Source organism: Polynucleobacter sp. JS-JIR-II-c23 (assembly GCF_035011225.1).
Taxonomy (GTDB): Bacteria; Pseudomonadota; Gammaproteobacteria; order Burkholderiales; family Burkholderiaceae; genus Polynucleobacter.
The window spans coordinates 1-53,731 of sequence record NZ_JAYGQT010000001.1 but is presented as its reverse complement, the minus strand read 5'-3'; the positions used below and the strand labels follow the sequence as shown (position 1 = coordinate 53,731).

At 46.0% G+C, this 53,731-nt stretch carries 70 protein-coding genes and 1 pseudogene (1 of these 71 cut by a window edge); 59 read left to right on the top strand and 12 right to left on the bottom strand.

What is annotated here, in order from left to right; all coding sequences use genetic code 11:
* From rplB to dsbD, 27 genes are all read left to right on the top strand, one after another.
* Positions 1–698 carry the 3' portion of a 50S ribosomal protein L2 gene (gene rplB, locus VC159_RS00350; RefSeq protein WP_215362450.1) on the top strand. The gene continues 133 nt to the left of window position 1, outside the view, so 698 of the gene's 831 nt are visible here — the last part of the coding sequence; the start codon falls outside the window, past its left edge; it ends in the stop codon at positions 696–698.
* A 19-nt stretch (positions 699–717) separates the two neighbouring features.
* A complete protein-coding gene (gene rpsS, locus VC159_RS00345; RefSeq protein ID WP_046329379.1) occupies positions 718–996 on the top strand; it encodes a 30S ribosomal protein S19 in 279 nt (92 codons plus the stop codon).
* 7 nt (positions 997–1,003) lie between these two features.
* On the top strand, positions 1,004–1,336 hold the full coding sequence (gene rplV, locus VC159_RS00340) for a 50S ribosomal protein L22 (protein WP_215392687.1): 333 nt from the start codon (positions 1,004–1,006) through the stop codon (positions 1,334–1,336).
* 8 nt (positions 1,337–1,344) lie between these two features.
* Entirely contained in the window at positions 1,345–2,172 is an 828-nt protein-coding gene (rpsC, locus tag VC159_RS00335) for a 30S ribosomal protein S3 (RefSeq protein ID WP_323472389.1), read from the top strand.
* Between the two features lie 2 nt (positions 2,173–2,174).
* The gene (gene rplP, locus VC159_RS00330) at positions 2,175–2,588 is read left to right on the top strand and encodes a 50S ribosomal protein L16 (RefSeq protein WP_011901907.1); all 414 of its coding nucleotides are present in this window, start codon (positions 2,175–2,177) and stop codon (positions 2,586–2,588) included.
* A gap of 14 nt (positions 2,589–2,602) precedes the next feature.
* The gene (gene rpmC / locus VC159_RS00325; protein ID WP_215362451.1) at positions 2,603–2,797 is read left to right on the top strand and encodes a 50S ribosomal protein L29; all 195 of its coding nucleotides are present in this window, start codon (positions 2,603–2,605) and stop codon (positions 2,795–2,797) included.
* A 12-nt stretch (positions 2,798–2,809) separates the two neighbouring features.
* Positions 2,810–3,079 (top strand): 30S ribosomal protein S17, encoded by a 270-nt coding sequence (rpsQ, locus tag VC159_RS00320; protein WP_216263287.1) that lies wholly within the window; start codon positions 2,810–2,812, stop codon positions 3,077–3,079.
* Positions 3,080–3,262: 183 nt separating this feature from the next.
* A complete protein-coding gene (gene rplN, locus VC159_RS00315) occupies positions 3,263–3,631 on the top strand; it encodes a 50S ribosomal protein L14 (RefSeq protein ID WP_015420241.1) in 369 nt (122 codons plus the stop codon).
* A 9-nt stretch (positions 3,632–3,640) separates the two neighbouring features.
* Positions 3,641–3,949: a 50S ribosomal protein L24 gene (gene rplX, locus VC159_RS00310; RefSeq protein WP_011901911.1), complete on the top strand. Its 309-nt coding sequence runs from the start codon at positions 3,641–3,643 to the stop codon at positions 3,947–3,949.
* A gap of 16 nt (positions 3,950–3,965) precedes the next feature.
* The gene (gene rplE, locus VC159_RS00305) at positions 3,966–4,508 is read left to right on the top strand and encodes a 50S ribosomal protein L5 (protein WP_046329383.1); all 543 of its coding nucleotides are present in this window, start codon (positions 3,966–3,968) and stop codon (positions 4,506–4,508) included.
* 9 nt (positions 4,509–4,517) lie between these two features.
* Positions 4,518–4,823, top strand: a complete 306-nt coding sequence (gene rpsN, locus VC159_RS00300) for a 30S ribosomal protein S14 (protein ID WP_011901913.1) — start codon at positions 4,518–4,520, stop codon at positions 4,821–4,823.
* Positions 4,824–4,847: 24 nt separating this feature from the next.
* Positions 4,848–5,243 carry a 30S ribosomal protein S8 gene (gene rpsH, locus VC159_RS00295; RefSeq protein WP_011901914.1) on the top strand — a complete coding sequence of 132 codons (396 nt, stop codon included), beginning with the start codon at positions 4,848–4,850 and terminating at the stop codon, positions 5,241–5,243.
* A gap of 10 nt (positions 5,244–5,253) precedes the next feature.
* Positions 5,254–5,787, top strand: a complete 534-nt coding sequence (rplF, locus tag VC159_RS00290; RefSeq protein ID WP_215360614.1) for a 50S ribosomal protein L6 — start codon at positions 5,254–5,256, stop codon at positions 5,785–5,787.
* 13 nt (positions 5,788–5,800) lie between these two features.
* Positions 5,801–6,154: a 50S ribosomal protein L18 gene (gene rplR / locus VC159_RS00285; protein ID WP_046329386.1), complete on the top strand. Its 354-nt coding sequence runs from the start codon at positions 5,801–5,803 to the stop codon at positions 6,152–6,154.
* An 18-nt stretch (positions 6,155–6,172) separates the two neighbouring features.
* On the top strand, positions 6,173–6,691 hold the full coding sequence (rpsE, locus tag VC159_RS00280) for a 30S ribosomal protein S5 (protein WP_011901917.1): 519 nt from the start codon (positions 6,173–6,175) through the stop codon (positions 6,689–6,691).
* Between the two features lie 23 nt (positions 6,692–6,714).
* Positions 6,715–6,903, top strand: coding sequence for a 50S ribosomal protein L30 (rpmD, locus tag VC159_RS00275; RefSeq protein ID WP_046329387.1), 189 nt, complete (start codon positions 6,715–6,717; stop codon positions 6,901–6,903).
* Between the two features lie 27 nt (positions 6,904–6,930).
* On the top strand, positions 6,931–7,371 hold the full coding sequence (gene rplO, locus VC159_RS00270) for a 50S ribosomal protein L15 (protein WP_071464448.1): 441 nt from the start codon (positions 6,931–6,933) through the stop codon (positions 7,369–7,371).
* Between the two features lie 17 nt (positions 7,372–7,388).
* Entirely contained in the window at positions 7,389–8,726 is a 1,338-nt protein-coding gene (gene secY, locus VC159_RS00265; RefSeq protein ID WP_072582070.1) for a preprotein translocase subunit SecY, read from the top strand.
* Between the two features lie 4 nt (positions 8,727–8,730).
* Positions 8,731–8,949 (top strand): translation initiation factor IF-1, encoded by a 219-nt coding sequence (gene infA, locus VC159_RS00260; protein ID WP_068320132.1) that lies wholly within the window; start codon positions 8,731–8,733, stop codon positions 8,947–8,949.
* A gap of 35 nt (positions 8,950–8,984) precedes the next feature.
* The gene (gene rpmJ / locus VC159_RS00255) at positions 8,985–9,101 is read left to right on the top strand and encodes a 50S ribosomal protein L36 (RefSeq protein ID WP_012357167.1); all 117 of its coding nucleotides are present in this window, start codon (positions 8,985–8,987) and stop codon (positions 9,099–9,101) included.
* A gap of 24 nt (positions 9,102–9,125) precedes the next feature.
* Positions 9,126–9,491 carry a 30S ribosomal protein S13 gene (gene rpsM, locus VC159_RS00250; protein ID WP_071464450.1) on the top strand — a complete coding sequence of 122 codons (366 nt, stop codon included), beginning with the start codon at positions 9,126–9,128 and terminating at the stop codon, positions 9,489–9,491.
* 18 nt (positions 9,492–9,509) lie between these two features.
* The gene (rpsK, locus tag VC159_RS00245; RefSeq protein ID WP_011901923.1) at positions 9,510–9,917 is read left to right on the top strand and encodes a 30S ribosomal protein S11; all 408 of its coding nucleotides are present in this window, start codon (positions 9,510–9,512) and stop codon (positions 9,915–9,917) included.
* A gap of 118 nt (positions 9,918–10,035) precedes the next feature.
* The gene (gene rpsD / locus VC159_RS00240; protein ID WP_072582071.1) at positions 10,036–10,659 is read left to right on the top strand and encodes a 30S ribosomal protein S4; all 624 of its coding nucleotides are present in this window, start codon (positions 10,036–10,038) and stop codon (positions 10,657–10,659) included.
* Positions 10,660–10,682: 23 nt separating this feature from the next.
* Positions 10,683–11,663, top strand: coding sequence for a DNA-directed RNA polymerase subunit alpha (locus VC159_RS00235; RefSeq protein WP_215321281.1), 981 nt, complete (start codon positions 10,683–10,685; stop codon positions 11,661–11,663).
* A gap of 16 nt (positions 11,664–11,679) precedes the next feature.
* On the top strand, positions 11,680–12,072 hold the full coding sequence (gene rplQ, locus VC159_RS00230) for a 50S ribosomal protein L17 (protein ID WP_072582073.1): 393 nt from the start codon (positions 11,680–11,682) through the stop codon (positions 12,070–12,072).
* A 69-nt stretch (positions 12,073–12,141) separates the two neighbouring features.
* Positions 12,142–12,492: a divalent-cation tolerance protein CutA gene (gene cutA / locus VC159_RS00225; protein WP_323472388.1), complete on the top strand. Its 351-nt coding sequence runs from the start codon at positions 12,142–12,144 to the stop codon at positions 12,490–12,492.
* Entirely contained in the window at positions 12,489–14,168 is a 1,680-nt protein-coding gene (gene dsbD / locus VC159_RS00220; RefSeq protein ID WP_323472387.1) for a protein-disulfide reductase DsbD, read from the top strand. The genes cutA and dsbD overlap by 4 nt, the downstream gene beginning before the upstream one ends.
* A 17-nt stretch (positions 14,169–14,185) precedes the next feature.
* Here the strand turns inward: dsbD and hemB are convergent, their stop codons facing one another.
* Together hemB and yihA are read right to left on the bottom strand one after the other, a co-directional pair.
* Complete coding sequence (gene hemB / locus VC159_RS00215; protein WP_323472386.1) at positions 14,186–15,220, bottom strand: porphobilinogen synthase; 1,035 nt, start codon at positions 15,218–15,220, stop codon at positions 14,186–14,188.
* Positions 15,198–15,863, bottom strand: a complete 666-nt coding sequence (gene yihA, locus VC159_RS00210; RefSeq protein ID WP_323472385.1) for a ribosome biogenesis GTP-binding protein YihA/YsxC — start codon at positions 15,861–15,863, stop codon at positions 15,198–15,200. The genes hemB and yihA overlap by 23 nt, the downstream gene beginning before the upstream one ends.
* 114 nt (positions 15,864–15,977) lie before the next feature.
* Between yihA and VC159_RS00205 the strand changes: the two genes are divergently transcribed.
* Positions 15,978–16,706, top strand: a complete 729-nt coding sequence (locus VC159_RS00205; protein WP_215358841.1) for a c-type cytochrome — start codon at positions 15,978–15,980, stop codon at positions 16,704–16,706.
* A 98-nt stretch (positions 16,707–16,804) separates the two neighbouring features.
* On the opposite strand, the gene lysA is transcribed toward VC159_RS00205, so the two are convergent.
* Positions 16,805–18,103: a diaminopimelate decarboxylase gene (lysA, locus tag VC159_RS00200; protein WP_323472384.1), complete on the bottom strand. Its 1,299-nt coding sequence runs from the start codon at positions 18,101–18,103 to the stop codon at positions 16,805–16,807.
* Entirely contained in the window at positions 18,103–18,294 is a 192-nt protein-coding gene (gene lptM, locus VC159_RS10410; RefSeq protein ID WP_416350418.1) for an LPS translocon maturation chaperone LptM, read from the bottom strand. The genes lysA and lptM overlap by 1 nt, the downstream gene beginning before the upstream one ends.
* Positions 18,295–18,296: 2 nt before the next feature.
* Here lptM and cyaY point away from each other — a divergent pair, with 2 nt between their 5' ends.
* Positions 18,297–18,719, top strand: a complete 423-nt coding sequence (cyaY, locus tag VC159_RS00195; protein ID WP_416350417.1) for an iron donor protein CyaY — start codon at positions 18,297–18,299, stop codon at positions 18,717–18,719.
* Here cyaY and aroB read toward each other — a convergent pair.
* Genes aroB through VC159_RS00175 form a run of 4 tightly spaced genes read right to left on the bottom strand, consistent with a single transcriptional unit; the run spans position 18,716 to position 22,198 of the window.
* Positions 18,716–19,798 (bottom strand): 3-dehydroquinate synthase, encoded by a 1,083-nt coding sequence (gene aroB / locus VC159_RS00190; RefSeq protein ID WP_323473539.1) that lies wholly within the window; start codon positions 19,796–19,798, stop codon positions 18,716–18,718. The two genes, cyaY and aroB, sit on opposite strands and share 4 nt — an antisense overlap.
* Positions 19,799–19,814: 16 nt before the next feature.
* Positions 19,815–20,339 (bottom strand): shikimate kinase, encoded by a 525-nt coding sequence (locus VC159_RS00185; RefSeq protein WP_215321288.1) that lies wholly within the window; start codon positions 20,337–20,339, stop codon positions 19,815–19,817.
* 12 nt (positions 20,340–20,351) lie between these two features.
* Positions 20,352–21,473, bottom strand: coding sequence for a secretin and TonB N-terminal domain-containing protein (locus VC159_RS00180; protein WP_323472383.1), 1,122 nt, complete (start codon positions 21,471–21,473; stop codon positions 20,352–20,354).
* Complete coding sequence (locus VC159_RS00175; RefSeq protein WP_323472382.1) at positions 21,470–22,198, bottom strand: hypothetical protein; 729 nt, start codon at positions 22,196–22,198, stop codon at positions 21,470–21,472. Before VC159_RS00175 ends, VC159_RS00180 begins: the two co-directional genes overlap by 4 nt.
* 103 nt (positions 22,199–22,301) lie before the next feature.
* Between VC159_RS00175 and VC159_RS00170 the strand changes: the two genes are divergently transcribed.
* From VC159_RS00170 to hisD, 16 genes and pseudogenes are all read left to right on the top strand, one after another.
* Positions 22,302–24,638: a penicillin-binding protein 1A gene (locus VC159_RS00170; protein WP_323472381.1), complete on the top strand. Its 2,337-nt coding sequence runs from the start codon at positions 22,302–22,304 to the stop codon at positions 24,636–24,638.
* 12 nt (positions 24,639–24,650) lie between these two features.
* Positions 24,651–25,355, top strand: a complete 705-nt coding sequence (locus VC159_RS00165; RefSeq protein ID WP_323472380.1) for a transposase — start codon at positions 24,651–24,653, stop codon at positions 25,353–25,355.
* Positions 25,356–25,549: 194 nt separating this feature from the next.
* Positions 25,550–30,295 carry a glutamate synthase-related protein gene (locus VC159_RS00160; protein ID WP_323472379.1) on the top strand — a complete coding sequence of 1,582 codons (4,746 nt, stop codon included), beginning with the start codon at positions 25,550–25,552 and terminating at the stop codon, positions 30,293–30,295.
* 47 nt (positions 30,296–30,342) lie between these two features.
* On the top strand, positions 30,343–31,806 hold the full coding sequence (locus tag VC159_RS00155; RefSeq protein WP_215358849.1) for a glutamate synthase subunit beta: 1,464 nt from the start codon (positions 30,343–30,345) through the stop codon (positions 31,804–31,806).
* A gap of 10 nt (positions 31,807–31,816) precedes the next feature.
* Positions 31,817–32,671: an ABC transporter ATP-binding protein gene (locus VC159_RS00150; protein WP_215358850.1), complete on the top strand. Its 855-nt coding sequence runs from the start codon at positions 31,817–31,819 to the stop codon at positions 32,669–32,671.
* Positions 32,668–33,456, top strand: coding sequence for a lipid asymmetry maintenance ABC transporter permease subunit MlaE (mlaE, locus tag VC159_RS00145; RefSeq protein WP_215321295.1), 789 nt, complete (start codon positions 32,668–32,670; stop codon positions 33,454–33,456). The genes VC159_RS00150 and mlaE overlap by 4 nt, the downstream gene beginning before the upstream one ends.
* 21 nt (positions 33,457–33,477) lie before the next feature.
* A complete protein-coding gene (gene mlaD / locus VC159_RS00140; RefSeq protein WP_215321296.1) occupies positions 33,478–33,960 on the top strand; it encodes an outer membrane lipid asymmetry maintenance protein MlaD in 483 nt (160 codons plus the stop codon).
* Positions 33,957–34,709, top strand: a complete 753-nt coding sequence (locus VC159_RS00135; RefSeq protein WP_251367746.1) for a VacJ family lipoprotein — start codon at positions 33,957–33,959, stop codon at positions 34,707–34,709. The genes mlaD and VC159_RS00135 overlap by 4 nt, the downstream gene beginning before the upstream one ends.
* 69 nt (positions 34,710–34,778) lie before the next feature.
* Positions 34,779–35,420 carry an MlaC/ttg2D family ABC transporter substrate-binding protein gene (locus tag VC159_RS00130; RefSeq protein ID WP_215358852.1) on the top strand — a complete coding sequence of 214 codons (642 nt, stop codon included), beginning with the start codon at positions 34,779–34,781 and terminating at the stop codon, positions 35,418–35,420.
* A gap of 18 nt (positions 35,421–35,438) precedes the next feature.
* Positions 35,439–35,696, top strand: a complete 258-nt coding sequence (locus VC159_RS00125) for an STAS domain-containing protein (RefSeq protein ID WP_215358853.1) — start codon at positions 35,439–35,441, stop codon at positions 35,694–35,696.
* Between the two features lie 5 nt (positions 35,697–35,701).
* Positions 35,702–36,385: pseudogene (locus VC159_RS00120) on the top strand (ABC transporter ATP-binding protein); the annotation flags it as partial.
* Positions 36,386–36,450: 65 nt separating this feature from the next.
* Positions 36,451–37,239 (top strand): ABC transporter permease, encoded by a 789-nt coding sequence (locus VC159_RS00115; RefSeq protein ID WP_215358854.1) that lies wholly within the window; start codon positions 36,451–36,453, stop codon positions 37,237–37,239.
* 33 nt (positions 37,240–37,272) lie between these two features.
* Positions 37,273–37,521 (top strand): BolA family protein, encoded by a 249-nt coding sequence (locus tag VC159_RS00110; RefSeq protein WP_215358855.1) that lies wholly within the window; start codon positions 37,273–37,275, stop codon positions 37,519–37,521.
* A 55-nt stretch (positions 37,522–37,576) separates the two neighbouring features.
* Positions 37,577–38,851, top strand: coding sequence for a UDP-N-acetylglucosamine 1-carboxyvinyltransferase (murA, locus tag VC159_RS00105; protein ID WP_323472378.1), 1,275 nt, complete (start codon positions 37,577–37,579; stop codon positions 38,849–38,851).
* A gap of 20 nt (positions 38,852–38,871) precedes the next feature.
* Positions 38,872–39,498 carry an ATP phosphoribosyltransferase gene (gene hisG / locus VC159_RS00100; protein ID WP_323472377.1) on the top strand — a complete coding sequence of 209 codons (627 nt, stop codon included), beginning with the start codon at positions 38,872–38,874 and terminating at the stop codon, positions 39,496–39,498.
* A 28-nt stretch (positions 39,499–39,526) separates the two neighbouring features.
* A complete protein-coding gene (hisD, locus tag VC159_RS00095) occupies positions 39,527–40,849 on the top strand; it encodes a histidinol dehydrogenase (RefSeq protein ID WP_323472376.1) in 1,323 nt (440 codons plus the stop codon).
* Between the two features lie 35 nt (positions 40,850–40,884).
* Here hisD and hisC read toward each other — a convergent pair whose 3' ends face one another.
* Positions 40,885–41,952: a histidinol-phosphate transaminase gene (gene hisC, locus VC159_RS00090; protein WP_323472375.1), complete on the bottom strand. Its 1,068-nt coding sequence runs from the start codon at positions 41,950–41,952 to the stop codon at positions 40,885–40,887.
* 116 nt (positions 41,953–42,068) lie between these two features.
* On the opposite strand from hisC, the gene hisB reads away from it, so the two are divergent.
* From hisB to hisF, 4 genes are read left to right on the top strand one after another with little or no spacing between them, the layout of a single operon-like run.
* Entirely contained in the window at positions 42,069–42,656 is a 588-nt protein-coding gene (hisB, locus tag VC159_RS00085; protein ID WP_215321305.1) for an imidazoleglycerol-phosphate dehydratase HisB, read from the top strand.
* 51 nt (positions 42,657–42,707) lie between these two features.
* Entirely contained in the window at positions 42,708–43,364 is a 657-nt protein-coding gene (gene hisH / locus VC159_RS00080) for an imidazole glycerol phosphate synthase subunit HisH (RefSeq protein ID WP_216164346.1), read from the top strand.
* A gap of 18 nt (positions 43,365–43,382) precedes the next feature.
* The gene (hisA, locus tag VC159_RS00075) at positions 43,383–44,144 is read left to right on the top strand and encodes a 1-(5-phosphoribosyl)-5-[(5-phosphoribosylamino)methylideneamino]imidazole-4-carboxamide isomerase (RefSeq protein ID WP_215358861.1); all 762 of its coding nucleotides are present in this window, start codon (positions 43,383–43,385) and stop codon (positions 44,142–44,144) included.
* The gene (gene hisF, locus VC159_RS00070; RefSeq protein WP_323472374.1) at positions 44,144–44,902 is read left to right on the top strand and encodes an imidazole glycerol phosphate synthase subunit HisF; all 759 of its coding nucleotides are present in this window, start codon (positions 44,144–44,146) and stop codon (positions 44,900–44,902) included. Before hisA ends, hisF begins: the two co-directional genes overlap by 1 nt.
* A gap of 9 nt (positions 44,903–44,911) precedes the next feature.
* Here hisF and VC159_RS00065 read toward each other — a convergent pair whose 3' ends face one another.
* Positions 44,912–45,304 (bottom strand): type II toxin-antitoxin system HicB family antitoxin, encoded by a 393-nt coding sequence (locus tag VC159_RS00065; protein WP_215360270.1) that lies wholly within the window; start codon positions 45,302–45,304, stop codon positions 44,912–44,914.
* A gap of 68 nt (positions 45,305–45,372) precedes the next feature.
* Complete coding sequence (locus tag VC159_RS00060; RefSeq protein WP_215358863.1) at positions 45,373–45,498, bottom strand: type II toxin-antitoxin system HicA family toxin; 126 nt, start codon at positions 45,496–45,498, stop codon at positions 45,373–45,375.
* Positions 45,499–45,632: 134 nt separating this feature from the next.
* Here VC159_RS00060 and hisI point away from each other — a divergent pair, with 134 nt between their 5' ends.
* From hisI to tatC, 8 genes are all read left to right on the top strand, one after another.
* Complete coding sequence (hisI, locus tag VC159_RS00055) at positions 45,633–46,022, top strand: phosphoribosyl-AMP cyclohydrolase (RefSeq protein ID WP_323472373.1); 390 nt, start codon at positions 45,633–45,635, stop codon at positions 46,020–46,022.
* 83 nt (positions 46,023–46,105) lie between these two features.
* Positions 46,106–46,369, top strand: a complete 264-nt coding sequence (locus tag VC159_RS00050; RefSeq protein WP_416350416.1) for an antitoxin — start codon at positions 46,106–46,108, stop codon at positions 46,367–46,369.
* A gap of 8 nt (positions 46,370–46,377) precedes the next feature.
* Positions 46,378–46,764: a type II toxin-antitoxin system VapC family toxin gene (locus VC159_RS00045; RefSeq protein WP_251367747.1), complete on the top strand. Its 387-nt coding sequence runs from the start codon at positions 46,378–46,380 to the stop codon at positions 46,762–46,764.
* A gap of 17 nt (positions 46,765–46,781) precedes the next feature.
* Complete coding sequence (locus tag VC159_RS00040; RefSeq protein ID WP_215358865.1) at positions 46,782–47,183, top strand: phosphoribosyl-ATP diphosphatase; 402 nt, start codon at positions 46,782–46,784, stop codon at positions 47,181–47,183.
* Between the two features lie 24 nt (positions 47,184–47,207).
* Positions 47,208–47,564, top strand: a complete 357-nt coding sequence (locus VC159_RS00035) for a histidine triad nucleotide-binding protein (RefSeq protein WP_215358866.1) — start codon at positions 47,208–47,210, stop codon at positions 47,562–47,564.
* A 16-nt stretch (positions 47,565–47,580) separates the two neighbouring features.
* Entirely contained in the window at positions 47,581–47,802 is a 222-nt protein-coding gene (gene tatA, locus VC159_RS00030; protein WP_215358867.1) for a Sec-independent protein translocase subunit TatA, read from the top strand.
* A gap of 57 nt (positions 47,803–47,859) precedes the next feature.
* Positions 47,860–48,336, top strand: coding sequence for a Sec-independent protein translocase protein TatB (gene tatB / locus VC159_RS00025; RefSeq protein WP_215358868.1), 477 nt, complete (start codon positions 47,860–47,862; stop codon positions 48,334–48,336).
* A 37-nt stretch (positions 48,337–48,373) separates the two neighbouring features.
* Positions 48,374–49,165, top strand: coding sequence for a twin-arginine translocase subunit TatC (gene tatC, locus VC159_RS00020; protein WP_215358869.1), 792 nt, complete (start codon positions 48,374–48,376; stop codon positions 49,163–49,165).
* Here tatC and VC159_RS00015 read toward each other — a convergent pair.
* Positions 49,141–50,595 carry a sel1 repeat family protein gene (locus VC159_RS00015; protein ID WP_323472372.1) on the bottom strand — a complete coding sequence of 485 codons (1,455 nt, stop codon included), beginning with the start codon at positions 50,593–50,595 and terminating at the stop codon, positions 49,141–49,143. The two genes, tatC and VC159_RS00015, sit on opposite strands and share 25 nt — an antisense overlap.
* A 208-nt stretch (positions 50,596–50,803) precedes the next feature.
* On the opposite strand from VC159_RS00015, the gene VC159_RS00010 reads away from it, so the two are divergent.
* On the top strand, positions 50,804–52,165 hold the full coding sequence (locus VC159_RS00010) for a porin (protein WP_323472371.1): 1,362 nt from the start codon (positions 50,804–50,806) through the stop codon (positions 52,163–52,165).
* 160 nt (positions 52,166–52,325) lie between these two features.
* The gene (locus VC159_RS00005; RefSeq protein WP_323472370.1) at positions 52,326–53,669 is read left to right on the top strand and encodes a porin; all 1,344 of its coding nucleotides are present in this window, start codon (positions 52,326–52,328) and stop codon (positions 53,667–53,669) included.
* The last annotated feature ends 62 nt before the right edge of the window (positions 53,670–53,731 follow it).

Here is a 53,731-nt window from a genome sequence, read left to right as displayed (position 1 = left end):
ATAATGGTCATATCACTACCCGTCATAAGGGTGGTGGTCATAAGCATCACTATCGTGTTGTTGATTTCAAACGCAACGACAAAGATGGTATTCCAGCAAAAGTTGAACGCTTAGAATACGATCCAAACCGCAGTGCAAATATTGCATTGATCGTGTTTGCTGATGGTGAGCGTCGCTATATTCTTGCTGCCAAAGGAATGACCGTTGGTCAGGCCTTAATGAGTGGTTCAGAAGCGCCTATCAAGTCTGGTAACAACTTACCAATCCGCAATATTCCTGTAGGTAGCACAATTCACTGTGTAGAAATCATGCCAGGTAAGGGTGCTCAGGTTGCCCGTTCTGCTGGTGGTTCTGCAGTATTGCTGGCTCGTGAAGGCGTATACGCTCAAGTGCGTTTGCGCTCTGGTGAAGTTCGTCGTGTTCTGATTGACTGCCGCGCCACTATTGGCGAAGTTGGCAATGAAGAGCACAGCTTGCGTGTTATCGGTAAAGCTGGTGCAAATCGCTGGCGTGGTATTCGCCCAACCGTTCGCGGTGTGGCAATGAACCCAGTAGATCACCCGCACGGTGGTGGTGAAGGTAGAACTGGCGAAGGCCGTGTGCCTGTATCCCCATGGGGCACACCAACCAAAGGTTATCGTACACGTCGCAATAAGCGTACAACTTCGATGATCGTTCAACGTCGTCAAAAACGTTAAGCGATAAGGATAAATAGATATGACACGTTCAGCTAAAAAAGGCCCATTTTGCGAAGCCAGCTTAGTAAATAAAGTTGAAGTCGCTCAAGCCAACAAAGACAAAAAACCGATCAAAACATGGTCACGCCGTTCGACAATCCTCCCAGACTTTATTGGTCTGACGATTGCTGTGCATAACGGTCGTCAACACGTTCCGGTATATGTATCAGAAAACATGGTGGGTCATAAGTTAGGCGAATTTGCCTTGACCCGTACTTTCAAAGGTCACGCTGCTGACAAGAAAGTAACGAAGAAGTAAGGGGATGATGATGGAAGTTAAAGCTATTCACAAGGGTGCCCGCATTTCTGCGCAAAAGACACGTTTGGTCGCTGACCAAATCCGTGGTTTGCCAATTGCTCGCGCATTAAACATTTTGAATTTCAGCCCCAAGAAAGCTGCCTTCATTGTGAAAAAAGTAGTTGAGTCTGCAGTGGCCAACGCTGAACACAATAAAGGTGCTGATATTGATGAGCTCAAGGTTTCAACAATTATTGTTGATAAAGGTACTTCCTTGAAGCGCTTCACAGCACGCGCTAAGGGTCGTGGTAATCAAATTGAAAAACAAACATGTCACATTACCGTGACCTTGAGTAACTAAGGAAAGATATGGGACAAAAGATAAACCCAACCGGATTCCGACTCGCGGTAACGAAGAATTGGACATCACGTTGGTATGCAAACAATACTGACTTCGCAAAGATGTTGAAAGAGGACGTAGATGTCCGCATCTATCTCAAGAAGAAGTTGAAGAATGCATCTGTAAGTAAGGTTGTGATTGAGCGTCCTGCAAAGAATGCCCGCATCACTATCTATAGCTCACGTCCAGGTGTTGTAATTGGTAAAAAAGGCGAAGATATTGAAGTACTCCGCCGCGAATTACAAAAGCGTATGGGTGTTCCAGTTCACGTGAATATCGAAGAAATTCGTAAGCCTGAAGTTGACGCTCAATTGATTGCTGACTCTATTACTCAACAGTTGGAGAAGCGCATCATGTTCCGCCGTGCGATGAAGCGTGCAATGCAAAATGCAATGCGTCTTGGCGCACAAGGCATCAAGATCATGTCATCAGGTCGTTTGAATGGTGCAGAGATTGCTCGTCGTGAATGGTACCGTGAAGGTCGCGTTCCACTTCATACATTGAAGGCTGATATTGATTACGCAACCTCTGAAGCTGAAACAACATACGGCATCATTGGCGTAAAAGTTTGGGTTTACAAAGGTGACACTTTGGGTCGTGGTGCAGAAGCTCAAGTAGTTACCCCATCTGCTGAACCAGCTGCCGAAGAAAAGAAAACTCGTCGTGCCCCAAGCAAGACAGCTGCTCGTAAACCAGCTGCTGGCACAGACAAGCCATTAGTTGCTGCTAAGCCAGCAGTAAAGCGTGTGCGTAAGGTTGAAACACCAGCCGCAGATACGCAGAAGTCAGGAGAGTAAGCATGCTACAACCAAAGCGTCGCAAGTATCGTAAGGAACAAAAAGGCCGTAACACTGGCGTGGCAACACGTGGTAGTTCTGTAGCCTTTGGTGACTTTGGATTGAAGGCCGTTGGCCGTGGTCGTTTGACTGCTCGCCAAATCGAGTCAGCACGTCGTGCAATGACTCGTCACATTAAACGTGGTGGCCGTATTTGGATTCGCATTTTCCCAGATAAGCCAATTTCACAAAAACCTGCTGAAGTACGTATGGGTAACGGTAAAGGTAACCCAGAGTACTACGTAGCTGAAATTCAACCAGGCAAAGTGCTTTACGAGATGGACGGTGTTGATGAGCAATTGGCGCGCGAAGCTTTCAAGCTTGCTGCTGCTAAGTTGCCTTTACAGACCACTTTCGTGATTCGCCACTTAGGTTGATCGGGATAGAGATTATGAAAAATACAGAATTAGCTTCAAAAGATCTGACAGCTTTAAATGCAGAGTTAACCGAGTTACTTAAGACCGGTTTCAAGCTCCGCATGCAAAAAGGTACTCAGCAACTCACAAATACCAGCCAATTGGGTAAAAATAAGCGCGACATCGCTCGTGTGAAGACTTTTATCGCCCAAAAGACTGCACAGAAATAAGGAAAAAGGGATATGACAGAACTATCTAAACCCTTACGCCGCACACTCGTGGGCCGTGTTGTTAGTGACAAAATGCAAAAAACTGTGACGGTATTGGTTGAGCGTCAAGTTAAGCATCCAGTGATTGGTAAGTATGTTGGCCAGTCCAAAAAGTACCATGCTCATGACGAAGCTGGCACATACAAGATGGGTGATACCGTTGAAATTGCTGAATCTAAGCCAATTTCACGAACTAAATCTTGGGTTGTGACCCGTTTAGTACAGGAATCAAAGGGCATTTAAAGAAATATTGGGGATTTTGGCGAACTTTCTTGCCAAATCCCTTTTTTACGTAGTAGAATAGAAGGCTTCTCTGGTTTTATTGGAGAAGCAGTGTTTTTCATTAATTCCGGGTTTTAACTTTCGTTAAAGCCCTTAGACGGAACCAAGACTGTTTGCCTTTGGCCAATAAGTTGGGGATTAGAAATGATACAAACCGAAAGTAGATTACAGGTTGCCGATAACACAGGCGCCAGTGAAGTTTTGTGCATCAAGGTATTGGGCGGCTCTAAGCGTCGTTACGCCAGTATCGGTGATGTCATTAAAGTGACTGTAAAGTCCGCTGCTCCACGTGGCCGTGTAAAAAAAGGTGATATTTATAACGCCGTTGTAGTGAGAACTGCTAAGGGTGTTCGCCGTCCAGATGGTTCATTGATTAAGTTCGATGGCAACGCTGCGGTATTGCTCAACGCTAAGTTAGAGCCAATTGGCACACGTATCTTTGGACCAGTGACGCGCGAGTTGCGTACTGAAAAGTTCATGAAGATCGTTTCTCTCGCCCCCGAAGTTATTTAAGAGGCTGATATGAAAAAGATTCGTAAAGGTGATTCCGTAGTTCTGTTGACTGGTCGCGATAAGGGCAAGCAAGGAACTGTTACAGCCGTTCTCGAGAACAAGTTAGTGATCGAAGGCGTAAACATTTATAAAAAGAGCGTTAAGCCAAATCCAGCGGCCGGTGTTACTGGCGGCATGATTGACAAGACGATGCCTGTTCACATTTCTAATGTGGCTGTGGTTGACGGTAACGGCAAACCATCACGTGTTGGTATCAAACTCGTAGATGGTAAAAAGCAACGTTTCCTCAAAACCACTGGCGCAACTTTAAGCGCATAAGGGGCACGGAGAAATTATGAGCACACGTTTTCAAGAACACTATCAAGCTAAAGTTGTTGCAGATTTGATCGCCAAGTTTGGTTACAAGTCTGTAATGGAAGTTCCACGTATCACTAAGGTAACCCTGAACATGGGCTTGGGTGATGCAGTGAACGACAAGAAGATTATCGAAAATGCAGTTGGTGATTTAACCAAAGTTGCTGGCCAAAAGCCTGTTGTAACTAAGGCTAAAAAAGCGATTGCAGGTTTCAAAATTCGTCAAGGCTACCCAATCGGCGCCATGGTGACATTGCGTGGTGCACGCATGTACGAATTCTTGGATCGTTTCGTTACTGTTGCATTGCCACGCGTACGTGACTTCCGCGGTATTTCTGGTAAAGCATTTGACGGCCGCGGTAACTACAACATCGGCGTTAAAGAACAGATTATTTTCCCTGAAATCGAATACGACAAGATTGATGCCCTACGTGGTCTCAATATCAGTATTACGACGACTGCTAAAACCGACGAAGAAGCAAAAGCTTTGTTGGCAGCATTCAAATTCCCTTTCCGCAATTAAGAGGCTAACGTGGCAAAACTATCCCTAATTGAGCGCGAGAATAAGCGCGCAAAAACTGTAGAGAAGTACGCTGTAAAGCGTGCCGAACTCAAAGCGATCATTGCTGATCAATCACGCAGCGATGAAGAGCGCTATGAAGCTCGTTTGAAACTACAGGCACTTCCACGTAACGCAAGCCCGATTCGTCAAAGAAATCGTTGTTCATTAACCGGTCGACCACGTGGCACATTCCGTAAATTCGGTTTGGCTCGTAGCAAGATTCGTGAAATCGCCTTCCGTGGCGAAATCCCCGGTTTAACCAAGGCCAGCTGGTAAGCGGCGAAAGAATTAGGAGAACTCATGAGTATCAGCGATCCAATCGCCGACATGTTGACAAGGATCCGCAATGCGCAAGCAGTGCAGAAACCCGTAGTCTTGATGCCGTCGTCAAAAGTAAAAGTAGCCATCGCAAAAGTTTTGCAAGATGAAGGCTATATCGAAAGTTTTGAAATCAAAGGTGAAGCAGCTAAGCCAGTGCTACACATCGATCTCAAATACTATGCAGGCCGTCCTGTTATTGAGCGTATTGACCGTGTATCAACACCAAGTCTACGCATCTATAAAGGCCGTCATGACATTCCAGAGGTAATGAATGGCTTGGGCATTGCAATTATTTCAACCCCTCAAGGCGTAATGACAGACCGTAAAGCACGTGCAACAGGCGTGGGCGGCGAAGTTATTTGCTACGTAGCTTAAGGAGCGAAATATGTCCCGCGTAGGTAAATCACCAATTACAGTTCCTAAGGGCGCTGAAATCAGCATCAACGGTGCAAACATTACTGTTAAAGGCCCATTGGGTACTTTGACACACAATTTGCATCCTTCTGTTGGTTTGAAACAAGAAGATGGCGTATTGACAGTTGTTTTAAATAACGACTCACCAGAAGCTGGTGCACAGTCAGGTACAGCCCGTGCTTTGGTTAACAACATGGTTGTTGGCGTAACTGCTGGCTTTGAGCGCAAGCTCAGCTTGGTAGGCGTTGGTTATCGTGCTGCTGCTCAAGGCGAAACATTGAAATTGCAGTTAGGTTTCTCACACGACATTATTTACAACCTGCCAAAGGGTGTGAAGGCTGAGACTCCAACTCAAACTGAAATCATTATCAAAGGTTCCAACAAGCAGCAAGTTGGCCAGGTCGCAGCTGAAGTTCGCGCATACCGTTCACCAGAGCCATACAAAGGCAAGGGTGTTCGCTACGTGGATGAGGTTGTGCATCTGAAAGAAACTAAGAAGAAGTAAGCGAGATTAGAAAATGAATAAAGACGAATCCAGACAAAGACGCGCTAGGCAGACTCGTATTCGCATTGCCGAAGCATTGGCAAATCGCTTAACAGTTATCCGTAGCAATACTCATATTTCTGCTCAGGTTTATAGCCCATGCGGAACCAAAGTTGTAGCAGCTGCTTCAACAATGGAAAAAGATTTGCGCCAAGCGATCAAAAACGGCGGCAATGCTGAAGCGGCAAAACAAATCGGCAAATTAGTTGCTGAGCGTGCTGTTAAGGCAGGCATTGTTGATGTTGCATTTGATCGTTCCGGTCATCGTTACCACGGCCGTATTAAGGCCTTAGCTGAAGCTGCGCGTGAAGCCGGCCTGAAGTTCTAATAGGGTTTAGGAAAAAACATGGCAAAAATGCAAACTAAGATGCAAAACGAAGAGCGTGATGATGGTCTTCGCGAGAAGATGATTGCTGTTAATCGTGTAACTAAAGTGGTTAAGGGTGGTCGTATTCTCGGCTTCGCTGCGCTCACTGTAGTTGGCGATGGCGATGGCCGCATCGGCATGGGTAAAGGCAAATCAAAAGAAGTTCCAGTTGCTGTTCAAAAGGCAATGGACGAAGCTCGTCGCAAGATGATCAAGGTTACTTTGCGTAAAGGTACTTTGCAGCACACTGTTACTGGTCAACATGGCGCGTCACGCGTTTTGATTTCTCCAGCTAAAGACGGTACTGGAATTATTGCTGGCGGCCCAATGCGCGCAATTTTCGACGTAATGGGCGTAACAAACGTGGTTGCTAAGTCACTTGGCTCTACAAACCCATACAACTTGGTTCGTGCAACCATTGATGGTTTGAGCAAAATGAGTACTCCTGCTGAAATTGCTGCTAAGCGCGGTAAGTCAGTTGAAGAGATTCTCGGCTAAGACCAAAAATTAGGAATCTACAAATGACAACAACTAACTCCAAAGTCAAACTGCAATTAGTACGCAGCTTGATCGGTACACGCGAAAGCCACCGTGCAACTGTACGAGGCTTAGGCCTTCGTCGCATCAATTCAGTTTCTGAATTGGAAGACACTCCAGCTGTTCGCGGCATGATTAATAAAGTTTCTTATCTAGTTAAAGTCGTTGGCTAATAACTAGCAAGTAAATAGGCGAAGAATATGCAACTCAACACAATTAAACCTGCAGAAGGCTCCAAGAAAAACCGTCGTCGCGTTGGTCGCGGTATTGGTTCTGGTCTTGGTAAAACTGCTGGCCGTGGTCACAAAGGTCAAAAATCCCGTTCTGGTGGTTTCCACAAGGTTGGATTTGAAGGCGGTCAGATGCCTATGTATCGTCGTTTGCCAAAACGCGGTTTCGTGTCTTTGACACGTCGTCACGTTGGTCAAATTACATTGAACGATTTAGCAAAAATCAATTTGCCAGAAGTGGACTTACTGGTATTGAAGGCGCACGGCTTTGCTGGTGAGCAAATCAATGCAGTGAAGGTTATCAAGACTGGCGAACTCAAAATTGCTGTAACCCTCAAGGGTATTACAGCAACTGCCGGCGCAAAAGCAGCTATCGAAGCAGCCGGCGGCAAATTGGTTGAATTGGTTTAATAGGTCTTTTAGTAGATATGGCATTAGCACCTACCAATAACGCAAGCACTGCAGCAACAGGTGGCAAGTTTGGCGAATTACGCCAACGCTTAGTCTTCCTGGTGTTGGCTTTGCTCGTGTTCCGTTTGGGTGCTCATATTCCAGTCCCTGGAATCGATCCAGACCAATTGGCACAGTTGTTCTCTGGTCAAAAAGACGGCATCTTGGGAATGTTTAACTTGTTCTCAGGTGGCGCTTTATCTCGCTTCACTGTATTTGCTTTAGGCATCATGCCTTACATCTCTGCGTCGATCATCATGCAGTTGATGACGATTGTTGTGCCTTCTTTGGAGTCTTTGAAAAAAGAAGGTCAAGCTGGCCAACGTAAGATTACTCAGTACACGCGCTACGGCACTGTGTTCTTGGCAACATTCCAAGCATTAGGTATTTCGGTTGCATTGCAGGCTCAGCCAGGTTTAGTTATTAACCCAGGCTTGATGTTTGAATTGAATACTGTAGTTACATTGGTAACTGGCACGATGTTCTTAATGTGGCTTGGCGAGCAAATTACTGAGCGTGGCTTGGGTAATGGCATCTCCATCATCATTTTTGGCGGTATTGTTTCTGGTTTACCAAATGCATTGGCAAGCTTGTTAGAGTTGGTACGTACTGGCTCAATGAATATTATTTCCGCTCTCTTGATCGTTGTGATCGTAGTAGCGGTAACTTATTTTGTGGTGTTTGTAGAGCGTGGTCAGCGCCGGATCTTGGTGAACTACGCCAAGCGTCAAGTTGGTAATAAGATTTACGGCGGCCAATCTTCTTACTTCCCATTGAAGTTAAACATGGCAGGTGTTATTCCTCCGATTTTTGCTTCATCGATTATTTTGTTCCCCGCAACGATTGCTGGCTGGTTTACATCAGGTGAGCCAACCAATATGTTCAGCAGAATTATTAAAGACTTAGCAGCGACTTTAGCTCCCGGTCAACCTGTGTATACGATTTTGTACGCAGCTGCGATTATTTTCTTCTGCTTCTTCTATACCGCATTGGTGTTTAACAGCCGTGAAACTGCTGAGAACTTGAAGAAGAGTGGCGCATTTGTTCCTGGTATTCGTCCGGGCGACCAAACAGCGCGTTATATCGATAAGATCTTGGTGCGCTTAACTTTGGCCGGTGCAATTTATATGGTTTTGGTTTGCTTGTTGCCAGAATTCTTAGTATTGAAGTACAACGTACCGTTCTATTTCGGCGGTACTTCATTGTTAATTATTGTGGTTGTTGCAATGGATTTCATGGCTCAAGTTCAGTCATTCGTGATGCAACAGCAATACGGCTCTTTGATGAAGAAAGCCAACTTTAAGATGGGCGCTTAACTGAATGTCTAAAGACGATGTAATTCAGATGGCGGGAGAAGTTGTAGAGAATTTGCCGAACGCGATGTTTCGCGTGAAGCTGGAAAACGGACATGTGGTTCTAGGGCACATTTCCGGAAAGATGCGGATGCATTACATCCGTATTTTGCCGGGAGACAAGGTGACGGTGGAGATGACTCCTTACGACCTAACGCGCGCCAGAATCATTTTCCGTGCGAAGTAAAGATTAAGAAGTACCAATTTTTTTAGAGGTGAGTTATGAAAGTTTTAGCATCCGTTAAGTGTATTTGCAGAAATTGCAAGATCATTAAGCGCAAACGCGTTGTTCGCGTGATCTGTTCTTCAGACGCACGTCATAAGCAGCGTCAAGGCTGATCTGGTTAATTAAGAGGAAATCTCATGGCACGTATCGCTGGGGTAAACATCCCAAATCATCAACATACTGTTATCGGTTTAACAGCTATTTTTGGCATTGGCACAACTCGTGCTAACAAAATTTGTCAAACCACAGGTGTTGCAATCAATAAAAAAGTTAAAGATCTTACTGACGCTGACTTGGAAAAGTTACGTGATGAAGTAGGTAAGTTCATCACTGAAGGTGACCTTCGTCGTGAAGTAACTATGAGCATCAAGCGTTTGATGGACTTAGGTTGCTACCGTGGCGTACGTCATCGTAAGGGCTTGCCTGTACGTGGTCAACGTACTAAGACAAACGCTCGTACCCGTAAGGGCCCGCGTAAGTCTGGCGTGCAACTGAAGAAATAATCAAGAAAGTTTATTGACATGGCAAAACAACAATCCGCTTCCGCCGCTTCACAGCGCGCTCGTAAGAAGGTTAAAAAGAACGTTGCTGACGGTATTGCACACGTTCACGCTTCTTTTAATAACACCATTATTACGATCACTGATCGTCAAGGAAATGCGCTTTCATGGGCAACTTCTGGCGGCCAGGGTTTCAAGGGCTCACGTAAATCAACACCTTTTGCTGCTCAGGTAGCTGCAGAAGTTGCTGGTAAAGCAGCCGTTGAATGCGGTATCAAGAACTTGGAAGTTCAGATCAAAGGCCCAGGCCCAGGTCGTGAATCAGCAGTTCGCGCATTGAACTCATTGGGCATCAAGATCACTGAGATTCAAGACGTAACCCCAGTTCCACATAATGGTTGCCGTCCTCCTAAGCGTCGTCGTATTTAAGCTTGGAAGTTGGCAGTACAACAGTTTTAGTAGTTTTTTATTAAAGCCCACTGTTCGCCTGATTTAAAGGGCGAACTCACCGCCGGTCGTAAGGCTGCGGCAAAGAAAGGAAAGCATCGTGGCACGTTACTTAGGGCCTAAGGCCAAATTAGCACGTCGGGAAGGTACCGATTTATTTTTAAAGAGCGCACGTCGCGCCCTGTCAGACAAGTGCAAGTTAGATACTAAGCCTGGTCAACATGGCCGTACATCTGGCTCAAGAACGTCTGATTACGGCAATCAATTGCGTGAAAAGCAAAAGGTTAAGCGTATGTACGGAATTTTGGAGCGTCAGTTCCGCCGTTACTTCGCCGAGGCTGAGCGTCGCAAGGGCAATACTGGCTCTACTTTGCTTCAGTTGTTGGAGTCACGCCTGGATAACGTTGTTTATCGTATGGGCTTTGGTTCTACCCGTGCTGAAGCACGTCAGTTGGTTTCTCACTGTGCGATTTTGCTCAATGGTAGCCCTGTCAATATTCCATCAATTCAGGTTAAGCCTGGTGATGTAGTTGCGATTCGTGAAAAAGCGAAGAAGCAAGCGCGTATTACAGAATCACTCAATTTAGTTGGCCAAATGGCAGCTGTTACTTGGGTTTCAGTTGACGCAGCTAAGCTCGAGGGAACATTTAAGCAAGTGCCTGACCGTGAAGATATTAGCGGTGAAATTAATGAAAGTTTGATCGTTGAATTGTATTCACGCTAATTAGGCACTCTCAAGGAAAAAATATGCAAACAAATTTGCTCAAGCCAAAGATTATTTCTGTTGAAGCGCTTACCGCCAACCAAGCTAAGGTTGTTATGGAGCCGTTCGAGCGTGGCTATGGCCACACACTCGGAAATGCATTACGTCGCGTACTCTTGTCCTCGATGGTTGGTTATGCGCCAACTGAAGTAGCTATTGCCGGTGTTGTTCATGAGTACTCCACATTAGATGGAGTTCAAGAGGACGTAGTAAACCTCTTGTTGAACCTCAAAGGTATCGTATTTAAGTTGCAGTCACGTGATGAAGTTACTATCAATTTGCGTAAAGAAGGCCCAGGCGTTGTTACAGCAAAAGATATCGACTTGCCACATGATGTAGAAATCATGAACCCTGACCATGTGATCGCTCACTTGTCAGCTGGTGGCAAGTTGGATATGCAGATCAAGGTTGAAAAAGGCCGTGGTTATGTACCTGGTAACGTTCGTCAGTACAGCGACGAAGCTACTAAGATCATTGGTCGTATTGTGTTGGATGCCTCATTCAGCCCTGTAAGCCGTGTTAGTTATGCTGTTGAGTCTGCTCGTGTTGAGCAACGTACCGACCTCGATCGTTTAGTAATGACGATTGAAACAAACGGCGTGTTGTCTCCTGAAGAAGCAATTCGTCAAGCAGCTAGCATCTTGGTTGACCAATTAGTTGTATTCGCGGCTCTTGAGAGCAGCGAAGTTTCTGGTGATTTAGCACCAAGCCGCTCATCAATGGTTGATCCAATGTTGATGCGTCCTGTTGATGATCTCGAGCTCACAGTTCGCTCTGCAAACTGCTTGAAGGCTGAGAACATTTACTACATCGGTGACTTGATTCAACGTACTGAGAATGAATTGTTGAAGACGCCTAACCTGGGTCGCAAATCTTTGAATGAAATCAAAGATGTATTGGCTGCTCGTGGCTTAAGTCTTGGCATGAAACTCGAAAGCTGGCCTCCAGCCAACCTCGAGAAATAATTAGAAAGGAAGCATCATGCGTCACGGAAACGGCTTACGCAAACTTAACAGAACATCATCACATCGCTTAGCGATGCTGCGCAACATGTCCAATTCACTTTTGGAGCATGAAGTCATTAAAACAACTTTGCCAAAAGCAAAAGAATTGCGCATGGTTGTTGAGCCCTTGATTACCTTAGGTAAAAAAGACAACTTAGCAAACCGTCGCTTAGCATTCAATCGCACACGTGATCGCGATATCGTAGCTAAACTCTTCACAGAGCTCGGCCCACGTTACGCAACACGTCCAGGTGGCTACCTTCGTATTTTGAAGTTTGGCTTCCGTCATGGCGACAATGCACCAATGGCTTTGGTTGAGTTGGTAGATCGCCCAGAAGTTGAAGAAACAGCAGTAACTGAAGAGGCTTAAGTCTCGGTGTTACGGTAAAAAGCCAGGCTTCGGTCTGGCTTTTTTCATTTATCGGGTTATAAATACAGAATGTCTGAAAACTCCCCAGCCAATTCCAGCAAGCTTTTGGTGGTGCTAACGAGTCTTCCTAATCTGGGGGCTGCCACAGGCTTGGCAAGGTCCTTGGTGGATAAGCATCTAGCTGCTTGTGTGCAGCTTACAGACGGCATTCAATCGCTTTATCGCTGGGAGGGCAAAGTTTGCGAAGAGCGTGAGGTTCTCCTTTCCGCAAAAACGACTGAGTCTAAGTGGCTTGAGATCTCAGCTTTTATTCAAGAGCAACATCCTTACGACTTACCAGAAATATTGGCCTTTTCTCCAGAGCATTATGAAAGGCAATACGGCAAGTGGGTCGAGTCTGAGGTAAATTCGAAGTCATGAGAATGCATTCCTTTGTAGCAAAGATCTTCGCCCTATTTTTATTCCTTTCCGCGCAAGTTTTTGCTGCGCCGGATTTCTTACCCCCAGAGAAAGCGTTCCGAGTGGAGGCTACTTGGTTAGAAAATTCCAATCAAGTGGAGTTGGAATTTTTACCTGCTAAAGGCTATTACATCTATCAAGAATCTTTAAAGTTCCAAGCGGGGACGCAGGCCGAGAAGCTAAGTAATATAAGCTCCTTATTGCCAGCGGGTGTGGTGAAATTTGATGAAACTTTTCAGAAAAAATTACAAGTTTATAAAGAGCCTTTCTTAATATTTTTAGATGTAACGCCTGCCGATGGCAAGCCGATTCATGCAGCAGTAACACTGCAAGGTTGCGCGGAGGCAGGTATTTGCTATCCACCCATGACCCTGAAATTTTTACTCGCCGGCCCCGGCGTTAAAGCAGCTCCGATTCCAGATGCTTTAGATGGAATGCCTTTATCTAGCCCCCAGGCTAGTGGCGAATTCAGTTTGGCTGATTTATGGCGTGAGCGTGATGACGTCAATGCTATTGCTCGCTTTTTAGAAAGCACTTCAACTACTTATTTATTTCTAGCTTTCTTTGTATTGGGGCTTGCGCTCGCTTTTACACCCTGCGTCCTTCCCATGCTCCCTATTTTGTCGAGCGTTATCTTTGGCACTCAAGATGGAAAGGCTGTAACCAAGGGGCGTGCCAGCATCTTAGCGCTGGCCTATGTCTTGGGTATGGCATTGGTGTATGCCTTGGCAGGAGTGCTCATGGCGGCCCTTGGCGGGAGCGTACAGCGGGCTTTGCAGAGCCCCTTCGCATTGGCTTCCTTTGCCTTTTTGCTTTTAGCCCTTTCAGGCAGTTTATTTGGTTTATATGACCTTCGGTTGCCGCAATCATGGCATCACCATGTAGATCGGTTGGCGGGGCGCCAAAAGGGCGGCAATGTATTTGGTGCTTTTGCTTTAGGGGGTATTTCTACTCTAGTGGCTAGCCCCTGTATTACTGCGCCTCTAGCGGGTGTTTTGGCCTTTATTGCGCAAACCGGCTCTATGAGCCTGGGCGCAGGACTCCTTTTTGTAATGGCACTAGGAATGGGTCTACCGCTATTCTTTATTGCTATTGAGGCTCGTATTCTGATTCCATCCACGGGTATTTGGATGATTTATTTGCAGCGTACCTTGGGAGTTCTTTTGGTGGCCACGGCAGCTTGGATTGCCTCGCCATTGCTCCAGAAAAATGATGTTGCGGGAGCCACAAAAACAGTCAATGGCCAGAGTATTCATCAAGTAGGTGATTTATCTTTTGTAGTGATTCATTCGCCTGCAGAGTTGGATGCGCAACTAAGCAAAGCCAAGGAAGAGAAGAAAGTGGCCCTCCTAGATTTTTATGCAGATTGGTGCATTAGCTGTAAAGAAATGGAAGTAAATACCTTTACCAGTCCAGAGGTAAGTAAAGAGCTCAAGCAACTGGTTTTATTGCAAGCAGACGTTACAGCGAATAGCCCTGAGAACCAGGCATTACTTAAGCGTTTTGGTTTATTTGGCCCCCCAGGAATTCTGATCTTCAATCAAAATTCAGAAGAGCTAAAAGACCAACGTGTGATTGGCTACATGCCACCCCAGCGTTTTATTGAACGATTAAAACAAGCAGCCAGCACTCAATAAAAAATCAAATTTGTTTTTTATTTGCCTGCTGCGTTTGCCTTAAGCAAGCGCGCCGCTTCGAGTGCGAAGTAAGTCAAAACACCATTAGCACCTGCACGTTTAAATGAGAGCAGTGATTCCATCATCACAGCATCATGATCTAGCCAACCATTTTGTGCGGCAGCCTTGAGCATGGCATATTCACCGCTTACTTGATAGGCATAGGTGGGATAGTCGAACTCTTCGCGGATGCGACGCACGATATCCAAATAAGGCATGCCAGGCTTTACCATGACCATATCTGCACCTTCGCTGATATCGAGAGCAACCTCCCGCAAAGCCTCGTCGCCATTAGCGCAATCCATTTGATATGTTTTTTTATCGGCTTTACCCAGGTTCTTTGCAGAGCCAACTGCATCTCTAAAGGGGCCATAAAAGGCGGAGGCATATTTAGCTGAGTAAGCCATGATTCGGGTGTGAATTAAATTCTTTTGCTCGAGTGCTTCACGAATTTTCCCGATGCGCCCATCCATCATGTCTGATGGTGCAACAATATCAACACCAGCTTCTGCTTGCGTGATCGCTTGCTGAACTAAGATTGCAGTCGTTTCATCATTCAGAATACGACCTTGCTCATCGAGTACGCCATCTTGACCATGGCTTGTATATGGATCAAGCGCTACATCGGTCATGATGCCTAAATTGGGGAAACGTTTTTTGAGTTCGCGAACAGCCGTAGGAATGAGCCCTTTGGGATTAAAGGCCTCTTTACCATCGGGAGTTTTTAATGCGCTATCGATTACTGGAAAAAGCGCAAGTACTGGAATACCTAAATCTACACATTCTTGTGCAACCGGGAAAAGTAAATCTAGAGAAACGCGATTGACGCCAGGCATTGATGCTACTGCTTCGGCCTTTCCTTGCCCTTCCAGTAAAAATACTGGATAGATCAAATCATTTGCAGTGACATTATTTTCTTGCATCAAGCGACGCGACCAATCATCCCGACGCATGCGGCGAGGACGGTGTCCTGGGAAATTGAGCAATGCGTTAGCTGGTGATTTCATTTTCATGAGTTTCTGCTTCAAATAGCCATTTAATAATTAAATTATCTGCCTCTTCAAGGCCAATCCGTTTGGTGCTTGAGAATAATTGTGCCGTAAGTTGCTTGGACTCACCATTGCCGTCAGGTAGGGCCGGGTCATATTGTTGTAATTGCTTGCGTACCGCCTCCAGCACATGCTTGCACTCACTGTTGTTTAGTTTGTCGCATTTGCTGAGTAACACGTGAATAGGCTTGCCGGTGGGCACAAACCACTGAATCATTTGCTCGTCCAGCTCTGTGATACCGCGCCTAGAGTCCACGATCAGGATCATGCCTATCAACTGCTCTCGCTCCTGTAAATAGTCGCTTAGAAGGGCATTCCAGTGGTATTTGGTCTCGTGATTGACTGCTGCATAGCCATAGCCTGGTAAGTCGACCAAATAAGCCAGTAGATCATCTTTTGCAAAAACACCAAAATAGTTAATATGTTGGGTGCGTCCAGGCGTTTTACTAGCAAAAGCCAGCCTTTTTTGGTTGCAAAGGACATTAAGAGCGCTAGATTTGCCCGCATTTGACCGGCCTGCGAAGGCCACCTCTCTTAGCGGGGTGGCAGGCAGACAGTGGGTGTCATTAACTGTGGTGGCGAATCGGGCTTGAAAGAGTTTAGACATGTCCAGAAGCTATTGTAAAATCACGCAAAATCATGAAATATCTCATGGTGTTGGGTAAAAGGTTGTAAATGCAGGGCCCAAACACTTTTAGGAATTTTTGCCAAGGTAAACATAATGCGTCAAACCTCTCAAATCTCCAAATTAACTAGCTTACGGGCTGGTTTTGCGGTTCTCTCTATTTTCGCTCTAATCGGCGTATCCGGTACAGTTTTCGCCGCTGATGATGCTGCTCCTATGGCGGCTGCTCCAGAAGCTAAAGCAGAAGTTCCAGGTAAGCCAAAGGTTGATCTAGCCGCTGGTGAAGCGCTGTATTCAAATGGCGATGCAACTCGTGGTGTAACCGCTTGTATCACTTGCCATGGCCCTAAAGGTCAAAGTGCGATTGGTACATGGCCAAAGCTTTCCGCTCAGCATGCTGCATACCTCACAAAGCAATTGAAAAACTTTAAAGAGGGCACTCGCGCAAATCCAATCATGATGGGTATGGCCGCGACTTTGACACAGCAAGATATGCAAAATATTTCTGCTTTTTTAGCTAAGCAGCCAATCTCCCAGGGTGTTGCTCAAGATAAATCAACAATCGCATTAGGCCAAAGTATTTATCGTGGCGGTATTGCGGCAAAAGGTGTTCCAGCTTGTGCTGCATGTCACAGCCCAACAGGCGCTGGTATTCCTGCTCAGTACCCACTTCTTGGCGGTCAATGGGCCGAATACAATAATGCCCAGTTGCTAGCGTTCCGTGAAGGTGTTCGTACCAACAGCAGTCAAATGACAACGATTGCCTCTAAGCTTTCGGATAAAGAAATGAAAGCGGTAGCTGATTACATCGCAGGTTTGCATTAATTAGCTAAAGCATTAAAACAAAACCCCGCTATTTCAGCGGGGTTTTTTATTGCCTAAAACTTTTACAAAGTTCTTAAATACGTTCCAATTTCGAATTGTTAATTTGGCAAAACTGTTTCTGAAGAAAACAAGTCTGCAGTTTTTTCACGAGCGCGAATAACGTAAGCATTTTTTCCGTCAACCATAATCTCTGCAGGTTTGGGGCGCGTGTTGTAGTTAGAGGCCATCACAAAACCATAGGCGCCGGCTGACAGAATAGCTAGAAGATCGCCTTCCTCTACTGCAAGATGACGATCTCTTCCGAGCCAGTCGCCAGATTCGCAAACCGGGCCAACGATGTCATAGGTCAAGGCTTTTGCCGCCTTCTTTTGTACGGGCACTATTCCATGATGGGCCTCATAAAGGGCGGGGCGCATCAGTTCGGTCATTGCAGCATCAACAATGCAGAAGTTCTTTTCGGCGCCAGGCTTTAAATACTCTACGGTGGTAAGAAGCACGCCAGCATTGCCCACCAATGACCTGCCTGGTTCTAGTACAACGTCTAGGTGACCAAAGCCACGATCAGCCACTCGATTCAATAAGGTGTTCGTAAATTCAGTAATGTCTGGCGGAGTTTCATCGCTATAAGAAATGCCAAGGCCACCACCTAGATCAAGATGGTGAATCACAATACCCTCTTTTTTCAGTTGTGCGACAAGATCTAACACTTTATCTAATGCATCTAAGTAAGGGGCAGTGGTCGTGATTTGAGAGCCAATATGACAATCAATTCCGACCACATCTATTTGAGAAAGTTGCGATGCTTCACGATAGGTTTTTAAAACCTCGTGATAAGCGATACCAAATTTATTGCCTTTTAGCCCGGTAGAAATATAGGGGTGAGTCTGCGCATCCACATCGGGGTTGACGCGCAAAGAGATTGGGGCGCGGCAGTCTAATTCAGTAGCAACCTTGTTGATCTTGTGTAACTCAGCAATTGATTCGACGTTAATGCATTTGACGCCAGCTTTGAGGGCTATAGCGATTTCAGCAGCAGATTTACCTACACCAGCAAATACTAGGCTCTTTGGATCTGCGCCAATTGCTAATGCACGAGCTAACTCACCGCCACTCACTAAATCAAACCCAGCCCCTAGTTTTTTAAAGCAATCAATCACTGCTAAATTGCTGTTGGCTTTCATGGCATAGTGCACGCGAGCGCGACGTTTGCCGCTACCATCAACACAGGCCTTATCGTAGGCTTGGTAGGCTTCAGTTAATGCTTTTTTGCTATAGATATATAGCGGCGTACCAAATTCTTTTGCTAAATTTGCAAGTGGAATTTCTTCGGCATACCAATTGCCATCGCGTTCAGTAAACCCAGATAACTTAGGAAGGGGGATTGCTTTGCTTGTCATTACTTGGCCGATGAAGAATTGCTTGGGCTAGCGGAGGTTTGAGGAGGGTATAGCTTGCCTTTGGGTTCCGGCTCTGTAGGAGCAGGCGGAACTGGCGGCACATTTGGCATAAATAGCGGTCCTCTTACCCCACACCCAACAAGGGATATTAGAAGGCTAAAGCAGAGGGTTCTATTAAGAATCGCTATCATGAATGTCTCTAAAACGAATGATTGAATATAGCATGCAGGACTCCGGTATGAATCCAAATAATCCAGGCGTAGAAACCATTGATGACAAGCAGTTTTACCAGCTAGGAAGCAATTTATTGCAATCTATAGAAGTGGCATTGGAGGCTGCTGATGATGCGCTGGATCTCGACTTGGATATCGAGCGCCAGGGTGGGAATGTGATCAATATTCGTTTTAAGAATAAAAGTGTCATTGTGATCAATACACAACCACCTTTGCATGAGATTTGGGTTGCTGCCAAATCCGGCGGTTATCACTATCGCTGGGCTGGCACGATGGCACAACCCTTGTGGCTGGATACCAAGACAGGGAAAGAGTTATTGAGCGACTTGACTGAGTTTGCGAGCGCTCAAGCTGGTCAAGCACTCAAAATTGGCTTGATTTAAGTCGCGCCAGTAGCGCTTAAAGTTTCAATCACTTGGGCATCATCTACGCTTTTAATCTGGGCTTTACCAATTTTTTCTAAAACAACGTAACGGATCTGCCCACCCTCAGTTTTTTTATCAACCTGCATGAGCTCCATATACCGGCCCGCGCCAAACTTGGGCGGTGTAATGGGTAAATTCATAGATTGGATGATTTTGGTGAGGCGCTTGAAATCTGCGTCGCTAATGTAATTGAGTCGACGCGATAGATCTGCTCCCATCACCATGCCGCATCCGACAGCTTCGCCATGTAACCATTCGCCATAGCCCATGCCCGCTTCAATTGCGTGACCAAAGGTATGACCAAAATTGAGGGTTGCACGGATACCGCCCTCTCTTTCATCTGCAGAAACCACGGCAGATTTAATTTCACAGGAACGTAAGACGGCATGTCCCATTGCTTCTGTGTCGCAGGCTAGCAGTGGCGTTGCATTGGATTCGATCCAATCTAAGAACTGTGCATCTGCAATAGCACCATGCTTTACAACTTCAGCAAGCCCAGCAGATAGCTCTCTCGGAGGTAAAGTCTTTAAGGTATTGAGATCGGCAATCACAGCGACCGGCTGATGAAAGGCGCCAATCATATTTTTACCTAGCGGATGGTTGATCCCAGTTTTACCGCCAACTGAAGAGTCCACCTGAGCAAGCAAGGTAGTGGGCACTTGAATAAAGCGAATGCCGCGCATAAAGCTAGCGGCAGCAAATCCAGTCATATCGCCTATTACGCCACCACCCAAAGCAACCAACATGGTATGGCGATCAGCGCCAAATTTTAAAAGGTCATCAAAAATCAACTGAAGATTTTTCCAGTCTTTATATGACTCGCCATCAGGTAGAACAATTGTTCTAACAGGCTTCCCAAAGGTGCTCAGCGTCTTAGTTAGGCGCTCAGCATAGAGCGGGGCAACCGTAGTGTTACTAACAATGTAAATAGAGGTTGCTTTTTCACAGGCCTTAAATAAGCTTGCTTGATCAATCAGATCTTTGCCAATATAAATCGGGTAACTGCGATTGCCAAGATCAACTTCAAGTGTTTTCATCATAGTGCCAATATATTTAAGCGGAAAGTTCAAGCTGCATGATTAAGGTATTGACCAGCTGATTAACGCTAGGCTTGCCAGTCTCAATCACATGGTCAGCGATTTCACGATACAGAGGATCGCGAACGGCATATAAGTTTTCTAAAATCTTTTTGGCATCCCCATTTTTTAATAAGGGGCGACCCTCGCCACCTTTGGTGCGATGCCAAAGTTCAATTGGGTTTGCGTGAAGATAAATCACGGTGCCGCCCTCACTTAATGCCTGCCGATTTTCTGGTGAGAGAACAGCGCCACCGCCGGTTGCCAAAATAATATCTTGCTCAGCGGTAATTTCACGAATGGCTTGCGCCTCTCTTTTGCGAAATCCTTCCTCACCTTCCATTTCAAAAATGACGGGAATTTTTACGCCACAGCGCTCTTCAATGACATGGTCGGCATCTAGAAAGCGACGACCTAATTTTTTTGCCAAGACTTTACCGACGGTCGACTTCCCGGCGCCCATGAGGCCGATTAGAAAGATATTGTTTGTCGAGGAGTTCACCCTCCGATTTTATTAGGGTTTGTCGAGAACGGTCGGAGTTAAAAAGACAAGTAGCTCGGTTTTGTCTTGTAATTTGGATTTGTGGCGAAAAAAATGACCAATGAGGGGTATATCGCCTAAGAGCGGGATTTTGACTTCGTCTTCCCGTTCGGTAGTTTGGAAAATGCCACCAATGATTGCTGTCCCGCCGTTTTCAACGGTGACCTCTGAGCTCAGGCTTTTGGTGTCAATGGCGTATCCCTGTTCTGTTTTCATGCCTACAGTGTCCTTATTAATGCCCACTAGCATTGATATCTTTCCGTCTGGATGGATTTTTGGCAAAACCTCTAGGCGAAGGTTTGCCTTTCTAAACTGCAACTTGCTGCCATTTTGATTCGAGGTTTGGTACGGCAGTTCTGTGCCTTGCTCAATGGTTGCCTTTACTTGGTCGCCAGTCATGATGCGTGGGTTGGAAAGAATCTTTCCCTGACCTTCAGACTCAAGCGCAGAAAGTTCTGCATGCAAAATACGGCTTCCATTTCTGGAGACTAAGGTTGCGGCCATGGTTGCTGGATTAAAACCACTCAAACCAGCGCCACCCAGATCAATACTGCCAATCAATTTTTGATCTGCGTTATCCCCGGTACCATTAGCTTGATATCCCAGCTTGACTCCTAGCTCACGGGCAAAACGTTCATCGGCCTCAACTATTCGTGCCTCTATGAGGATTTGTCTTGGACTATTAATGTGGTCACCACCGAAGGGGAGGGCAGCGTCTTCTCGCCGGAATTTCTGAAAAGCTTGGATTTCTGCATGAGGCCCAATCCAGTAGATTTCTCCATTGCGCACCAGTCGTAAGCCGCGGCTTGCCAGAATGGAGTGAAGGGCTGTTTGCCAGGGGGTATTTCTAAGGTCTATAGAGATCTTCCCTTTAATGGATTCGCTTAATAAAAAATTGGTATTACCCAATTTCGCCATAGTTTCTAAAAGTTCAGTTAATTCAATATCGGTAAATTGCAGGCTAATAGGGACCAGGAAATGATTTTGTGCAGGCGTATTACTCATTGCTGTATTGCTGGATAAAAGCATCAATACAGCTAACCAACAGGTGATCAGTTTGAAGTATTTCTGGGGGTTATTTAGGCTGGGCTTCATTCGCTTTTTGAAGCCTTTAGAACCAGAGATTTGCCCTGGGGATGGGTCAGGGTCACAAGTCCTTTTTCTATAGAGCTTAGGCGCCATTCCCCTAAAACCTGCGCCCCCTTCTCAAAGGCAAGATGGCTTTTCCCTGTATGGAAATAGGCTTGCTGGGTATTGCCCATTTGGGATGTGCCGAGGTAACGCCAGCGGCGTAGCTCCGACTCATGGGTTGGTGCTTGCGGCCTGTTGAGGGATCTTGTTTCGGGCTTTCTTTCCTTTAATAAGTGAATACTTACTTCTATTTTATCAATTGCTAGATATAGATCATCTTGATCTTGGTTAACTTGATCACGCATTAATAGCATCTCTTTTTTCAATTCAGAGATCTGTTGTTGAGATGCCTCCAAAGCATTTTGGGATTGGTCGTTGAGTGAGGTGTAGGCAGCAAAAAATGCAATAGCCGCTGCCAGCAAGATGCCGATAAGGACGATTGGAAGTGCAACTCCTTGCAGTGAGTTTTGGATCCGAATAGGACTTAACGGGTCTGTGAAGGGATTGCTTCTGCCTTGGTTTGCGGCCCTAGGCGGGGTGCCTTGTTGGGGAGGAGGTTTGCGTATTCCATGGGGGTCAGGAATGGCTGGATCATCGCCGAGATCACTCAGAATTTCATCAAAAGATTGGCTGGAAATATGGCGGGCGGGCATGCCCATATTCTTCTGTTTTGGGTGCTGAAAATCCATCAGCCTAGATTGAACCCACCGTCAGAAATAGGATCTTGTCTATAAGCGAAACAGGGGTTTTGGAGCTTTTAGGGAAATTGTCTAAGCACCCTATAATTTGGATATGGCCTTACCTCCAAAAGACAAGCCGCCGCTGAATCAGCGTCCCATTCGTCCATCCGATAGACGTCCCCGGAATTCACGAGTTGAGCCTGGCTTGCCGCGCAAGACTTCCAGCAATCCACTTGTAAAGGCCTTACTGATCATCGGCGTAGTCTTTGCTTTGGTAATCACGCTTTTGATGGGCTATGCGTTCTTGGTCGCAAAACCTAATCTTCCTAAGATCTCTGCTTTAACGGATTACAACCCTAAGACTCCTCTGCGTATCTACACTGCAGACAAAGTGTTGATTGGTGAGTTTGGCGAGGAGCGCCGTAAGGTCATTCCTTTGAATGAAATACCGTTGAGCATGCGTAACGCTGTTTTAGCAATTGAGGATGATCGTTTCTATTCTCACGGTGGTGTGGACTACGTTGGCATTTTGCGGGCAACGATAACCAATTTGCGCGGCCACCTTTCGCAAGGGGCATCTACTATCACCATGCAGGTGGCTCGGAATTTCTTCCTCAGTAATGAGAAAACCTTTAGCCGCAAAATTTATGAGGTTCTCCTTGCTTGGGAGATTGAGTCTCAACTAACCAAAGACAAAATCTTAGAAATCTACATGAACCAGATTTTCTTGGGTCAGAGGGCGTTTGGCTTCTCGAGTGCCGCGCAGATTTATTTTGGTAAAGAGCTCAAGGACATCACGATTGCAGAATCAGCAATGCTCGCTGGCTTGCCAAAAGCGCCATCAGCTTATAACCCTGTGAGCAATTTCCGCCGTGCCAAGATTCGTCAAGAGTACATTCTTCAGCGCATGCGCGATCTGGGTTACATCACCCCAGAGGAATACCAAAAAGCGATGATCGAGGAATTACATATTCGCGGCTTGGGTAATGAGTTTGCAGTTCGGGCTGACTTCCCGGCTGAAATGGTTCGTCAATTACTGTTCACGCAGTATGGCGAGGCGATCTATTCACAAGGCATCGACGTATATACAACCATCTTGAAGGCAGATCAAGATGCGGCCTATAAAGCCGTTCGTCGCGGAATTTTTGAATACGACTTGCGTCACGCTTATCGTGGTCCAGAAGGTTTTATTGATCTTCCTGAAGACTCCGTGAAGCGCCAGCGCGCGATCGATGAGGCATTACTTGCTTACCCACAGTTAGATGATTTGCAGTCTGGTGTTGTGCTCGATGTGAAACCAAAAGAAATGCAAGTCATGATTTCAACGGGGGACACCATCACTATCAAAGGTGAAGGCATGAAGTTAGCGGCTGCCTCGATTACTGATAGTACTCAGCCCAAAAAACGCTTACGTCCAGGCGCTGTAGTGCGTTTGTTATCGGATGGGGGAGTTTGGAAGTTGGCTCAACTTCCGCAAGTTGAAGCTGCTTTTGTCTCCATGAATGCGGAGACCGGCGCAATTCTGTCTTTAGTGGGCGGCTTCGATTTCCGTCGTAATCAATTCAACCATGTGACACAAGCCTTACGTCAGCCGGGTTCCTCATTTAAGCCATTTATCTATGCTGCCGCCATTGAAAAAGGTTTTACCCCAAGCACGATGGTGAACGATGCACCCTTGTCCATTGGCAGCATGGAGACTGGTAGTCAGGCCTGGGAGCCAAAAAACTACGATGGTAAATACGACGGCATGATGCGCTTGCGCAATGCCTTGGCAAAATCAAAGAACTTAGTGTCGGTTCGCATTATTCGGGCCATCGGCCCTTCTTATGCGCAGGAATATATCCAGCGTTTTGGCTTTGAACCAGAAAAGCATCCCCCTTACTTAACAATGGCTTTGGGCGCGGGTTCTGTAACCCCGTTGCAGATGGCCTCTGCTTATAGTGTGTTTGCCAATGGTGGTTATCGTGTAGATCCATTCTTGATTGACAAGATGGTGGACTCTAAAGGCACCGTCATGTTCGAAGCAAAACCTACGCATGCGGGCGAAGATGCGCCTCGTGTGTTGGATGCGCGCACTGCATTTGTGATGGACAGCATGCTGCAAGAAGTAACCAAGACGGGTACCGCAGCCTCTGCGCGTGGTAAGTTGGGACGTAGCGATATTGCAGGTAAAACAGGTACAACGAATGATTCGCACGATGCCTGGTTTGCTGGCTATAACCCTAAGGTAGTTGCGATTGCATGGATTGGCTTTGATAAGCCTGCGAGTTTGGGGGATCGAGAGACTGGTGGCGGACTTGCTTTGCCAATGTGGATTTCTTATATGGCGACTGCGTTAAAAGATAGCCCTCAGATCTCCCGCGAAGTGCCAAGCGGCGTAACGCAAGTTGATGGTGACTGGTTTATCCCGGACTTCTCTACTAACGGCGGTGTGCGCGAACTGCAATAGTTCGTTTTCAACATGGCACGGCAAGCTCGCACAGTAATACCAGGCCAAGCAATGCATGTGATGGTCCGCGGCAATAATCGTGAAACCATTTTCTTTGCCGATGAAGATCGTCGTACTTATCTAGAGTGGTTGCGTGAAGCAGCGAGGCAGTTTGGCTGTGCTGTGCATGCGTTTGCTTTAATGCCTAACCATGTGCATTTGCTCATGACTCCCCAAAGCGAAGATTCGCTTGCGAAAACAATGCAGTCTCTTGGCCGTCGTTATGCCCAGTACTTCAATCAACTGCACCGCCGCTCTGGAACTATTTGGGAGGGGCGCTATCGCTCATCTTTGATTGACCCGGATTATTTTTTACGCTGCCAGCGTTATATAGAGCTCAATCCGGTGAGATCTGGTTATGAATCTAATCCCCAAAGCTCTACATGGACGAGTTTTGCAACCCACATTGGGGGCAATGCGGAGCCTTGGTTGGTAGATCATCAGCATTTTTGGAGGTTGGGTAATACCCCCTTTGAGAGACAGATGAGCTGGTCGAACTTTGTAAAAGAGGGCGCACCTCACTGGGAAGACCGCCAAATTACAGAATCTCTATTGCGATCTAAGCCTTGGGTCAGTGATATTTATGCCAAAAAGCTCTTTAAAGACGCTCCGGAGCTTGCATTAATTCGCCACCGTGGGCGTCCTAGAAAAATTAACTCATTAAATTCAGTTACTTAGGTAATTAATAGTTTCCCTGTACTTCAAATAGGGTATTGAGTATTCCGACTCTGTCCCCATATATAGAATTCATATTGGTGCGACATCTAAATAAATGGGACAGACTCATTTTATTTCTATTGCATCGGTGTGGGTATTCACCTATATTGGATCCTCCAAAAGTAATTAGGCCTTTGTCGCCCCTCGGAAATACTATGACTACAAAATTAAATACAGATCTTCGCCCTATCGCTCAAGGTTTATATGACCCTAGTAATGAGCATGACGCTTGCGGCGTAGGATTCGTTGCACATATCAAAGGTAAGAAATCTCATGAGATCGTTTCTCAGGGTTTACAGATCCTTGAGAATTTAGATCACCGGGGAGCGGTTGGTGCCGATCCGTTAATGGGTGATGGCGCGGGCATCTTGATTCAGATCCCAGACACTTTGTATCGCGAAGAAATGGCTAAGCAAGGCGTGACTTTGCCACCATTAGGTGAGTATGGCGTTGGTATGATTTTCTTGCCGAAGGAGCATGCTTCCCGTTTGGCATGCGAACAAGAGCTAGAGCGCACTGTGCGCTTAGAGGGACAAGTTGTTTTAGGTTGGAGAGATGTTCCGGTAGATGTGAAATTGCCGATGTCTCCAACTGTGCAAATGACAGAGCCATTTATCCGTCAAATTTTTATTGGCCGTGGCCGCGACATCATGACAACCGATGCGCTCGAGCGTAAGTTGTATGTGATTCGCAAAACAGCAAGTCATGCAATTCAAGATTTGCATTTGAAGCATGGTAAAGAATATTTCGTTGCATCAATGTCCGCTAGAACCATTGTTTATAAGGGTTTGCTGTTAGCGAATCAAGTCGGCGCTTATTACCAAGACTTGCAAGACAAGCGCACTGTATCCGCGCTTGCTTTAGTACATCAACGTTTCTCTACTAATACTTTCCCTGCATGGGAATTAGCGCATCCGTATCGTATGATTGCGCACAACGGTGAGATCAACACCGTTAAAGGTAACGTCAATTGGGTTAATGCACGTGAGGGCGCGATTAGCTCCCCAGTGCTTGGCGATGATTTGCAAAAACTCTGGCCGTTGATTTATCCAGGCCAGTCAGATACTGCGTGCTTTGATAACTGCTTAGAGTTGTTGGTGATGTCTGGCTACCCATTAGCTCAGGCCATGATGATGATGATTCCTGAGGCATGGGAACAGCATGCATTGATGGATGACAATCGTCGTGCCTTCTACGAATACCACGCAGCAATGATGGAGCCATGGGATGGACCTGCGGCAATGGCATTTACTGATGGTCGTCAAATTGGCGCAACCTTGGACCGCAATGGTTTGCGTCCAGCACGTTATTACGTAACCGACGATGACTTGGTCATCATGGGTTCTGAAGCCGGCGTGTTGCCAATTCCTGAAAGCAAGATCGTTCAAAAATGGCGTTTGCAGCCAGGCAAGATGTTCATGATCGACATGGAGCAAGGCCGCATCATTGATGACGTTGAGCTTAAGAATGCCGTTTCTAAAGCCAAGCCGTATAAGAGCTGGATCGATGCGGTTCGTGTGAAGTTAGATGAAGTCGATGCCAGCAAGGCAGACCTAATTGACGAGAAAACGACTATTCGTCCAGCAGCTAAATTATTAGACCGTCAACAGGCATTTGGTTATACACAAGAAGACATTAAATTCTTGATGGCTCCAATGGCCATGAATGGTGAAGAAGCTATTGGTTCAATGGGTAATGACAGCCCATTGGCTGTTCTTTCTAATAAGGACAAGCCTCTCTATAACTACTTCAAGCAATTATTTGCACAGGTGACCAATCCCCCAATCGACTCGATTCGGGAGAATATGGTGATGTCTTTAGTTTCCTTCATTGGGCCTAAACCTAATTTGTTGGATACCAATAACATCAACCCACCAATGCGTTTAGAAGTTAGTCAGCCTATTTTGGATTTTGATGACATCACCAAAATTCGCCACATTGGTCACTACACCAACGGCAAGTTCCGCTCTTATGAGTTGGATATTTGCTATCCAGCCTCATGGGGCAAAGCGGGCATTGAAGCTCGCTTAGCTTCTTTGTGTGCTGAAGCCGCAGATGCCGTACGTTCTGGCTACAACATTTTGATCGTGAGCGATCGTCAGGTTGACGAGAAGCATGTCGCTATTCCGGCTTTGTTGGCAACTTCTGCTATCCATCAGCATTTGGTGCAAAAAGGTTTGCGCACCAGCGTTGGCTTAGTAGTTGAAACTGGCAGCGCACGTGAGACTCATCACTTTGCACTCTTGGCTGGTTATGGTGCAGAAGCCATTCATCCATACCTCGCCATGGAAACTTTAGCTGAAATGGCTAAAGGATTGTCTGGAGACTTATCTGCAGAAAAAGCTGTGAAGAACTTTGTAAAAGCTGTAGGCAAGGGTCTGCAAAAGGTCATGTCCAAAATGGGCATCTCCACTTACATGTCCTATACCGGTTCACAGATTTTTGAAGCGATAGGCTTAAATCACGACATCATTGATCAGTACTTCAAAGGCACCCCATCAAACGTGGGTGGTATCGGCGTATTTGAGGTGGCTGAAGAAGCTTTACGTATGCACACAGCTGCATTTGGTAACGATCCAGTTTTAACCAATATGCTTGATGCTGGTGGCGAATATGCTTTCCGTATTCGTGGCGAGAATCATATGTGGACTCCAGACACGATTGCGAAGTTGCAGCACTCCACACGCATTGGTGCTGAGAAGGGCTATCAGACTTATAAAGAGTACGCCAATATCATCAATGATCAAACCAAGCGTCAAATGACTTTGCGTGGTTTGTTTGAATTCAAGCTCGATCCAGCAAAAGCGATTCCATTGGATGAAGTGGAATCTGCAAAAGAAATCGTTAAGCGTTTTGCAACGGGCGCGATGTCTTTGGGCTCGATCTCTACAGAAGCCCATGCTACTTTGGCCATTGCTATGAACCGTATCGGCGGTAAGTCCAATACTGGTGAGGGTGGCGAAGATCCAAATCGTTATGTGAACGAGCTCAAGGGCATTCCAATTAAGAAGGGCGAGACATTAGCCAGCATCTTGGGCAGTGATGTAGTTGAAGCCAATATTCCATTATTGGATGGCGACTCATTGCGCTCCAAAATTAAGCAGGTTGCTTCTGGTCGTTTTGGCGTGACTACAGAGTACTTACGTTCTGCCGATCAGATTCAAATCAAGATGGCCCAAGGCGCTAAGCCTGGTGAAGGCGGCCAATTGCCTGGTGGAAAAGTATCCGATTACATCGGTAAGTTACGTTTCTCTGTGCCGGGTGTTGGTTTGATTTCTCCTCCTCCGCACCATGACATTTATTCGATTGAGGATATTGCTCAATTGATTCATGACTTGAAGAACGTTAATCCAAAGGCTGACGTTTCTGTGAAGTTGGTATCTGAAGTGGGCGTTGGAACTATTGCTGCTGGTGTGGCAAAAGCTAAGGCTGACCACGTTGTGATTGCTGGTCATGATGGCGGAACTGGTGCATCTCCACTTTCTTCAATCAAGCACGCTGGCTCTCCATGGGAACTCGGCTTAGCTGAAACACAGCAAACATTGGTTCTCAATGGTCTGCGTAGCCGTATCCGTGTTCAGGCTGATGGTCAGATGAAAACAGGCCGTGACGTAGTGATCGGCGCTTTGTTGGGTGCGGATGAATTTGGTTTTGCGACTGCTCCATTAGTAGTTGAGGGTTGCATCATGATGCGTAAGTGTCATCTGAATACCTGCCCAGTTGGTGTAGCTACTCAAGATCCAGAATTGCGTAAGAAATTCTCAGGCAAACCTGAGCATGTGGTGAATTTCTTCTTCTTTATTGCCGAGGAAGCTCGCGAGATCATGGCGCAACTTGGTATTCGTAAGTTTGATGACTTAATTGGTCGCGTTGATTTGTTGGATACCCGTAAGGGCATTGAAAACTGGAAAGTGCATGGCTTGGATTTCAGCAAGATATTTGCTGAACCACAAGTTGCTGCTGAAGTTCCACGTTACCAAGTGTTAACTCAAGATCATGGCCTAGCTAGTGCGCTTGACAACATCTTGATCGAGAAGAGTGAGCCTGCATTAGAGCGTGGCGAGAAGGTTTCCTTCATTGTTCCGGTGAAGAACGTGAACCGTACCGTAGGCGCTATGCTCTCTGGAGAAGTTGCGCAGCGCTATGGGCACGCAGGTTTGCCGGATGACACGATTCACATTCAATTGAATGGCACAGCTGGTCAAAGTTTTGCAGCCTTCTTGTCACGCGGCATCACATTAGACTTAGTTGGCGACGGCAATGACTACGTTGGTAAGGGCTTGTCAGGCGGGCGCGTGATTGTTCGTGCTCCTCACGAGTTCCGTGGCGATACCGCTAAGAACATCATTGTTGGCAATACCGTTCTTTATGGGGCAATTGCTGGCGAAGCCTTCTTTAATGGCGTAGCTGGTGAGCGTTTCGCAGTTCGTAACTCTGGCGCTACAACGGTTGTTGAGGGTACTGGCGACCACGGTTGTGAGTACATGACTGGTGGAACAGTGGTTGTATTAGGCGCGACAGGCCGTAACTTTGCTGCAGGCATGAGTGGTGGCATTGCTTACGTTTACGACGAGGATGGCTTGTTCGATAAGCGTTGTAACACCAGCATGGCAACGCTAGTAAAAGTGCTGCCTTCTGCTGAGCAGATCGCTAAGATGCCGAAGTCCGAATGGCATGCTCCTATCGATGTAAAAGATGGTGGCGAGCGCTTGACTGATGAGCAAATTTTGAAGGGCTTGATTGAGCGTCATTTCCGTCACACCGGCTCTGAGCGTGCTAAAGCGCTCTTGGCTGATTGGGAAAATGCTCGTGGTCGTTTTGTGAAGGTTCTCCCTACTGAGTACAAGCGTGCTCTTGGTGAATTGTGGGAAAAAGCTCAGAACAAAACTGTTGCGGCATAAGCCACTTAATTAATAAAGACATTAAGAAAAGATACTAAGGATTCGATATGGGTAAGGTCACTGGATTTATGGAGTTTGAGCGCGTCGGTGAGACGTACGAAGCACCGGTTAAACGCCTCCATCATTACAAAGAGTTTGTGGCGGCATTAACCGATGAAGAGGCGAAGATTCAAGGCGCACGTTGTATGGATTGCGGCATCCCATTTTGTAATAACGGCTGCCCAGTGAATAACATCATTCCTGATTTCAATGACTTGGTATTTCAGAACGATTGGAAGAATGCATTAGATGTTTTGCAATCAACCAATAACTTCCCAGAATTTACTGGCCGTATTTGCCCAGCGCCTTGCGAGGCAGCTTGTACTTTGGGGATCAATAGCACTGCGGTTGGCATCAAGTCTATTGAGCACGCCATTATTGATAAAGGCTGGGAAAGTGGTTGGGTTAAGCCTCAGCCATCCAAGACCAAGACAGGCAAGAAAGTGGCGGTTGTTGGTGGTGGCCCAGCGGGTATGGCGGCTGCACAGCAATTGGCGCGCGTTGGTCATGACGTCACTGTATTTGAAAAGAATGATCGTGTTGGCGGCTTACTGCGTTACGGTATTCCTGATTTCAAAATGGAAAAGTGGTTGATTGATCGCCGTGTTGAGCAGATGCAGGCCGAAGGCGTGAAGTTTGAGACAGGCGTTTTTGTTGGCAAAGAAGAGATTGGTGTTGAAGTAAAAAATTACTCCACTAAAACAGTTTCTCCTGAGCAGTTGATGAAAGACTTTGATGCGGTAGTGATCACTGGTGGTGCAGAGCAGCCACGTGATTTGCCGGTTCCAGGTCGTGAGTTGGCTGGCGTGCACTATGCGTTGGAATTTTTGATTCCACAAAACAAGGAAAATGCTGGCGACTTTAAAAATGAAATTCGTGCAACCGATAAGCATGTAGTTGTTATTGGTGGTGGTGACACAGGTTCAGATTGTGTTGGAACATCAAATCGTCACGGCGCAACCAAGATTACTCAGTTTGAATTGCTCCCTCAACCTCCAGAAGTTGAGAACACGCCCTTGGTTTGGCCATATTGGCCAACAAAATTACGTACATCTTCCTCGCATGAAGAGGGTTGTGATCGTGACTGGTCTGTTGGAACGAAGCGTTTTGAAGGTAAAAACGGCAAAGTAGAGAAGTTGATTGGTGTTCGTCTGGAATGGAAAGACGGCAAGATGGCAGAAGTGCCAAACTCAGAATTCGAGATCAAGGCAGATTTAGTGCTCTTGGCAATGGGTTTTGTATCTCCAGTTCAGCAGGTATTAAATGCGTTTGGTGTTGAGAAAGATGCTCGTGGCAATGCAAAAGCAACTGTAGATGGTCAAAATGCCTACCAAACCAACGTTCCTAAGGTATTTGCTGCTGGCGATATGCGTCGCGGACAGTCTTTGGTGGTTTGGGCAATTCGTGAGGGTCGTCAATGCGCCCAGGCAGTAGACCAGTATTTAATGGGGTCATCTGTTTTACCCCGATAATAGCGGGGATATGAACAGCAGCCAGCCAAACTCATTGGATGTAAGTAAGCAATCTGCAGGTGAAGTTGTCGTCTCCATTAAAGACGTCAACTTTTCCTATGCTCCAGGTGAGCGGCAGATTCTGTCGGGTCTCAATATGGAGTTTCGACGTGGCCAGGTAGTGGCTGTGATGGGCGGCTCCGGCTGTGGCAAGACCACCATTCTGCGTTTGATCGGTGGGCAATTTAATGCTCAATCAGGTCAAGTTCTATTTGAAGGTCAAGACATTGGCAAGATGAATGGTGCTGAGTTGATGGCTGCTCGTCGTCGCATGGGTATGCTTTTTCAGTTCGGCGCACTGTTCACTGACCTCAGTGTTTTTGAAAACGTTGCTTTTCCACTTCGCGAACATACAGATCTCAGTGAAGAACTCTTGCACTCCTTAGTGCTCATGAAGTTGAATGCAGTGGGTTTGCGCGGTGCGAGAGACTTAATGCCTTCGCAAATTTCTGGTGGCATGGCAAGGCGTGTTGCCCTCGCTAGAGCCATTGCTTTAGATCCACCCCTCATCATGTACGACGAGCCATTTGCTGGCCTGGATCCAATCTCTCTTGGCATTACAGCACGCTTAATTCGTGATCTGAATAACGCCCTGGGAGCTACGAGTTTATTGGTTACGCACGATGTTGAAGAGACTTTTGCCATTGCTGATTATGTGTATTTCATAGCGAATGGCCGCATTGGCGCAGAAGGAACTCCCGAGGAATTGAGTCGTTCAACTGATCCCTTTGTTAGACAATTTTTAGATGCAGCGCCAGATGGCCCTGTGCCTTTTCATTACCCAGGAAAAAGCTTGGAAGAAGATTTTGGAGTGGGCGCCTTATGACCACACTTCTGAACCTGTTTGGCGATCTTGGATTCTTTGTACGTCGCAACTTAAGTAGTCTGGGTTTGGCTGCTCGTATGTTTGCGGCAGTGATCGCACGTTCTGGATTCTTGCTCAAAAGACCTCGTTTAGTAATTGATCAAATTTTGTTTGTTGGTAATCATTCTTTTGTGATCATTGCAGTCTCAGGATTATTTGTTGGATTCGTTTTAGGTTTGCAGGGTTACTACACCTTAAATCGTTATGGTTCGGAGCAAGCGCTTGGGCTATTGGTTGCCCTCTCTTTAACTCGTGAGTTGGGCCCTGTAATTACCGCTTTATTGTTTGCCGGTAGGGCTGGCACTTCCTTAACTGCGGAGATTGGCCTCATGAAGGCTGGTGAACAATTAACTGCCATGGAAATGATGGCAGTCGATCCCCTGGGTCGCGTGATTGCGCCACGACTTTGGGCTGGCATTATTTCTATGCCAATCTTGGCAACTATTTTTACGGCAGTCGGCGTTTTGGGGGGCTACCTAGTTGGCGTGCCTTTGATTGGGGTCGACTCAGGCGCCTTTTGGTCGCAGATGCAAGGCGGAGTTGATCTGTTTTCGGATATTGGTAATGGCTTAATTAAAAGCATGGTGTTTGGCGTGGCAGTTACTTTTATTGCCCTCTATCAGGGTTATGAATCCAAACCTACACCTGAAGGTGTTTCGCAAGCCACTACTCGTACCGTAGTGATCTCTTCTTTATCGGTTTTGGCATTAGATTTCTTGCTAACCGCGATGATGTTCTCAAATTAGAAAGAATAAACTGGGGCTCTTATGAGAAAAAGTGCAATTGATGTCTGGGTAGGAATTTTTGTTGCTATTGGTTTACTAGCAGCTCTATTTCTCGCACTGAAGGTTGGCAATATGAATGCAGTGTCATTCGCGCCAACATACAAAATTTCCGCACGCTTTGACAATATCGGCGGCCTCAAACCTCGCGCACCAGTGAAAAGTGCGGGTGTAGTGGTTGGCAGAATTGCCAATATTTCTTTCGATGACAAAACTTATCAAGCAACTGTGGTGATGACTATTGAAGATTCCTATAAGTTTCCGAAGGACTCTTCCGCAAAGATTTTGACATCTGGTTTATTAGGTGAGCAATACATTGGTCTTGAGGCGGGCGGCTCAGATGATATGTTGACCAACGGCGAAAAGATTGCGCAGACACAATCAGCCATTGTTTTAGAAAATTTGATCAGCCAGTTCCTTTACAACAAAGCAGCAGATAGCGGCCAAGAAAAGGGCGCAGCAAAATGATGTTGTTCCTTATGCGCAAAGTCAAGATGGCAGTCTTGCTAAGTTTGATTGCCTCCTTCGTTGGCTGCGCATCCATTCCTGCTGGCGTAGAGCGCTCTCCTCAGGATCCTTGGGAGCCATTTAACCGTTCAGTGTTTGAATTTAACGAAGGCCTAGATGCTTATCTGTTAAAGCCAGTGGTTGCGGGTTATCGATTTGTATTGCCTGAATTTGTACGCGAAGGAGTTTATAACTTCTTTAGTAATTACAACGACATTTACACCGCCCTATTTAACTTGTTGCAAGGTAAGCCAGACTATGCCCTTAATGACTTCATGCGGGTAGTGGTCAATACCACTATGGGGCTCGGTGGGCTTATCGATCTTGCAACTCCCGGTGGACTGGAAAAGCATAAGGAAGATTGGGGTCAAACATTGGGTGTTTGGGGTGTACCCTCTGGACCTTATGTGGTCTTACCTTTCTTTGGCCCAAGTAATGTGCGCGATACCTTTGGTACGGTGGCAGATTTGGAGTCAGACTATTTATTTAGCTTCGTGAAGGACATTGGTCTGCGAAATAGTATTACTGGTTTGCGTGTAGTGAACGCACGTAATACCTACTATGAGGCTGGTGATTTATTAGATGGCGCTGCAATTGATAAGTACAGCTTTATGCGTGATGCGTATATTCAGAGGCGCGCTTATCAAATCAATGAGGGTAGGGATGATGAAGAGCCTCAGATGCCGGTTTATGAGAATCCATACCAATAAGCAATCCAGTAATGCAGTTTGAAGCGATTAGAATCAGTCTCAATTAATATAAAGACAGTGGGTGGGAATATGAAAAGCTTTAAAAGAATCTCCAGTTTCATTTTTGCTGGCTTGATGTTTGCGGCCAGTACTGTTTTTGCACAAACCCCTGATCAATCAACACCCCCAGACGCCCTTATTAAAATGGTCGTTACTGACGTAATGACAACGGTCAAGTCTGATCCCGATATCCAAAAAGGCAATATTCCTAAGGTTGTGGATTTAGTTGAGAAGAAAATTGTTCCATATACCGACATGCGTCGCACTACAGAAATGGCGATGGGCCCTAATTGGAAAAAGGCAACTCCTGAGCAACAGGCTCAATTGACTTCCGAGTTCAAGAATTTGCTCATTCGCACATACTCGGGGGCTTTGAGTCAGCTACGCGATCAAACTGTGCAATTCAAAGCTCTACGTGCCGCACCGGATGACAAAGAGGTAGTTGTTAAAACCGTAGTGCTTGGACGTGGCGACCCAGTACCTTTAGATTACCGCCTTGAGAAAACGGCCAATGGTTGGAAGGTGTACGACATGAACATCATGGGCGTCTGGTTGGTTGAGGCTTACCGCAATCAGTTCTCTAATCAAATTAGTCAAAACGGCATTGAAGGCTTGGTGAAGTTTTTGCAGGACCGTAATAAGCAATTGGCTAGCGCTAAACCAGCCAATTAATTGTTAAGCACAGATACCATGCCCTTTCTTTTGCCAAAAAAAGTAACGCAAGAAAATGCTTTGCTATTACAGAAAGAGGGTCTATTAAATAGCCCAAGCTTGCGTTCAATAGACTGCTCACAGTTAAAAGATTTTGACTCCACCGTGCTCACCGTTTTATTGGCATGGCAAAAAAAGCTGATGGCTGATGGGCAATCCATTTCAGTGGAGCATGCACCAGCAAAGCTCAAGGTTTTGGCAGGTGTTTATGGTGTTTCTACATTGCTAGGTTTGTAATGGCGATGCATCCTGCAATTTCCATCCAAAATATATCCAAGCAATACGGAGCGCTTCAGGCTTTAGATGATGTTTCATTGAGCATTGCGCCAGGGGAGTTTTTCGGTTTGTTGGGCCCGAATGGTGCCGGCAAAACTACCTTGATTTCTATATTGGCTGGACTAGTAAGGCCTAGCCATGGTCATGCGGCCATTATGGGTGCTGATGTTCAAAAAGGGTTTCGTGAGGCACGCCGGATGCTGGGTGTGGTTCCTCAAGAGTTGGTCTTTGATCCTTTTTTTACTGTACGTGAAACTTTACGTTTTCAATCCGGTTATTTCGGGATTAAAAATAACGATGCGTGGATTGATGAGATTATGGCCAATCTTGATCTCACCTCCAAAGCAGATAGCAATATGCGCTCCTTGTCTGGTGGAATGAAGCGTAGAGTACTGGTTGCTCAGGCTTTAGTTCATAGACCGCCGGTCATTATTTTGGACGAACCGACTGCTGGCGTGGATGTTGAGTTACGCCAATCCTTGTGGCAATTTATTAGTCGATTGAATCAAGATGGCCATACGATTGTTCTGACTACCCACTATCTGGAAGAGGCGGAAGCTTTGTGTCAACGCATTGCCATGCTCAAACAAGGCAAGATTGTGGCTCTAGATACCACTGCCAATTTATTAAGTCGTTACGGATCTGTCAAAAAAGATGGTGAAGGTAAAACGGACTTAGAAGAAGTCTTCGTGAACATCATGTCGGGGAGTGCGCAATGAAACATGGCCTCAATCGACCTGCTCTAGAGTACGGCAGCGGCTTTCCTACCCTTTTGTTTAAAGAGGTAAAGCGCTTTTATAAAGTAGCTTTCCAGACGGTGGCAGCACCGGTGCTTACGGCGGTGCTCTACCTCATGATCTTTGGCCATGTTCTTGAGGGCAGGGAAGTTTATGGACGCTTAAGTTATACGGCCTTTTTAATTCCTGGTCTTGTGATGATGAGTGTCTTGCAAAATGCTTTTGCAAATACCTCATCTTCTTTGATTCAATCTAAAGTCACCGGCAACTTAGTATTTGTTTTATTGGCTCCCCTAAGTCATTTCGAGTTTTACTCTGCTTATATTTTGGCTGCAGTATTTCGAGGAATTGTTGTGGGGCTTGGCGTACTGTTAATTACCATCTGGTTTGCAACGCCCACCTTGGAGTATCCATTGTGGATTTTGGCGTTTGCTTTTTTGGGTGCAGCAATTTTAGGAAGTCTTGGCTTGATAGCTGGTATCTGGGCTGATAAATATGACCAGCTAGCCGCTTTTCAGAACTTCATCATCATGCCCGCAACGATGTTGTCAGGCGTCTTTTACTCTATTCACTCTTTACCGCCAGCGTGGCAAGTAGTGTCGCACTTCAATCCGTTCTTTTACATGATTGATGGCTTCCGTTACGGCTTTTTTGGGGTTTCAGATAACTCCCCTTGGAGCAGTTTAGTGATTGTGTTCTGCTTCTTTGTGCTTGTGTCAGTCATTGCTTTACGCCTATTACAAAAGGGCTATAAGCTCCGTTATTAATTATTGAAAACTTGAGTTTAATTAGGAAAAGAAATGCTCCCCACCCCAGAACAGATTGAGGGCTATATCAAGCAAGGGCTAGCCTGTACCCACATTCAGGTTGAGGGTGATGGCCAGCACTTTTTTGCAACCATCGTGAGCCCCGAGTTTGAAGGTAAGCGTTTGGTACAGCGCCATCAATTGGTATACGGCGCAATGGGTGATCGCATGAAGGCAGAAGTACATGCTTTATCTATTAAGGCATTTACACCTGAAGAATTTGCACAAAATTCAGCAGCATAAAAACGCAGCATCACTCACTACACATTAATGACTAAGTATTTACTGGAATCGCTTCATGGATAAATTACGAATGGTTGGCGGTACTCCTCTCAATGGAGAGGTAGTGATTGCCGGCGCTAAAAATGCCGCATTGCCCATTCTGTGTACTTGTCTCTTAACTGATCAGCCAGTCGTATTGCGCAATGTTCCTGATTTGCAAGACGTGCGCACCATGCTCAAGCTTTTACAAGAAATTGGCGTAACGGTTGACTTCCCGAACGCTGATGATCACAGTCATATGGTCTTGAATGCGGCGGTTATTAAAAGCTCAGAAGCTACTTATGAGATGGTGAAGACGATGCGCGCTTCCATCTTGGTGCTTGGCCCACTGTTGGCCAGAATGCATAGTGCCAAGGTGTCATTACCCGGTGGTTGCGCTATTGGTGCACGACCAGTGGATCAGCACATCAAAGGTTTGAAGGCGATGGGCGCCAGCATCAAAATTAAGAGCGGCTATATTCAAGCTGAAACTAAGCCACAGTCAGATCGCCTAAAGGGCGCCTCCATCTTGACTGACATGATTACCGTAACTGGTACTGAGAATTTATTGATGGCTGCTACTTTGGCGTCGGGTAAAACCATCTTAGAAAATGCTGCACGTGAACCTGAGGTTGGTGATTTAGCTGAGTTGCTAGTGAAGATGGGTGCGAAGATTTCAGGCATTGGTAGTGATCGGTTAGTGATTGAGGGAGTAGAAAAACTTCACGGTGCTGAGCATTCGGTTATCCCGGATCGCATTGAAGCGGGCACATTCTTATGTGCGGTTGCAGCCACTGGTGGGGAAATTACAGTCAAGCACTGCCGCCCAGACACCCTAGATGCTGTGATTGTTAAGTTAAAAGAGGCCGGCCTACAAATGGAGATTGGCCCTGACTGGATTAAGGCTTCCATGCAGGGTCGTCCTAAAGCAGTCAACTTCCGTACTTCTGAATACCCCGCTTTCCCGACAGACATGCAAGCGCAGCTCATGACAGTCAATGCGATCGCATCTGGCAGCTCAACGATTACAGAAACGATTTTTGAGAATCGCTTTATGCACGTTCAAGAGCTCAATCGTTTGGGTGCGGACATCGCTATTGAAGGAAATACTGCGATTGCTCAGGGAGTGGAAAAGCTCTCTGGTGCGATTGTGATGGCTACCGATTTACGAGCCTCAGCTAGTTTAGTGATTGCTGGATTGGCTGCCCAGGGCGAAACCCAGGTAGACCGGATTTACCACTTAGATCGTGGCTATGACCGCATGGAGCAGAAGTTAACTCTCTTAGGCGCCAATATTGAGCGCGTGAAGTAAGGCTGATGGATAATTAGTCCATGAAATTGACTTTAGCCCTCTCCAAAGGGCGCATCTTCGAAGAAACTGCAGAGATCTTATCCAAGGTCGGCATAGTGCCGCTGGAGGATCCTGAGAAGTCACGCAAACTCATTATTGAGACTTCTAATCCAGATGTCCGCCTGATTATTGTTCGCGCCTCAGATGTGCCTACTTATGTGCAATTTGGCGGCGCTGATTTTGGTGTTGCCGGATTGGATGTATTGATGGAAAAAGGGAGCGATGGTTTGTACGTTCCTTACGACTTGAATATTGCAAAGTGCCGGATGTCTGTGGCGGTTCGCGAAGGATTTGACTACGCGGCTGCAGTAAAACAAGGTTCCCGTTTAAAAGTTGCAACGAAGTACGTCAATTGCGCGCGTGAACACTTTGCCAATAAAGGTGTGCACATCGATACGATTCAACTATACGGTTCGATGGAGCTCGCACCTTTGGTAGGCTTGGCGGATGCGATTGTGGATCTGGTGTCTACTGGCAATACGCTTAAAGCGAATGGCTTAGTGGAAGTTGAGCCAATTGCTGATATCAGCGCTCGCCTAGTAGTCAATCAAGCTTCATACAAACGTAAGCGAGTTCAGCTACAGCCTATTTTTGAGCTACTGAAATAATAGTAGTCAGATCGAAAAGTCTTCTCCCATGCCCTCAAATATTAACGTAAAACGCCTCAATAGCAAGGATGCAGGCTTCAGAGAAACACTGTTGTCGAGTTTGTCCCTGCCGACTGCTGATGATGAGGCGATAGATGCTGCAGTAGTAAAGATTTTGGCAGCAGTTAAAGCCCAGGGTGATGAAGCGGTTCTGGGATTTACAAAGCAGTTTGATCGCTTGAATATTGCAAGCGTTTGTGATTTAGAGATTCCTCGCAAAGATTTAGAGCTTGCTTACAGCTCTTTATCTTCTGAACAAAAAAATGCCCTCGATATTGCTGCGCAAAGAGTGCGCGCTTATCACGAGCATCAAAAGATTGAAGCAGGTTGCCATTCTTGGGAGTACGAAGAGAAGGATGGAACACGTCTTGGTCAAAAAGTAACTCCATTGGATCGTGTTGGCATTTATGTGCCGGGCGGCAAAGCAGCTTATCCATCATCCGTTCTGATGAATGCTATTCCCGCAAAGGTGGCGGGTGTTGCCGAAGTGATTATGGTGGTGCCTACTCCTGATGGTGCGCGCAATCCTTTAGTTTTGGCGGCAGCTTATCTTGCTGGCGTAGATCGCGTCTTTACGATCGGTGGCGCTCAGGCAGTCGGCGCCTTGGCTTACGGTACCAAAACGATTCCATCGGTTGACAAGATTGTTGGGCCTGGTAATGCGTATGTGGCTGCAGCCAAGCGCAGAGTATTTGGCATTGTGGGCATCGATATGATTGCTGGCCCATCTGAAATTTTGGTGCTTTGTGATGGTTCAAGTAATCCGGATTGGGTTGCAATGGATCTGTTCTCTCAGGCGGAACATGATGAGCAGGCGCAATCGATCTTGCTGTGTCCAGATGCTTCATATATTGAACAAGTGCAAGCAAGCATCAATAAGCTCCTCCCAGAAATGCCAAGAGCAAAGGTGATTGAAACTTCGCTCACAAATCGCGCTTTGTTGATTCAGGTAAAAGATATGTCTGAGGCCTGTGAGATTGCGGATGCGATTGCTGCTGAGCACTTGGAGATTTGTGCTGCTGATCCACGCAAGTGGGCTGACCAGATTCGTCATGCGGGCGCCATCTTTATGGGTAACTACACCAGTGAATCATTGGGTGATTATTGCGCCGGTCCCAATCACGTTTTACCGACAGCACGTACTGCGCGATTCTCGTCACCATTGGGTGTGTATGACTTCATCAAGCGCTCAAGCATGATTGAGGTGAGTGAGGCTGGTGCTCAAACCTTGGGTGCAGTAGCGAGCACGCTAGCTCATGGTGAGGGCTTACAAGCTCATGCACGTGCAGCTGAGATGCGCTTGAAGAGGTAAGAGCGCAATCTACCTGCGCTTGCTTCTTAAAAAAATTAATTCAGGATTTGTTTTAAAGCCGCGACAAGTTCGTTGCTTTGTTCATCTGTGCCAATCGTAATGCGCAAGAACTCTTCTATGCGTGGTGATTTGAAATGACGCACGATGATCCCGCGATCCCGCAAGGCTTGATATAGCTTTGCTCCAGCATGCTGTGGATGGCGCGTGAAAATAAAGTTTGCAGTCGAAGGCAGAGTTGCAAATCCTAAAGCATCGAGTTGCTCAATTAACTTTGTGCGAGTTTGAATCACCTTAGCTGAGCTTGCTTCCAGATGCGCTTGGTCCTCAATGGCTGCAATCGCACCAGCTTGAGCAAGACGTCCTAAGGGGTATGAGTTAAAGCTATTCTTGACTCGTTCCAAGCCCTCAATCAAGGCTGGATGGCCAACAGCAAAGCCGACACGTAGACCGGCTAGAGCACGTGATTTAGAGAGCGTGTGAACTACCAACAAGTTTTCTGGACAGTTGGCGCCACGCAATAGTGGAATACAAGATTCGGTTCCGTAATCGACGTAAGCTTCATCAATGACAACTACCGAATCTTTGTTACGTGAGAGTAGTGCTTCAATTTCTGAGCGAGGAATTGATCTACCAGTTGGAGCATTAGGGTTAGGGAAAATAATTCCACCGTTAGGAGATTGGTAGTCAGCAGTTTTGATCTCAAAATTTTCGTCCAAAGGAACTGTTTGGGTATCAATGCCAAAAAGTTTGCAGTAGACGGGATAGAAGCTATACGTTATGTCTGGAAAATGCACTGGCTTACTTTGCTTGAGTAAACCAGCAAAGACATGTGCCAACACTTCATCGGAGCCATTGCCTACAAAGACTTGATTTGCGTCTAAGCCATGTAATTTGGCGATCGCTTGTTTTAGGGCTGCGCCTTCCGGATCGGGATAAAGGCGTAAATCGGCAGTATTTTGACCTTCAATAGCAGCAAGCGCTTTGGGCGATGGGCCATAGGGGCTCTCATTGGTATTGAGTTTTACCAGTCGCTGCATTTGCGGTTGCTCCCCTGGAACATAGGGGGTTAGGGTTTGAACAACAGGGCTCCAAAAACGGCTCATGAGGGTTCTCAGGTCAAAAATCGGGATAAAAGTGCAGCGATATCGATATTTAAATCTCTTCTAGGAATGATATTATGAGGCTTCAATCAACACTTCGCCTCGCGGCGCAATGAAGCATGCGGCAAGCCGACGTCACCCGAAACACTTCGGAAACCAAAATTCAGATTTCCATCAATCTAGATGGAACCGGTAAGGCTGAGCTAGCCTCTGGGGTTCCTTTTCTAGACCACATGCTCGATCAAATTGCCCGTCACGGCATGATTGACCTCAAAGTGGTTGCAAATGGCGACACCCATATTGATGACCACCATACTGTTGAGGACGTGGGAATCACGCTAGGCCAGGCTTTTGCCAAAGCGGTTGGCGATAAAGCGGGTATTACTCGCTATGGCCATTCCTATGTGCCCCTTGATGAGACCCTTTCTCGCGTTGTGATTGATTTCTCTGGCCGTCCAGGTTTGGAATTCAACGTTCCATTTACTCGTGCACGCGTAGGCGATTTTGACGTCGATCTCAGCATTGAGTTCTTCCGTGGTTTTGTGAACCACGCTGGAGTCACTTTGCACATCGATAATTTGCGCGGTATTAATGCGCATCACCAAATTGAAACTGTGTTCAAGGCTTTTGGTCGCGCTTTGCGTATGGCCTTGGCGGTTGATCCACGTGCTTCAGGCGCCATTCCTTCAACTAAAGGAAGTCTTTAATCTAGACTCCCCACGGTTGCTCAGAAGACAACAGTAGACAACAGGTAAATTTTGGCGCAAACCATTGCGATCGTCGACTATGGAATGGGTAATCTCCGTTCCGTATATCAAGCATTTCATCATGTTGCGCCTGATGACAATGTATTGATTGCTCATCAGCCAGAAGAGATCCACTCTGCAGATCGCGTCGTTTTGCCCGGTCAAGGTGCTATGCCAGATTGCATGAAGCATCTAGAAGAATCCGGATTGTTAGATGCCTTACTGGAGGCTTCCAAAAGTAAGCCACTTTTAGGGGTCTGCGTAGGCGAGCAAATGCTCTTTGATAGAAGTGCAGAGGTACGCGCTGCCGAGCAATGGACACCTTGTTTGGGTTTGATTCCTGGGGAAGTGCGTCGTTTTGAGCTGGCTGGTAAAAAGCAGCCAGATGGATCCTCTTATAAAGTCCCTCATATGGGCTGGAACCAAGTCCGCCAAGACCGAAAGCACCCCCTTTGGGATGGCATACCTGATCTAACGAGCTTCTATTTTGTGCACAGCTACTATGTTGTGCCGCAGCGCAATGAAGATACAGTCGGTTCCACTGAATATGGCGATTGGTTTACTTCTGCGGTGGCGCGAGATAATATTTTTGCAACTCAATTTCATCCAGAAAAAAGTGCAGAATACGGTTTAAAGCTTTATAAAAATTTTGTTTCTTGGCAACCTTAATATTCCTAACCATTCGCTATGCTGCTGATTCCCGCAATTGATCTTAAAGACGGCCACTGTGTTCGACTCGAACAAGGTGATATGGATAAAGCTACGGTATTCTCAGAAGACCCTGGCGCAATGGCGGCGCATTGGATTAGCAAAGGTGCTCGACGCTTACATTTAGTAGATCTCAACGGCGCATTTGCTGGCAAGCTCAAAAATGAGTCTGCGATTAAATCGATCCTCAAAGCGGTTGGCAACGAAATCCCCGTGCAACTCGGTGGCGGTATTCGTGATCTTGAAACCATTGAGCGCTTATTGGATGACGGTATTAGCACTGTCATTATTGGTACGGCAGCTGTGAAGAATCCTGGCTTTGTGCAAGATGCTTGCACAGCATTTCCTGGTCATGTGATGGTTGGTCTTGATGCACGTGATGGCAAAGTAGCGACTGATGGTTGGAGCAAGATTACCGGTCATGAAGTGATTGATCTTGCCAAGAAGTTTGAAGATTGGGGCGTAGAGGCCATTATCTATACCGATATTGGACGGGATGGCATGCTCAAGGGCGTCAACATCGAAGCCACAATCAAGCTGGCTCAAGCCATTCGTATCCCGGTCATTGCCAGTGGCGGCCTCTCTAACAATCAAGATATTGAAGCGCTTTGTAAAGCTGAAGAAGAGGGTGTCATGGGTGTGATTGCGGGACGCTCAATCTACGCTGGCGACCTTGATCTTGCAGCCGCTCAAAAATATGCCGATGAGTTAACCCTCAAGTACGCAAAGAAAATCATCTAGTGTTAACTAAGCGAATTATTCCTTGTCTAGATGTCACGGCAGGGCGCGTTGTTAAGGGCGTTAAGTTTGTTGGCCTCAGAGACGCGGGTGATCCAGTTGAAATTGCAAAACGGTACGACACGCAAGGAGCTGATGAGCTGACGTTTCTGGATATTACTGCTACCTCTGATGGGCGCGATCTCATTTTGCACATCATTGAAGATGTTGCTTCACAAGTATTTATTCCCTTGACTGTTGGTGGCGGTGTTCGTGCGGTTGCTGATGTGCGTCGCTTGCTCAATGCGGGTGCAGATAAAGTGAGCATGAATTCTTCCGCGGTAGCCAATCCTGATTTAGTTTCGGATGCTGCTGCTTATTACGGCTCCCAATGTATTGTGGTGGCGATTGATGCTAAGCAAACTGAAGCGGGTAATTGGGAAGTGTTCACCCATGGTGGTAGAACTGCGACCGGAATGGATGTAGTCACATGGGCTACTGAGGTGGCTAAACGTGGTGCAGGCGAGATTCTATTAACTAGCATGAACCGCGATGGCAGCAAAGATGGCTTTGACTTGGCTTTAACTGCTGCAGTAAGCGACGCGGTTTCTGTTCCCGTGATTGCCTCTGGCGGCGTTGGTAATTTGCAGCATTTAGTCGATGGTATTACTAAGGGCCATGCAGATGCAGTATTGGCAGCTAGCATTTTTCACTATGGTGATTACACCGTTGGGCAGGCAAAAGAATATATGGCAGCCCAAGGAATTCCGGTTCGGATTTAGTTAGGGTTCTTAAGCGCTAATCGCCATATGCGCGATAAAAGCAGAGCGATTTTCACCAGCGGATTTAGCTTTGGCATCTAATCTTGCCAATACTCTTTTTGGTAAAGAGATATTTACTCTTTCAATATCGTCTGATAGCAAAGATGGATTTATCTCGGCAATTGCCCAGATAAATCCCTTGAACACTTTCTTCTTCTGTAGATCGGTAATGGAGCTGGGCTTGGGTATATCTTCGCCCGCATCTAGGGCGGTTTCAATCCAAAGCCCAATCGCTTCTTTGGCATTTTCAATAGCCTCGTCAATACCGCTGTCAGCAGCCGAGAAACAGCCTGGCATATCAGGAACGATGACGCTCCATGCCAACTTATCTCCACCTGGTTCAATAGCAATTGGATATTTCATCATTGACCCCTCTATTTAATTTCTGTTTGTTTCAGTATCTTTTGCACCAATCCAATGCCCAGATCTTTTTAAGGGTATGGAACGGTAATGTGTCCAGCCTTGCGGGGATGGTTAAAAACATGATGAGAGCCTTTTGAGCCCCGCAATACCCAGCCATCTTTTTCTAATGTCTTGATGAGTTCTTTGCTATTCATCTACGCATTATAAATTTTATACACATCAAACACACAAAAAGGGTTATTGTCCAGAAGGTGGGATGGGCTGTTGCAGTAAGCCGAAGGCGATTCTTATTTGGGTAGCCCTTAATAATTCTGTCAAAATTGGATAAATGTCAGATACAAATAAAAACTCACTAGACCAGGCTCTCCTAGAAGCGGTAACTTGGAATGATCAAGGATTGGTTCCAGCAATCGCCCAAGAAGTTGGCAGCAAGGATATCTTGATGATGGCCTGGATGAATCGGGACGCCTTATTGGAAACCATCCGCTTGGGTGAGGCTGTCTACTGGACTCGTTCTAGACAAAAGCTATGGCACAAGGGCGAAGAATCTGGGCATACCCAGAAAGTAAAAGAAATTCGCTTGGATTGTGATGGGGATACGATTTTGCTGATGGTTGAGCAAAAAGATGGGATTGCTTGTCATACGGGTGAGCATAGTTGCTTCTTTAGGCAATGGGATTCTGTAAGCTCAAGTTGGATCAAAATCAGTAAAACCTGACCCAAGACATTATTTTGGGGCTTTATTTTCAGTTTGCTCTAGTTTAGAATGGTATATACTTTGATATATACCAAGGAGCTAGGATGATGAGCCTAATAGCAAAAATCTTTATGAATGGACGCAGCCAGGCCATACGCTTGCCTGCGGCATTTCGTTTCGAGGAAAAAGAGGTTTTTATTCGGCGCGATGCTAATACAGGTGATTTAATTCTTTCCAGAAGACCTGAAAACTGGGATAGTTTTTTCTTGGCGCTTGCGAGCGCGGATGTTCCTTTGGATTTCTTAAGCCCTAAAGATCGAAATCAAGGTTCGCAAGATCGAGATCCTTTTGCTGGAGTCAATGACTGATGAGATATATGCTCGATACCAATACCATCAGCAGCCTGATTAAGAAAAACCCAGTAGTAAGCAGAAAAATCGCCAGTGTTCCTATGGAAAGACTATGCTTGTCAGTTATATCTGAAGGTGAAATTCTCTATGGTTTGGCAAAAAAGCCAAATGCAAGGAACTTACATTTGGTTGTACAAGAGTTTTTAAAGCGAGTGGATGTTTTGGTTTGGGATACTGATGTAGCGGAGCATTATGGTGTTTTAAGGGCTCAATTAGAGAGTAATGGAAATTTACTAGGCCCTCTTGACATGCAAATTGCAGCACATGCTTCTCAGCTCGGGGCAATTTTAGTAACAAATGACCAAGCTTTTAAAAGGATTCAGAAGCTACAGGTAGAGGATTGGACTGTATAGTCTGAAAAAATATATTAATGAACAAAATACTGAATTCAGACAAAAAAATTGAATCTGGATTAATCCATTTAGCCGATGTAGTTGATCAACGTCGTGATGCATTTAAGGCGGGCCAAACAGATCCAAAAACTTCTTATACCGCTTTACTCTTTTCAAAGGGTGATGACGGGATCTTGAAAAAGATTGGCGAAGAAGCGACTGAGGCTGTGATGGCGGCAAAAGATGCGCGCAACTCTAATTTGGCGGCTGATCAGCAAAAGCTCTTGGTGGGCGAAATGGCCGATTTGTGGTTTCACTGCTTGATTGCTTTGTCTCAATTTAACCTACGCCCGGAAGATGTCATTGCCGAGCTTGATCGTCGCTTGGGTACTTCTGGCATTGAAGAGAAGGCCGCGAGAAAAGCAGTTGGTAAAGAGTAAGTACGGATAAATACGAGAAAAAGTATGTCACACGATCCTAATTGCCTGTTTTGTAAGATTTCTCAAGGTTTGATTCCTTCCCAGAAGGTGTATGAGGACGAGGAAATCTATGCTTTTAAAGATATCAACCCGGCTGCGCCAATCCATTTTCTGATGATTCCTAAAAAGCATATCCCTATGCTGGAGTCGGCGGAAAGCGTAGATGCGCCTTTGCTGGGTAGAATGATGGAGTTAGCACCGCGTCTTGCCAAAGAGCAAGGCTGCCGTCCTGGTAAGGATGGCGGCTTTAGATTGATGGTAAACAATGGTGCGGATGGTGGGCAGGAGGTTTATCACTTGCATTTACATGTGATGGGCGGTCCCCGCCCCTGGAAAAAATAATCCAAGGAGATTAAAAATGGGTTCATTTAGCATTTGGCATTGGTTGATTGTTTTGGTTATCGTGATGTTGGTATTCGGTACCAAAAAATTGCGCAATATCGGACAAGATTTGGGTGGCGCTGTAAAAGGTTTTAAAGATGGCATGAAAGCTGCTGAAGAGCCTAAAGAGCAGATTCAACAAAGTTCTGCAACAGCAGAAAAGACGGTTGATGTTCAGGCTAAAGACATTAACAAATAACTAGTAAATAAATAAAGCGCGATAGAAACTCATGCTGCATTTAAATAACTGCGTTAAATGATTGATCTCGGAGTTTCAAAGCTTGCGCTCATTGCTGTAGTTGCTCTGGTGGTGGTTGGACCAGAGCGCCTGCCTAAGGTAGCTCGCATGGCTGGTAATTTGTTTGGGCGTGCGCAGCGCTATATGGCGGACGTCAAGTCTGAAGTAAGTCGTCAAATGGAAGTGGAAGAATTTAAAAAGTTTCGAGAAGAAACTGCCGCCACTCTCAAAGAAGTTGAAAATAGTATCGGCTCTACAGTTCAAGAGGCTGGCGCTAACTTAAGCGATCAAGCGGATATTTTTGAAACTAGGTTTGATAAGCCGGCCTTAGATGAAAAAGAAGTGCTGCGCAAAACTAAGCGCCAAGGGCGCAATAGCTGGGGTGTGCGTCGTGCTGCAAGGCCGCTTTGGTTCAAACGTTCTGCAGGAATTCGTACTCGAGTGCAATCTGGTGCTGCTAGGATGAAGCGCTTTCATCACAGCGCTGGCAAATAAAAATAATAGTAAAAAGCAAGAATAAAAATACTTACGTATGACTGAAAACAATTCAACCCAAGACTCGGGATTACAGGAAACCTTTCTTTCCCACTTATTTGAATTGCGTGATCGCGTAATTAAAGCGGCGCTCGCAATTATTGTTGTCTTCGTATGTCTAGTCTATTGGGCGCCTGATATTTTCCATTTGTTCGCACAGCCTTTATTAGAAGCTTTGCCTGCTGGCGGCAAGATGATTGTGACTGACGTTACAGGCTCCTTCTTTGTACCCATGAAGGTAACCATGCTAGTGGCTTTCATCATCGCCTTACCAGTGGTGATGTATCAACTATGGGCGTTCATTGCACCTGGTTTGTATTTGCACGAAAGAAAGCTGATTCTGCCTTTGGTAGTGAGTAGCTACAGCTTGTTCATTATTGGTATGGCATTTGCATACTTCTTAGTGTTTCCAACGGTATTCAAGTTTATGGCAAGTTATAACGCACCTTTGGGCGCGGAGATGTCTACCGACATTGATAACTATTTAAGTTTTGCTATGACAACCTTCTTGGCATTTGGTATTACTTTTGAAGTACCTGTTGTGGTGGTTGTCTTGGTGCGTATGGGCATGGTGCCCTTGGCTAAGCTGAAAGAAATTCGCCCATACGTCATCGTTGGCGCATTTGTGATTTCCGCTGTTGTAACTCCGCCGGACGTGCTCTCGCAATTGTTGCTAGCTGTGCCAATGACCTTGCTCTATGAGTTAGGTTTGATCGTAGCGCGCTTTTATGTGCCAAAACCCTCAGATGATGAAGGTTCAAGCGATCACTCAACCTCTGCGTCTACTTGATTCTTGGAAAAGGTATTTTTTAGCCAATTTGTGGCACGATCAAAGCGATAGCGCCTTTGGCGTAAGTTGCCCTCAAGATCTATTTCAGAACCAGCAAAAGCTTTACCAGCAGTCAATAGGGCGCGACGTTGTTGAATGGTTTCGATCTGAATCAACCTAGGCAAGATCTTTGGTAATTCCCAACGAATATCCACAACTACACAATGTTCATGCTGAAGTTGACCTACTTCGCATAACAAAAGCTCTGCTTTGCTGAAATTAAATTGATTGGCAATGATGATGCGGTGACATAGCAATAGCCAGTCTTCATCAAACTTGTGTTCGGCTTGATGATTTATGGCGCTTTCAGCATATAGCGCCAATTCATGCCATTCATTTCTTTTTGGGTCTGGGCAACTTTCTAAAATCTTACTTAAGAGCTCTTTTGCTTCTACTATGCCCTGCTGGTGTGCTTGCCATATAGAGTATGAAGCCTGTAGCCCGCGTACTTTTTCTTCGCTCTTTTCGCGCTTACGCCAAAGATTGGCACCTTTGCGAAGTTGCGCTTGGGGATGGCCAAGATCGGCAGCGCGATCAAAGCAGCGATCACTTTCAGTAGCGTTGTAACCAGAAAATTGGGGGCGACGATAAATTTCACCAAGCGCGTACCATGCATCTCGATCACCGTCCTTGGCGGCAAGCTCTAACCAATGCGCTGCTTTTTTAAGAGATGCGTTTGATTTGTTTTCAACATTTCCACTTAATTGAGCAAGGCGTAATCCCAAAGTAAGTTTTGCAACAGTTAGCCCTAGCTCCGCCGCCTGAATCAATGCTTCTTCATTTTGCGTTGTTAACCAAGCATTCCACAGGGAGGATAAGGCTTCATTTTTTGGTTGTAGCTTTATCAACAATTCTTTTGCTTTATTCGAGAACATGGAGTTCCCATCTGCGAGCTCTTGTAAATATTGACGAGCAATTTTTTGCAAGCCTCCGAAATCTAGATTGGCCAGTTTTTCATCGGCGAAGGTTGAGTTCCCCCTTTTCAACCAAGCCATCAATTGAGGTTGAGTATCTTGATGTCTTGGGTTGATAAGTAAATCAGCAAGTTGCCATTTAGCTGCGAGTGTGGCGCCTGAATCAAGATTAGATTGGGCGAGCTGCCAGAAAGACCCCCATCCAAACTGAAATCCTGGGGAATTAAAGGTTTGGGCTAGTGGGACATTAGCAATTTGATTCAGAATGTTGGAAATTTCAACATGACTTGCGTTACCCGTCTCGGCAGCTTGATTTTGTATTGATAAATAGGATTTTTCTAGCCAAATCAAAGCATTAGCAGGTTGTATTGGTGTTTTGAAGGCGCCGGTAATATAGGCTTGTGCTAATTTTTGTTGCGCGGATACATCACCCATACGGGCTGAACTCAGGATTTTTAAGAATTCGCGGCTTGCCATCTGACAATTTTGGCATTCAAAGTGCATAAAAGGGGGAAAACCAAGACCTTGTTGCCCTGATACAACGAAGAAAACCAAAAAACTACCTTTTGACAAGCAAAAAGATCTCCTACATGCCCTTACCCCCAGTCTAGCGGGGCAATACAAGCAAAATTAGCAAGTCCCAGTTTTATTTGGGCATTACTTTTAATTTTTGGAGATTTAAAGAATGAAAAAATCGCTATTAGCAATCGCAGCATTGACAGCATTTGCTGGCGCTGCTCAAGCTCAGTCCAGCGTAACCATTTATGGTTTATTGGACGTTGGTATCATGGGTCAAAGCAATTCAAACATGTTGAACGGCTCTACTGGCGGTACTTCTGCTGGTTACGGCGCTTCAAGCAGCAGCTCATACCCAAAAAACGGTAACTCCTTTGGCTTCATGCAGGGTGGTCAGTCTGCTAGCCGTTTGGGTTTCAAGGGTATGGAAGATATCGGTGGCGGCTCTAAAGTGATCTTTACATTAGAGCAAGGTGTTAACACTGACAACGGTTCACAATATGCTTCAGGTTTGCCAGGCAACGGTAAAACGACTGCTGGCATGGGTAACATGTCAAACACTGGTGACTCTTCTAACCAAGGTCAATTGTTTAACCGCGGCGCATTCGCTGGTGTACAAAATGACAAATGGGGCACATTGACATTAGGTCGTCAACAAACTTTGATGTTAGACAACATCGGTGGTTATGACCCAGTTAACGCACAACAGTTCTCACCTTTAGCCTTCTCAGGTCAATTCGGTGGTGGCGGTACAACTGACCAAGCTCGTGCAAACGGTGCTTTGAAGTTAAAAGAAAAAATCATGGGCTTTGATGTAAACGCCTTGTACGCACCTGGTGGCTATGCTGGTAACAACGGCGTTGGTACACGTTTAGAAGGTCAAATTGGTTACGAAACAGCTAAGTGGGGCATCCAAGCTATCACTTCATTCCAAGAAGATGCAACAGCTTTGGCTGGCGCTTCTTATGGTCAAGCAATTGCAGCTGGCGCTGTTTCACCAACTGGATCAGCAGTTGCTGGCACAAACCAAGTAACTGCAACTGTTTACAACACACGTTCTACACAGTTGACAGCAAAATGGGCGCCATTGGATAAGTTGTGGTTAAAAGGTGGTTTCCAATATCAAAACTTGGGTACACCATCAAATCTTCAGTATTTGCAAGGTCAGCCTGTATTGCCTAACGGTAGTGGCTTTAGCGTATTCTCATACACAGCAGCTACAACACCTTTGATCAGAAATACTTGGTGGTTGGGTGCTAACTATGACTTCACACCAGCAATCAAGGGTTCATTGGGTTACTACCAGCAAAATGCCAATCGCAATGCTACAACATTGGCTGGCAGAACAACATTTATCTCCGCAATGGCTGAGTACTACTTGAGCAAGCGTACTAACTTGTACGCAGCTGCTTCACAAGTGAACTTCACTGGTTCTGCTGTTGGCGCGCCTTCTTATAGCAACGCTAACGTTAACCCAACAACTGTTAATCAGCAGTTCACATACGGTTTAGGTATGCGTCACACTTTCTAATTTAACGTAGGACTTGTGCCTACCTAGATTTAGAAATGTAGTGAGTAACATCTAGCTGTAAATGTAATAAGAAAACCATCACACGCAAGTGTGGTGGTTTTTGTCTTTTAACGGATCTTAATTTCTTGACATTGGTCAAGGGATTTCAATTAAGTACTTTATGAAAAAACTAAATAAATTCGCCTTAGCTGCTAGTTTTCTTTGTGCGGCAGGAGTAGCAAAAGCACAATCGAGTGTGACGGTTTATGGTTTATTAGATGTGGGCGTGATGGCGCAAACTAATGCAGGCAATCTGAACACCTCAACTTGGGGTAACTCAGGTGCACCACTCAATTACCCTGGCGTTAAAAACGGTAATGTCTTTGGATTCATGACTGGTGGCGAGAGTCAAAGTCGCTTGGGCTTTAAGGGTCAAGAAGATTTAGGTGGTGGCACTAAGACCTTCTTTTTATTAGAGCAAGGCTTTAATGCGGCAACAGGCGTAACCGCAAGTAATGGTATGGCCGGCAATGGATCATCTTCTAGTGCTAGCCAGGGTGGCGATAATGCGCTACAAGGAATGCTGTTTGGACGTGGCGCCTATGCCGGTATCGGTAATGAGCAGTACGGCACCTTGACACTGGGGCGTCAGCAAGGACTCATGTTGCAAAATATTGGTAGCTATAACCCAGTTAATGCGCAGATGTTTTCACCGATTGCTTTCTCGGGAACCTATGGTGGTGGTGGCTATACGGATAATGCGTATGTTAGTGGCGCTATTCAATACGCTAAAAAATACAATGGCTTTAATCTCAAGGCCATGTATGCACCTGGTGGTATGGCAGGCAATAACTCCGCTGGCACTACTAGTGGCTTTCAGTTAGGTTACGAAGAGGCTAAGTGGGGCGTACAAGCCATTGCTACCCATACTACGGATGCGACTAAGTTAACCGGAATCTCCTATGGCACGACCATTTCTACAGCAAATGGTGCCGCTTCCCCAGTTGGCGCTATAAAAGCGGGAACCAATGAGGTTTTGGTTACCCTGGCAAATACCTCGGCACTGCAACTAACGAGTAAATTTCAGGCTACAGATAAACTCAATCTGAAAGCTGGATATGAGCGTATGTTTATTGGTACGCCAAGCAACTTTCAGATGTATGCTGGTTTGCCAGTATTGCCCAGTGGATTTTCTATTGCAAGCTGGACGCCCAATAGAAATAATTACAACATCAATGTGTATTGGGTAGGTGCTAACTATAACTTTACTGAATCTTTAATTGGTTCGATTGGTTATTACTATGCAGGCACACAGCAGTCAGGCACACAGCTTAGTGGTGTGCAGCAGTTTCAATCTGCAATGCTTGACTACTATATGAGTAAGCGGACTAATTTGTATCTAGGTATTGGTAACATTAATACATCAGGCTCTAATGTTCAGCCATTACCAGCAGGCAGCATGCTGAGTGGCAAGACTGTTAGCACACAGCAGACTTACGGAGTAGGTATGCGTCATACTTTCTGATGCCATAATGTACTTTCCCTAGAGCTATGTTCTAGGCGCTCTAAAAATAAAGCCCGCAGACT

What these genes read in the sequence shown, in the direction of transcription:
- rpsS (WP_046329379.1), top strand. Translation starts at nt 718, where the DNA reads ATGACACGTTCAGCTAAAAAAGGCCCATTTTGCGAAGCCAGCTTAGTA.
- rplV (WP_215392687.1), top strand. Translation starts at nt 1,004, where the DNA reads ATGATGGAAGTTAAAGCTATTCACAAGGGTGCCCGCATTTCTGCGCAA.
- rpsC (WP_323472389.1), top strand. Translation starts at nt 1,345, where the DNA reads ATGGGACAAAAGATAAACCCAACCGGATTCCGACTCGCGGTAACGAAG.
- rplP (WP_011901907.1), top strand. Translation starts at nt 2,175, where the DNA reads ATGCTACAACCAAAGCGTCGCAAGTATCGTAAGGAACAAAAAGGCCGT.
- rpmC (WP_215362451.1), top strand. Translation starts at nt 2,603, where the DNA reads ATGAAAAATACAGAATTAGCTTCAAAAGATCTGACAGCTTTAAATGCA.
- rpsQ (WP_216263287.1), top strand. Translation starts at nt 2,810, where the DNA reads ATGACAGAACTATCTAAACCCTTACGCCGCACACTCGTGGGCCGTGTT.
- rplN (WP_015420241.1), top strand. Translation starts at nt 3,263, where the DNA reads ATGATACAAACCGAAAGTAGATTACAGGTTGCCGATAACACAGGCGCC.
- rplX (WP_011901911.1), top strand. Translation starts at nt 3,641, where the DNA reads ATGAAAAAGATTCGTAAAGGTGATTCCGTAGTTCTGTTGACTGGTCGC.
- rplE (WP_046329383.1), top strand. Translation starts at nt 3,966, where the DNA reads ATGAGCACACGTTTTCAAGAACACTATCAAGCTAAAGTTGTTGCAGAT.
- rpsH (WP_011901914.1), top strand. Translation starts at nt 4,848, where the DNA reads ATGAGTATCAGCGATCCAATCGCCGACATGTTGACAAGGATCCGCAAT.
- rplF (WP_215360614.1), top strand. Translation starts at nt 5,254, where the DNA reads ATGTCCCGCGTAGGTAAATCACCAATTACAGTTCCTAAGGGCGCTGAA.
- rplR (WP_046329386.1), top strand. Translation starts at nt 5,801, where the DNA reads ATGAATAAAGACGAATCCAGACAAAGACGCGCTAGGCAGACTCGTATT.
- rpsE (WP_011901917.1), top strand. Translation starts at nt 6,173, where the DNA reads ATGGCAAAAATGCAAACTAAGATGCAAAACGAAGAGCGTGATGATGGT.
- rpmD (WP_046329387.1), top strand. Translation starts at nt 6,715, where the DNA reads ATGACAACAACTAACTCCAAAGTCAAACTGCAATTAGTACGCAGCTTG.
- rplO (WP_071464448.1), top strand. Translation starts at nt 6,931, where the DNA reads ATGCAACTCAACACAATTAAACCTGCAGAAGGCTCCAAGAAAAACCGT.
- secY (WP_072582070.1), top strand. Translation starts at nt 7,389, where the DNA reads ATGGCATTAGCACCTACCAATAACGCAAGCACTGCAGCAACAGGTGGC.
- infA (WP_068320132.1), top strand. Translation starts at nt 8,731, where the DNA reads ATGTCTAAAGACGATGTAATTCAGATGGCGGGAGAAGTTGTAGAGAAT.
- rpmJ (WP_012357167.1), top strand. Translation starts at nt 8,985, where the DNA reads ATGAAAGTTTTAGCATCCGTTAAGTGTATTTGCAGAAATTGCAAGATC.
- rpsM (WP_071464450.1), top strand. Translation starts at nt 9,126, where the DNA reads ATGGCACGTATCGCTGGGGTAAACATCCCAAATCATCAACATACTGTT.
- rpsK (WP_011901923.1), top strand. Translation starts at nt 9,510, where the DNA reads ATGGCAAAACAACAATCCGCTTCCGCCGCTTCACAGCGCGCTCGTAAG.
- VC159_RS00235 (WP_215321281.1), top strand. Translation starts at nt 10,683, where the DNA reads ATGCAAACAAATTTGCTCAAGCCAAAGATTATTTCTGTTGAAGCGCTT.
- rplQ (WP_072582073.1), top strand. Translation starts at nt 11,680, where the DNA reads ATGCGTCACGGAAACGGCTTACGCAAACTTAACAGAACATCATCACAT.
- cutA (WP_323472388.1), top strand. Translation starts at nt 12,142, where the DNA reads ATGTCTGAAAACTCCCCAGCCAATTCCAGCAAGCTTTTGGTGGTGCTA.
- dsbD (WP_323472387.1), top strand. Translation starts at nt 12,489, where the DNA reads ATGAGAATGCATTCCTTTGTAGCAAAGATCTTCGCCCTATTTTTATTC.
- hemB (WP_323472386.1), bottom strand. Translation starts at nt 15,220, where the DNA reads ATGAAAATGAAATCACCAGCTAACGCATTGCTCAATTTCCCAGGACAC.
- yihA (WP_323472385.1), bottom strand. Translation starts at nt 15,863, where the DNA reads ATGTCTAAACTCTTTCAAGCCCGATTCGCCACCACAGTTAATGACACC.
- VC159_RS00205 (WP_215358841.1), top strand. Translation starts at nt 15,978, where the DNA reads ATGCGTCAAACCTCTCAAATCTCCAAATTAACTAGCTTACGGGCTGGT.
- lysA (WP_323472384.1), bottom strand. Translation starts at nt 18,103, where the DNA reads ATGACAAGCAAAGCAATCCCCCTTCCTAAGTTATCTGGGTTTACTGAA.
- lptM (WP_416350418.1), bottom strand. Translation starts at nt 18,294, where the DNA reads ATGATAGCGATTCTTAATAGAACCCTCTGCTTTAGCCTTCTAATATCC.
- cyaY (WP_416350417.1), top strand. Translation starts at nt 18,297, where the DNA reads ATGTCTCTAAAACGAATGATTGAATATAGCATGCAGGACTCCGGTATG.
- aroB (WP_323473539.1), bottom strand. Translation starts at nt 19,798, where the DNA reads ATGAAAACACTTGAAGTTGATCTTGGCAATCGCAGTTACCCGATTTAT.
- VC159_RS00180 (WP_323472383.1), bottom strand. Translation starts at nt 21,473, where the DNA reads ATGAAGCCCAGCCTAAATAACCCCCAGAAATACTTCAAACTGATCACC.
- VC159_RS00175 (WP_323472382.1), bottom strand. Translation starts at nt 22,198, where the DNA reads ATGGATTTTCAGCACCCAAAACAGAAGAATATGGGCATGCCCGCCCGC.
- VC159_RS00170 (WP_323472381.1), top strand. Translation starts at nt 22,302, where the DNA reads ATGGCCTTACCTCCAAAAGACAAGCCGCCGCTGAATCAGCGTCCCATT.
- VC159_RS00165 (WP_323472380.1), top strand. Translation starts at nt 24,651, where the DNA reads ATGGCACGGCAAGCTCGCACAGTAATACCAGGCCAAGCAATGCATGTG.
- VC159_RS00160 (WP_323472379.1), top strand. Translation starts at nt 25,550, where the DNA reads ATGACTACAAAATTAAATACAGATCTTCGCCCTATCGCTCAAGGTTTA.
- VC159_RS00155 (WP_215358849.1), top strand. Translation starts at nt 30,343, where the DNA reads ATGGGTAAGGTCACTGGATTTATGGAGTTTGAGCGCGTCGGTGAGACG.
- VC159_RS00150 (WP_215358850.1), top strand. Translation starts at nt 31,817, where the DNA reads ATGAACAGCAGCCAGCCAAACTCATTGGATGTAAGTAAGCAATCTGCA.
- mlaE (WP_215321295.1), top strand. Translation starts at nt 32,668, where the DNA reads ATGACCACACTTCTGAACCTGTTTGGCGATCTTGGATTCTTTGTACGT.
- mlaD (WP_215321296.1), top strand. Translation starts at nt 33,478, where the DNA reads ATGAGAAAAAGTGCAATTGATGTCTGGGTAGGAATTTTTGTTGCTATT.
- VC159_RS00135 (WP_251367746.1), top strand. Translation starts at nt 33,957, where the DNA reads ATGATGTTGTTCCTTATGCGCAAAGTCAAGATGGCAGTCTTGCTAAGT.
- VC159_RS00130 (WP_215358852.1), top strand. Translation starts at nt 34,779, where the DNA reads ATGAAAAGCTTTAAAAGAATCTCCAGTTTCATTTTTGCTGGCTTGATG.
- VC159_RS00125 (WP_215358853.1), top strand. Translation starts at nt 35,439, where the DNA reads ATGCCCTTTCTTTTGCCAAAAAAAGTAACGCAAGAAAATGCTTTGCTA.
- VC159_RS00115 (WP_215358854.1), top strand. Translation starts at nt 36,451, where the DNA reads ATGAAACATGGCCTCAATCGACCTGCTCTAGAGTACGGCAGCGGCTTT.
- VC159_RS00110 (WP_215358855.1), top strand. Translation starts at nt 37,273, where the DNA reads ATGCTCCCCACCCCAGAACAGATTGAGGGCTATATCAAGCAAGGGCTA.
- murA (WP_323472378.1), top strand. Translation starts at nt 37,577, where the DNA reads ATGGATAAATTACGAATGGTTGGCGGTACTCCTCTCAATGGAGAGGTA.
- hisG (WP_323472377.1), top strand. Translation starts at nt 38,872, where the DNA reads ATGAAATTGACTTTAGCCCTCTCCAAAGGGCGCATCTTCGAAGAAACT.
- hisD (WP_323472376.1), top strand. Translation starts at nt 39,527, where the DNA reads ATGCCCTCAAATATTAACGTAAAACGCCTCAATAGCAAGGATGCAGGC.
- hisC (WP_323472375.1), bottom strand. Translation starts at nt 41,952, where the DNA reads ATGAGCCGTTTTTGGAGCCCTGTTGTTCAAACCCTAACCCCCTATGTT.
- hisB (WP_215321305.1), top strand. Translation starts at nt 42,069, where the DNA reads ATGCGGCAAGCCGACGTCACCCGAAACACTTCGGAAACCAAAATTCAG.
- hisA (WP_215358861.1), top strand. Translation starts at nt 43,383, where the DNA reads ATGCTGCTGATTCCCGCAATTGATCTTAAAGACGGCCACTGTGTTCGA.
- VC159_RS00065 (WP_215360270.1), bottom strand. Translation starts at nt 45,304, where the DNA reads ATGAAATATCCAATTGCTATTGAACCAGGTGGAGATAAGTTGGCATGG.
- VC159_RS00060 (WP_215358863.1), bottom strand. Translation starts at nt 45,498, where the DNA reads ATGAATAGCAAAGAACTCATCAAGACATTAGAAAAAGATGGCTGGGTA.
- hisI (WP_323472373.1), top strand. Translation starts at nt 45,633, where the DNA reads ATGTCAGATACAAATAAAAACTCACTAGACCAGGCTCTCCTAGAAGCG.
- VC159_RS00050 (WP_416350416.1), top strand. Translation starts at nt 46,106, where the DNA reads ATGATGAGCCTAATAGCAAAAATCTTTATGAATGGACGCAGCCAGGCC.
- VC159_RS00045 (WP_251367747.1), top strand. Translation starts at nt 46,378, where the DNA reads ATGCTCGATACCAATACCATCAGCAGCCTGATTAAGAAAAACCCAGTA.
- VC159_RS00040 (WP_215358865.1), top strand. Translation starts at nt 46,782, where the DNA reads ATGAACAAAATACTGAATTCAGACAAAAAAATTGAATCTGGATTAATC.
- VC159_RS00035 (WP_215358866.1), top strand. Translation starts at nt 47,208, where the DNA reads ATGTCACACGATCCTAATTGCCTGTTTTGTAAGATTTCTCAAGGTTTG.
- tatA (WP_215358867.1), top strand. Translation starts at nt 47,581, where the DNA reads ATGGGTTCATTTAGCATTTGGCATTGGTTGATTGTTTTGGTTATCGTG.
- tatB (WP_215358868.1), top strand. Translation starts at nt 47,860, where the DNA reads ATGATTGATCTCGGAGTTTCAAAGCTTGCGCTCATTGCTGTAGTTGCT.
- tatC (WP_215358869.1), top strand. Translation starts at nt 48,374, where the DNA reads ATGACTGAAAACAATTCAACCCAAGACTCGGGATTACAGGAAACCTTT.
- VC159_RS00015 (WP_323472372.1), bottom strand. Translation starts at nt 50,595, where the DNA reads ATGGCAAGCCGCGAATTCTTAAAAATCCTGAGTTCAGCCCGTATGGGT.
- VC159_RS00010 (WP_323472371.1), top strand. Translation starts at nt 50,804, where the DNA reads ATGAAAAAATCGCTATTAGCAATCGCAGCATTGACAGCATTTGCTGGC.
- VC159_RS00005 (WP_323472370.1), top strand. Translation starts at nt 52,326, where the DNA reads ATGAAAAAACTAAATAAATTCGCCTTAGCTGCTAGTTTTCTTTGTGCG.